We start from the raw sequence: 49819 nt of genomic DNA on the forward strand, positions 1-49819 counted from the left end.
CGTAGATGATTATGGTGCGTTACGCTGACGAAATTCGCACCCTACAAAGTACTACTAACCATAACAGAACCTCAAAAAAGGCGATCGCCAATTCCCAATCCCCTTAATAACGCACCGAATCATGACTAACCATAACAGAACCTCAAAAAAGGCGATCGCCAATCCCCCGTAGGGTGCGAAGTGCGCATGAAGCGCGTAACGCACCGAATAACTCTTAAAACATAAAAGAATCTCAAAAAAGGCGATCGCCAATTCCCAATCCCCTTAATAACGCACCGAACAATTACTTGAATCATAAAAGAACCTCAAAAAAGAGCGATCGCTAATTCCTCATCTGCGTAGCGATCGCCAATTCCCAATCCCCTTAATAACGCACCGAATCATGACTAACCATAACAGAACCTCAAAAAAGGCGATCGCCAATCCCCCGTAGGGTGCGAAGTGCGCATGAAGCGCGTAACGCACCGAATAACTCTTAAAACATAACAGAACCTCAAAAAAGGCGATCGCTATTTTCTAATCCCCTTAATAACGCACCGAATAATTACTTGAATCATAAAAGAACCTCAAAAAAGGCGATCGCCAATCCCCCGTAGGGTGCGAAGTGCGCATGAAGCGCGTAACGCACCGAATAACTCTTAAAACATAAAAGAATCTCAAAAAAGGGCGATCGCTATTTTCTAATCCCCTTAATAACGCACCGAATAACTCTTAAAATATGAAAGAATTCAAAAAAGGCGATCGCCAATCCCCCGTAGGGTGCGAAGTGCGCATGAAGCGCGTAACGCACCGAATAACTCTTAAAACATAACAGAACCTCAAAAAAGGCGATCGCTATTTTCTAATCCCCTTAATAACGCACCGAATAATTACTTGAATCATAAAAGAACCTCAAAAAAGAGCGATCGCTAATTCCTCATCTGCGTAGATGATTATGGTGCGTTACGCTGACGAAATTCGCACCCTACAAAGTACTACGAAGTACTCTTAAAACATAAAAGAATCTAAAAAAGGGCGATCGCCAATTCCCAATCCCCTTAATAACGCACCGAATCATGACTAACCATAACAGAACCTCAAAAAAGGCGATCGCCAATTCCCAATCATTCTTTTAGATAACAAAATCCTAGTAATAAGGTAACGAATAACATGACAATAGAATCAATAATTTCTCTAACAGTAAAACCTAATGCCAAATTATAGAAGACCTCATATTTCTGGAGGAACATATTTTATTACTCAAGTCACATATCAAAGAGATACTTGGCTTTGTAGTGATATTGGTAGAAAAGCTCTTCGAGAAGCGATCAAAAAAATAAAAGAAAAATATTTCTTTTCCATTGACGCTTTTGTTTTACTACCCGATCATTTTCATGGTTTGTGGACTTTACCTTCTGACAATCATGATTTATCAATAAGATTACGGTTAATCAAAAGTTATGTTACCAAATATTATAGACAAGCATTAAAAATTAATCGAAAAGTTTCTCTATCTCGACAAAAGCGTCAAGAAAGTAATCTTTGGCAACGTCGTTTTTGGGAGCATTTAATTCTTGATGAACGTGATTTTGCCTTACATTGTGATTATATTCATTATAATCCTGTAAAACACGGCTTGTGTAAATATCCTCAAAACTGGAAATACTCCAGCATTCATCGTTTTATTGCTAAAGGAATTTATCCTCCCGATTGGGGAAGTGATGGAAATATTCAAATTCCTCGAACCATCTGGCATGAATAAATAAAATGATTATGATGATTATGATGATTATGGTGCGTTACGCTGACGAAATTCTCACCCTACAAGATTCTGGCATGAATAAATAAAATGATTGTGGTGATTATGATGATTATGGTGCGTTACGCTAACGAAATTCGCACCCTACAAGATTCTACAAGATTCTACAAGATTCTACAAGGTTCTAATTCCCAATTCCCGTAGGGTGTGAAGTGCGCGAAGCGCGTAACGCACCGAATAACTCGCTAATTCCCGTAGGGTGTGAAGTGCGCTCCATGCGCGTAACGCACCGAATAACTCTTAAAATATGAAAGAATTCAAAAAAGAGCGATCGCTAATTCCTCATCTGCGTAGATGATTATGGTGCGTTACGCTGACGAAATTCGCACCCTACAAAGTACTACAAGGTGCTCAAAAAAAAGGCGATCGCCAATTCCCCGAAATAACACACCGAATAATTACACTCAATACCAATGATGAATCAACTTCAAATCAAACTAGAATCCGCTAACATTGCTGCTTGTTCAAATATTCCTCCAGAATTAGCTTTTATGGGTAAAGCTTTACAGCATCAAGTTGATGTATATCAACAGGCGAAAACCCATGATATTATTTTAGATCTTGCTGCAACTGGTACGGGAAAAACCAAAGCGGGATTAAGTGTTCTCAAACATAATGAAAATAGGAATGGTATATATATTGCACCAACTAACGCACTTATTGAACAACAAACCCTCGCTGCCGAAGATTTTGTCAAAAAAGCAGGATTACCCCACATTGTCAAAGCAGCCTCAGCGAAAAAAGTCAAAAATTGGTCTAGTAAGAATGTTAGTAATCGTCCTGGAGAAAAAATTTATAATGTTTTACGTGAACCTGCTACTATTTTTCCTGAATGTAAAAATCGACCCATTCTACTGGTAACTAATCCAGATATTTTTTACTATGCCACCTTCTTTGCCTACAATAGACTTGATAGAAGCAATATTGCCAGCGAATTTTACAGTAGTTTTGCCACAGTAATTTTTGATGAGTTTCATCTTTATGATGCCAAACAGTTGGTTAGCTTGTTTTTCTATATGACTCTTTCTCATGGGTTTGGCTACTTTAATCATAATCGCAAGATTGTTTTATTAACAGCAACTCCAGAGCCTGCTTGTGATGCTGCTTTAGATACGTTAGAAAAATTAGGAGTCAAAGTTAAACGTATTGACGGTCAAGAATATACAGAAAACACAATTCCTTCTCAAACAGAAGTTAATCTCACTATTCGACCAAAACCAGATGATCGAGAACAATTTATTTTAGATATTGTTCAAGAAGTTAAAGCAAAAATAGCAGAAAATCCTGATCAAAATGGAGCAATTATTCTTGATTCAAAAGATTTAATTAACCGCATCTACGATCAATTGTGTAATCAGGGGTTAAAGAATAAAATTGGCCGTATCACTGGGGATACTCCTGTTAGTCAACGTCAAAATGCTGTTCAAAAACAGATTATTCTGGCAACTCAAACAGTAGATATAGGTTTCAATTTTGAGAAAATACCTAATCCCTCTAGACAAAATTTAGATTGGTTGATATTTTCAACACGAGATCGCTTTTCTTTTTGGCAGAGAATTGGTCGAGTTGGTCGAGTTTTAGGGAAGTTAGAAACTGATATTTGTTCTTCAGCGATCGCCTATTTACCGGATCTGGCTTGGTCACAGGGAATTGATCAGTTAGATACTAATGGTGGCAGAGAATCTTTAGCTACCATGTTAACCAGTTTGGATTGTCTCAAACGTCCTTTTTTAGATGCCTATTGGAAGTCAGAAGCTTTTTTAGAAATTGCTAAACCTCTAGTAGAAATTGAGTCTTCTCTACAGGGTTTAGAAGCCGAGAAATTAATTACTAGTCTTTATCAAAATCTTCAGCAAATATTAGGAAATAATCGTCCCTGGAATTACTATAAATTTAGAATACTGACGATTTTAACTGCTGAAAAGTTAGCTAAATCACCTTTGAAACCTACACAAGAAAATCAATTCTCTTTTGTTCAAACTTTCTTTAGACAGAGTCCTTTTCTTCGTCAATTATTTCTTAAGAAATTTCTAGAGTGTAATCATCCAGAAATTTTTGCTGAACTAGAGACGGATAACTACATTATAGAAAAACTAGAAGCGGAAATAAAAGAAGAAGAATCAGCGGCACAAAAAGTTAAGGAATTTGCTAATTTGTGGACAGCTATTTATTCCCCATTGTTTCGTTTCCGGGATAGTTTATTTGAGAATATCAATGTTTATGATCCTGATAATCTTCTCTTAGATGAAGGGGGAGAAACAAATCTAGATCCAATTCATTTACTTAGATATTTAGAGTTTGAAACAAATGGAAATACAGTTGAATTAACTGGTCGCGCTGCAATTCCCTATGGTCTTGTTTTCTCTCTACAAGTTGAGGATTTAGATAAGTTTAATAATACCTGTTTATCTAAACTCTATGCCTTTGAAAAGATGGAGATAACTAGAACACAAAGTGGGAATATTTTACCGACTACTTTCCCTCAGTCTTTTATCAAAGCAATTAGAGAGACTTTAATTCCTGGGGTGGTTGTACGAGAAAATAGTAAAAATCGCTGGGCGATCGCCAAACTAAAAAAACAGGGTTTAGATTATTATCACCTCAAAGTTTCTGATTACTCATCATCAAAACCTCAAGAATATCTCTTCTTTCCCACCTTATCAGGAATTTTAGCTATTGTCCAAGCTAATTTTGCCCTCAAATGTCCAGATGATCAAGACTTCTACATAGTCTAATAGGGGGAAAAATCACCTTTAGTTCAATTATTTAGTTATTTCAAATCAAATGCCTTATAGTATCGTTATTAACCTTGTTCCCATTTCGCCGATTTCACCCCACTATCTTAGTGGGAGACATTTACACGCCTTGTTTTTAACCTTAGTGAGTTCTGTTGACCAAAAATTAGGTGATTATCTCCATCAATCCCAATCAGAAAAAGCCTTCGTTATTTCTCCTCTGCAAATCGGCAAAAGACTAGATCAAATGCGCTGGAGTTATCAAAAATCTATTCCTGCTGGTGTTGCCTGTTGGTTTCGTATTTCTCTATTAGATGAAGCAATTTTTGGTAAATTGACTCGTTTATGGTTAAATCTCAACATGGACTGTGCGTGGCATCTAGGTTCTGCTGATTTACATATTACTAGTATCTTGGGAACACCTCAATCAAATCAACCATGGGCAAATAGTTGTTCTTATCAACAATTATATGAAGAATCTAGTGAAAGTGAGCGCAGTTTTAATTTTACCTTCGCCACTCCTACAGCTTTTCGCAATCTTAACTATGATACTTCTTTACCTAATGCTGAGTCAGTTTTTAACAGTATCAAGAGACGTTGGGATAAATATAGTGGAATGCCTTTTGATTCTCTAGACTTTAAATTTATTTTTCCTAGTTTTTTTGATATTCGTACGGAAATAGTTGCTGATTCTCGCAGTAAGTTTATCGGCTGTATCGGCAATATCAACTATCGTCTCTTTGGAGAAGTTGAATCCATACAAATTAAACAAATCAATGCTTTAGCTAATTATGCCCTCTATTGTGGTGTTGGTCGTAAAACTACTATGGGAATGGGAATGGCGATGAGAATGCAAAAACCACAGAAGCCAATCATCTGTAAGTCTGAGTCTTGAAATCTAGCTAAATGTTATCGGACTTTTATTAATATCCACAGGAAAAATTAATCATTATGAACGATTATATCGAGATTGCTGCGCTCAATCACTATGCCTATTGTCCTCATCGCTGGTGGAGAATGTTCTGTTTATTGGACTTTACAGATAATCAATTTACCATCGAAGGAACAAGTTTACACGGACGAGTTCACACCACTAGTACAGAAAATCGCGGTGAAACTTGGCAAATACGCTCAATTTGGCTCAAATCAGAACAATATCACCTAATCGGCAAGTCTGACTTAATAGAAGAAGCAGATGGACAGATTTATCCCGTAGAATACAAACGAGGAGAAAAAGGTAAGTGGAAAAATGATGAGTTACAATTGTGTGCCCAGGCTTTATGTTTAGAAGAAATGACTGATAAGACTGTAGAAACTGGTTATATTTATTATGCTAGTTCTCATCAGCGCCAACCAGTAAACATATCTTCACAACTACGACAACAGGCGATCGCCACAATTAACGCTATTAGAGACTTATTAACCACAGGAGAAATACCTAAACTCATATCTTCCACCAGAACTTATGTACTAATTTTTAAGGAAAAATGTTATTTATGGTTAATTCCCTATAATCTTTGTCTCCTAGAGGTTTAACATCAATTCTTTTACTCATTACTCATTACTCATTACTCATTACTCATTACTCAACCACCACCAGTAACTTTTGGAAAAGATGCAAGATCTGAGTAAACCAAAATACACCGAAAAGTGTAAAGGCTGTAGTCTCTATTCTCGCTGTTTGCCTCAATTAGTTAAAAAAGTGAATTCTTATCACGAGGCTTAAATACTAGTTCACATTCAAAAAATCTCAACACAATAGAAAATTATGGGTACAGCTTACATTACACAACAAGATGCCTTTATTGGCAAAACCGACGAACGTTTAGTTATCAAAGCAGATAAAAAAAAGATCCTTGACGTTCCTCTCGTCAAGATTGATGGTATTGTCATCTTAGGACGTGCTACAGTTTCTCCTGCAATTATTACAGAATTACTAGATCGTCATATTCCCTTAAGTTTTCTCAAGGCAACAGGAAAATATTTAGGAAGATTAGAACCAGAAATGACTAAGAATATCTTTCTGAGAAAAGCACAATGGCAAGCGGCAGGAGAATCTGAACAAGCTATACATTTAGTACGTGCTTTTGTACGAGGAAAGTTAAAAAATTATCGTAACTCTCTCCTACGTCGTCAACGAAAGTACGATTCCTTGGATTTAAGTTCACATTTGAGTAAAATAGAACAGGCGTTAGCCCCCATTGATTCTACTAGTAGTGTTAGTTCCTTAAGAGGATTAGAAGGCGCTGGAAGTGCTGCCTATTTTGGCTCTTTTAAGCAGTTAATTATCAACAAACAATTTACCTTTACCTGTAAATGTAAAAAGAAGGCCCCGTTAAAACTTTGTTTAGCGGGGGCCTTCTTTTTACCAGCAAATAAACAATACATCCTTAATTGACAGGCTTCTGATTTTCCACGTAAGCCTTGAGCTGGTCAATAGTTGCACCTCCACAACTAGCTACAAAATACGAGCTAGTCCAAAAGTAAGGCTTGCCATAAAAGTATTTTGAGCTGAGACCAGGAAACTCTTTTCTAATTAATCGGCTACTAAGTGTTTTCAGGTTGGCGATTAACTTGGATAATTCAACGCTTGGTCTAAACTCAATCAATAGGTGAACGTGATCTTTTTCTCCATTGAATTCTTGAAGTACACTTGCAATTTTTCCAAAGTTTCCGTGAAGATAGTTTCTAGTCTTTGGAGTATATCTAGATTAATAGCTTTCTTCCTGTATTTAGTCACTAAAACTAAATGCACTGTAAGCTTGTATGTAGACCTATATTCTTTGTGGTAATCGCTGGACATAAAAAACGGTAATTGCTATAATTAATTTATTCCAGTATATCTTTGTTTATGCTCACACTCAACTATAGCTATAAACTGAAAACAACCAAACATCAAGGGGCAGAAATAGACCGCATTCTTGATGTTTGCAAAACTGTTTATAACTACGCTCTGAGGGAACGCAAAGACTGGATTAATAGCCGCAAGAGCTTAGCTGATAGATGTTCACTAGTTCAGGAATATATTATTCCTCCAGATGCTCCATACCCGGGTTATTGTTGGCAGACTAAAAAATTAACTGAAGCTAAAGAAAATTTTCCTCGACTAAAATCTGTACATTCCCAAGTTCTACAGCAAACACTAAAAACACTTGATAGCGCTTTTAGCGACATGAAAACTCAAGGGAAGGGGTTTCCTCGGTTTAAAAAGAAGATGAGGAGTTTTCTGTTCCCTCAACTCGGGAAAAACTGTTTAGCTCCTGGAAAAGTAAAGCTACCTTCATTAGGTTGGGTAAAGATTAGGCAATCTAGGGAATATCCAGAAGGATTTACCCCTAAGCAGATAAGGGTAATCAAAAAAGCGAGCGGCTATTATATTAACATCGCTTTTCAAAGTGATGTGGAAGTGCCCAGCAATCCAGTAGGTAAAGTTTCTATTGGGATAGACTCGGGGATTAAGAGCTTTGTAGCTACTTCTGTAGGCGAATTAATTAAATGTCCTAAGTTTCTTGCTCACTCTCTGCGCGAGCTTAAATTGCTGCAACGAAGATTGAAAAAGAAAATTAAAGGATCTAACAATTGGTTAAAACTGCAAAATAAAATAGCTAAATTACATGAAAAAATAGCCAATACTAGAAAGGCTTGGCATTATCAGTTAGCGCACTATTTTTGTGGATTAGCTGATAATATTTTTGTAGAGGACATTAACTTTAACTCTTGGTCTAGAGGAATAGTCAGAAAGCAAAGCTTGGATAGTGGCATAGGAGGATTCATAAACGGAATACTTCCATACATTGCTTGGAAGCGAGGTAAATACTATTTAAAAGTCAACAAAGACGGTACTAGCCAAGAATGTCCTAAATGTGGTAAAACCACAGGGAAAAAGAAATTAAGTGAAAGGATACATGAATGTCCTCATTGTGGGCACACGGAGAACCGCGACATTGCCGCGGCTAAAGTGATTTGCAATAGAGGGAAAATGGCGGTGGGGCACACCGTTAGAGAAAAAGCTTGTGGAGTCGGTTTGTCGGGTATCCAGTTAAGTCTTGACTTTGACTGGATATAGATAAAAGGCGTTGAAGCAAGAATCCCCCGTGGAGAGCGACGTTAGGAGCTTAGCGGGGGAGTGTCAATCATCGTAATCGTCGTCCTCCCAAAGATCCAGTTAATGCTATCCTCAGTTTAGGATATGCTTTATTACGTCATGATATCCAAAGTGCCGTTAATATTGTCGGATTTGATCCATATTTAGGATATCTTCACTGTGAACATTATGGACGTCCAGCGTTAGCATTAGACTTAATGGAGGAGTTTCGTCCTCTAGTGGTTGATGCAGTGGTTTTTCAAGCTATTAACAACAAAATGCTTTCTCCTGATGATTTTGAAGAAGAATCTCTCTCTCATGCTGTTTCTTTAACTAATGATGGCTTGAAAATCTTTCTCAGACTCTACGAACAAAAAAAGCAATCTGAGTTTAAACATCCGGTTTTGAATCGCAAATGTAGTTATCAAGAAGCTTTTGAAATTCAAGCTCGTCTGATGGCTAAATATTTAATGCAAGAAACCGACAAATATCCACCACTGATTATTAAATAGGAATTAGGCAATTATGTTTGTAGTCGTTACTTATGATATATCAGAGGATAAGCGCCGAACTAAAATCCATAGTATTCTCAAATCCTATGGACAATGGATGCAGTATTCAGTGTTTGAATGCGATTTGACCAAAACGGAGTATGCTAAGTTAAGATATCGTTTAAGCAAGTTGATTCAATCTGAAACTGATAGTATTCGTTTTTACTTTCTCTGTGGCTGTTGCCAAGGTAAGGTAGAAAGAATTGGGGGAGAAATTCCCAGAGACGATACAGTTTTTTTTGCATGATTGTTTAATTTTCTGCGCCCTCGGGTAGGTGTAGAATTCCACAGAGAATAAAAAAACGCTGAAACCTCCTATCTATAGGAGGTTTGGAGTTTTAACTAGATATAAGCCCGGGCGCACTTTATATAGTAGGCATTTCAGGAATTTTATGTTATTATGGAAAAAAGCGACAAGGCTAATTTACAAAGCTGGGCGCAATTGAACCTTGAAAACTATATAGAGCCTTACTTCCAGAGGACCGCAGTTAGAATCGACTATAATCCCTATGAGGGATTGAAACAATATTATTGATGCCAGTGCAATTGAAAAAATAAGTTAGAATCGACTATAATCCCTATGAGGGATTGAAACATTAGAGTCTAATTTAACCTCTCTTTGAAAAAGGGTTAGAATCGACTATAATCCCTATGAGGGATTGAAACGTTTGAGAAAACATTAATCGGCGTATCGTTGGGCAAGTTAGAATCGACTATAATCCCTATGAGGGATTGAAACTCGTCCTCTACAATTGAAAGGGCGATCGCTTTTCTTTTGTTAGAATCGACTATAATCCCTATGAGGGATTGAAACGGGTAGTTGATTGAGAGGGATTTCCGTAGCGATCGCGTTAGAATCGACTATAATCCCTATGAGGGATTGAAACTTAGAACCTCTCCGATCTAGGTTGGAAACTGTTAGAATCGACTATAATCCCTATGAGGGATTGAAACTTCTTCTGCGTCTTTCGCAGAAAAAAGATTGACATGTTAGAATCGACTATAATCCCTATGAGGGATTGAAACAATGCGCAACTCGGGGGCGATCAACTGACCCGCGTTAGAATCGACTATAATCCCTATGAGGGATTGAAACCTAAATACTAGTCGCTCCCACAGCATTACTTCTAGTTAGAATCGACTATAATCCCTATGAGGGATTGAAACAGTCTATTGCTACTAATATCCAGCATCTCCAATTCACGCAATTGTTAGAATCGACTATAATCCCTATGAGGGATTGAAACTTATCATTCAAGCTTTTCACAGCTCCTTGAATAAAGTTAGAATCGACTATAATCCCTATGAGGGATTGAAACATTAGCTAAAGAAAAACACCTAAAAGCAAAAAATACTCACCTGTGTTAGAATCGACTATAATCCCTATGAGGGATTGAAACACTTAACCAAGACTATCAGTAAATTTATGTTTGGATTGTTAGAATCGACTATAATCCCTATGAGGGATTGAAACAACAATTGCTCTTTTAGCTGCTGATATCCGTCCACCCAGGAGGTTAGAATCGACTATAATCCCTATGAGGGATTGAAACTTGCGAACCTGAAACAAGTCCTTAAAACATGAAGCAGTTAGAATCGACTATAATCCCTATGAGGGATTGAAACACCAACTCCTTAGAGTATGGCGTCAACTATAAAGAGTTAGAATCGACTATAATCCCTATGAGGGATTGAAACTTTTAAAACTTACGATATTCCCCAAAACCCGGTATATGGTTAGAATCGACTATAATCCCTATGAGGGATTGAAACAAAACCTGGTATGAAAATAAATTATTTGATAAATAGTTAGAATCGACTATAATCCCTATGAGGGATTGAAACGTTTATGGTTTCTATGCTGGTTTCACAATGAACATATGTTAGAATCGACTATAATCCCTATGAGGGATTGAAACTAGCTTTAAAATTGGCATAGTCCACATTTTACCAATCGTGTTAGAATCGACTATAATCCCTATGAGGGATTGAAACAGATAGAACTCAAGTCACAAATTTAATACGCGCAGCTATCCCTGTTAGAATCGACTATAATCCCTATGAGGGATTGAAACATATCTAGATTATAGGTTTTAGCGAATTCGTCATAATCCCGTTAGAATCGACTATAATCCCTATGAGGGATTGAAACCCTATAACACTGATATTCGGAACATTAAAAGATAAGGAGGTTAGAATCGACTATAATCCCTATGAGGGATTGAAACTAAACCCTATATCGGCGCGTTTCCCTAATTCCTCAGTTAGAATCGACTATAATCCCTATGAGGGATTGAAACTACCTACAAATAAATAAAATTATTTATAGGTGTTAAGTTAGAATCGACTATAATCCCTATGAGGGATTGAAACTAATCATTGGGAAATAGTAGTAGACCCCTACTACCGTTAGAATCGACTATAATCCCTATGAGGGATTGAAACAAAAATGATTTGACGTGTAGCCCATCTATCGCTAGTTAGAATCGACTATAATCCCTATGAGGGATTGAAACTATAGATTCAGGTACTATAGTAGATGTACACCCGTTAGAATCGACTATAATCCCTATGAGGGATTGAAACGAAAAAAACTTTATCGACTTTCTGAGCAAGCTTAGTTAGAATCGACTATAATCCCTATGAGGGATTGAAACTTATTAAACTCTGTTCAAAAGGGAAAGCATGAAGTTAGAATCGACTATAATCCCTATGAGGGATTGAAACAGGGGGGAACGAATTATTTGATGGTTCTGACTTAAGAGTTAGAATCGACTATAATCCCTATGAGGGATTGAAACAGAGACCAAAAAACCAATATGGACAAGGAAGATTTAAAAAGGTTAGAATCGACTATAATCCCTATGAGGGATTGAAACTGCCACAGTTTGCGCGTAAACAGGAGACAAGGTAAGTTAGAATCGACTATAATCCCTATGAGGGATTGAAACAAATTTGTTGTTACTGGATTCTTGATCTTCTACGGTTAGAATCGACTATAATCCCTATGAGGGATTGAAACATTATATAAATATAGGGAAACAAAGAAATTCACTGTTAGAATCGACTATAATCCCTATGAGGGATTGAAACGACGTGACCACCGATCCTATGCGCGATGGGCTAGGAGTGTTAGAATCGACTATAATCCCTATGAGGGATTGAAACGGATTCCCAACAAAACATATTCTCCGGCAACTGATGTTAGAATCGACTATAATCCCTATGAGGGATTGAAACTTTGATTCTGCTATGCACATTAAATACTGTGTGTAGGGTTAGAATCGACTATAATCCCTATGAGGGATTGAAACATATCGGTGGCTTGATTAGTCTAATTATCACAGCTTCTTTAATTGCTTTTTTATTATAGCAATGAGCGTTGTAGTGTTAACAATATTTAGATAAACTTTTCCCCCCAACCCCCCGCAAACTCGGGGGGCTTTTCATAATAACTGTAAACATCTATTTGCTCATTGCTATAAATTATCCAGTGCGGAATCTTAAAAAATTTATTCCTCGTTCTTTAGCTGCTACATTAGTTTATATAGGTGCTATTTTAATCATTGTTTTGTTAGCAATAACCTTATTTCCTCCCGTGGTTAATCAGGGAAAACAATTAATTGTAAGATTACCCAGTTTATTAGAACAAGGAGAAGTACAGTTAATTCATTTTCAAGAGTTAATTAATGCCAAAAATCTACCCATTGATCTTGAATTTTTAGCTTCACAAATTTTAACAAGAGTCGAGGCTGAAACTAAAAATATCGCCGAAACTGGATTTCAATTAGTAATAGGAACATTTAACTGGTTTATTGATTTAATTATCTTAATTGTTATTTCCTTTTATATGTTATTAGACGGTGATAGAATTTGGAGCGGCTTAATTAGTTTTGTATCTCCTCAAATTCGGGGAGTTTTAACAGTAACTTTAGAAAAAAATTTACAACTATTTTTTACAGGACAATTATTATTAGGCGGATTTATGGCTATATCTTTACTGATTAGCTTTTATTTGCTAAAAATTCCTTTTTTTCTTCTTTTCGCTGTGTTTATCGGCTTCATGGAAATTATTCCTTTCATTGGAGCAACTTTAGGTATTGGAACTGTCACAATTATCTTAATATTTATTAATTGGTGGTTAGCATTACAAGTATTAGTAACTGCCGTTATTATTCAACAAATCAAAGATAATTTAGTCGCCCCAAGAATCATGGGAAATTTAACGGGGCTGCCTCCAGTAGTTATTTTTATCTCTTTATTACTTGGAGTTAAAATTGCTGGTTTATTAGGGGTAATTCTTGCCATTCCCTTAACTGGAGTAATAAAAGGGGTAATCGAAATTATAGGAGATCCTACCTTGCCTCCTCAAACCGGGAGTCTCTTTAATAACCCATTTTCTCAAATTCTTTCATCACAAGAGGAGATGGTGGGTGATAATATTAATCAAGGACAAAATTTATCATCATAAACTTCCTTGTCTTCTTTGTCTCAACCTCACTACAAGCTCTTTGTAAAAAACCTACCCTTGTGAGGAGGGGGAGACTCATATCAAAGCACCAAAACAAAAGTACAGAAATTGGCCAACAGGCTGCGAATCAATTTTTAAGCGCGATCGCATTAATTCTCTTACTCATTACTTCAAAACTTCAAAACTCCAAAACCCATTACTCCAAAACTCCAAGACTTCAAGACTTCTTACTTCAAGACGTCTTACTCATTACTTCAAAACTCATTACTTCAAAACTCACTATTCATCCACAACCTGTAAATGAGTGATAAAGATGCAAGATCTGAGGTGCCTCCTGCCTCAAAAGGATAACCTTTCTCACCAGTATGAGAATTGCTATAACCGGATGCGCGTATTATTCTAAACCTTGAGAATTTTAGTCAATTTTAAACAGATTAAAACTTATGAATGAACAAGAATTTATCAAACAATATAGAGAAGGAAAAAGAAATTTTTCTGGTGTTGATTTAACAGGAATAAAATTAGATGGCTCTCGTTTTCACCTTGCACCAACTCCTACACCCAGAGAAGACAAAACATCTGATAATAACCCTCCAATAAGACGGCGAAGAAGAAGACCGAGTAATACTAATACTAGTACTAGTTACAGAGTTGAAGAAAATAATCATCGAGAATTAATACTAAAAGATATTAATCTAAGCAATGCTTGTTTAGAAGGAGCAAATTTATCTATAGCAATGAGCAAATAGATGTTTACAGTTATCATGAAAAGCCCCCCTTTGTTAAGGGGGGTTGGGGGGATCTGTAAATATAAATATTGTTAACACTACAACGCTCATTGCTATAATATTGATTTGACAAATAGTAATTTGAGTAATGCTAATCTCAATAAAGTAACTTTGACTAGAATAAATCTGACTAAGAGTAATTTACAAAATATTTCTCTAGAAAAATCCTGTTTGTATAATTGTAATTTTACTCAAGTAAACTTGCAAAATGCGAATATGGTTGAGAGTCAATGGGAGAATAATAATTTAGAAGCAGCCAATTTAAAATATGCAATACTCAACAAAATTAATATATCTCAATCTAAGTTAATTAGCACTGATATAAGTCACGCTGATTTATATCAAGCACGTATTAATCAAACAGATTTAACCAACTCTAACTGGGAATCGGCTAATTTAGCTGAAGCATTTTTTGCTCATTTAAATATTATTAGCAAAACTAACTTTAATAATACTAATTGTCAAAGGGCTAATTTTAGTCAGCAGAATATATTTAATGAAACGAGTTTTAGAAATGCTAACCTTAGTCAAGCAGAGTTTTCAGGAGACCAAAATCAAACCCTAGAAGAAATTGATTTTAGTGATGCTAATTTAGAAGCAGCGAATTTTCAGAATTTAGAATTAAAAAATATTGAATTCAATAACAGTAATTTAAAATTAGCAGTATTTAATCAAATTGCTTTTACCGAAGTAAATTTTAGTAGAGTTAGCTTGTTGAATACTAGTATTAGTAGAGATAATTGTTGATTTACTAAAGTCAAGTTTGATGAATATACTCAACTACCCGAAAACTTGACATAATTAAAATATTAACCAACTACATAATTGAGATTAGCGAATAAAATTATGGAAATTAATCCAAATTTAGAAGCAGCTAAAGCGATACAGGCACAATTAAGACCATCAATAATTACCGAAGATAAACTAACAAAGGTTAAATATGTGTCAGGAGTAGATGTAGGTTTCAAAGATAATGGTAAAATAGCCCAAGGGGCTGCCGTGGTACTGAGTTTCCCAGAGTTAGAACTATTAGAAACAGCAGTAATTACTACTCCCACATCATTTCCCTATATTCCTGGTTATTTATCATTTAGAGAAATTCCTGTAGTTTTAAAGGCGATCGCCCTTCTAAAGATAACTCCTGATTTAATTCTTTGTGATGGTCAAGGAATAGCACATCCCCGTCGTTTTGGCTTAGCTTGCCATTTAGGAGTGTTAACGGATATACCCACGATTGGGGTAGCTAAATCCCTACTTATTGGTAAACATGAGCCTTTAGAGGATTTTATCAAAAATTTGTAATAAAAAACGAATATTTAAAACCACAGAAAGCCTTGCTATATAAGTTTTATAAGCATTTTACTTACACTATTTAATGGCCAAAATAAATATATTTTATATTAAAATTAACTTTTAGCTTAATTGAGGTTACCAAAAATCTGTTTAACGATCTATATTAAATGTAAAGTATCAATTAGCACCTCAACACAAATGATTAAATGTCCTATTTGCCAAAAAGAAAATCAAGATACAGTTTCTAACTGTCAAAACTGTGGTTATGATTTAACACCCTATCCTGGTGATTTAAGTGATCTTCCCATGGCTTACGTGGAAAAGCAACAACGACAGTTAGAGTCAGTGAAGTTGATGTGGCAAAAATTTACTCAAGCCTATACAACAACAAGCCGTAAATACCAAAGTCAAATTCAAGAATTACAACAAGCATTAAAAATTGAAAAGACGAAAAAACCAGCAATATCCGCTGAAATTGTAACACAATTAAAAGATAAGATTCAAGAATTAGAAACAGAAACATCACAACTAAAGTTAGAAAAAGAACGCTTACAAAATCGATTAATCGAATGTCTTAGTAAAGCTGTAGACATGGAAGCTTTAAGCGAAAAATTAAGCAAAATCGAGAACAAATTATTATCAACAACATCATTCCCCTCTCAAACTGAGAAGAAAAAACTAGAGAAACAATCTGATTACACAGAAAATTTACCTCGTGGAGTAAAACTAGATTTAATTTACATATCCACAGGGGAATTTATGATGGGTAGTAATGAGTATGGTAACGAGCAAATGAAACATCTAGTAACCATCAGTGAACCATTTTATCTAGGTAAATATCCGATTACTCAATCTCAATATCAAGCAGTGATGGGAAACAATCCTTCTCACTTTGGAGGGGAAAATAACCCGGTTGAGGATGTAAGTTGGCATGATGCTGTAGAATTTTGTCAAAAATTGTCACAAATGACAGGGAGAGAATATAAGCTACCCAGTGAAGCCCAATGGGAATATGCCTGTCGGGCAGGAAGCCCAGGAGAATGGTTTTTTGGAGAAGATGGAGATAAGTTAAAAGATTATGCTTGGTATGGATATAACTCTAATGACCAAACTCGCCCTGTAGGGCAAAAAAAACCCAATCAATGGGGTTTATACGATATGTACGGGAATGTGTGTGAATGGTGCGAAGATAATTATATAGATAATTATGAATATACACCAAGAGATGGCAGTGCCTATAAAAATAACTCGGAGACGTATATTGTCTTGCGTGGAGGATGCTGGAGCAGCATTCCCAGATATTGCCGCTCCGCAAGTCGCCTCTACCATAAGGGAGATGATCCGAGCTTCATGAATGGATTTCGTGTTTTGTGTGTAGCCCAATAAATTATACAATCGGGAAGCTAAAAAATAAGGTTCCAAGCCGGGGTTAGCAACAGGCCTTTAGGCTTGTGAACTAAAAAAGAAGCAAGATAGGCAGTCGTTATGAATTCGGAATTGGGAATTCATGAAGATTGTCTAAAGTGTGAGAAAATAGAAAATAACAATTTACAGTAATATATAAAGGAAGTACGATGTTCAAGACAATCTTATTTCCCGTGGACCGTAGTCGAGAAGCTTATGAAGCTGCTAAAACAGTAGCAGAACTAGTGCAAATTCACCAAAGCAAATTAGTTTTACTATCAGTAGTAGAAAAAACTGACCAAGAACAAACATCCCAAGAATCAGAAAAAATGAGTTCACCCCTAGCGGTATCTCAATTACTGCAACAAACTCAAGGCTTTTTTGAGCAAGAGGGGATACAATCTGAAGCAGTAGAAAAAGAGGGAATGCCAGCTTTTATTATTTGTGATTTAGCTGACGAAATAAACGCTGACTTAATTATTATGGGTTGTCGAGGCTTAGGCTTAACCGAAGAAGGTAGATCCGAAAGTGTTACTAATCGGGTAATTAATCTTTCTCCTTGTCCTGTTTTAATAATTCCCTAGTCTATATCAATTATTTACATCAACTATTTTTCTATGAAATCATATCTAGCTGCTGCAATTCAAATGACTAGTAAGCCTGACTTGGATAAAAACTTGCGGGAGGCTGAAGATTTAATTGAACTAGCTGTGCATCGTGGAGCAGAATTAGTCTGTTTACCTGAAAATTTTGCTTTTTTGGGTAAAGAAAACGAGAAACTAGCTTTAGCACCAGAAATTGCCAGTAAAACTCAAAACTTTTTAAAAAAGATGGCACAGCGCTTTCAAGTAACTATTCTTGGAGGAGGTTACCCTGTCCCGGTGCCAGAAGAACCAACTAAGGCTTATAACAAAGCTACATTAGTAGCCCCAGATGGAACCGAACTAGCACAATATAACAAAGCTCATCTATTTGATGTCAATTTACCCGACGGTAATACTTATCAAGAGTCAAAAACAGTAATGAATAGTCAAAAATTACCAGATGTTTATCCTTCAGAAGAATTGGGTAACCTGGGGCTATCTATTTGTTATGATGTGAGATTTCCAGAACTATATCGCCATCTAGCCGCAAAAGGGGCAGATGTATTGTTTGTGCCAGCAGCTTTTACTGCCTACACCGGAAAAGACCACTGGCAAGTACTTTTACAAGCTAGGGCTATAGAAAATACCTGTTATGTGATCGCCCCAGCACAAACGGGAAACCACTACGAACGCCGTTTTAGCCACGGCCACGCCATGATTATTGACCCCTGGGGGACAGTAATCGCAGATGCAGGAGAAGCTCCAGGAATGGCGATCGCCGAAATTAGTCCAGAAAAACTAGCACAAGTGCGCCGTCAAATGCCTTCTTTACAGCATCGTGTTTTTGGAGTTTGTTAATCTACCTCGCAACTTTTCTCATAATTGTTTATGATCAGAAGTTAAGGAATTATAAAGATTTGTAAAGAACCTTGACTTCGACTTCTAAATTCAACTCACAAATTACTACTCCCCAAGAATGGCACGCCCTAACTCCTCTTTGGCAAGGAGGAGAAGAGGCGATTAAAACAGGATTACCCCATACTCAATTAGCACCTCCTTGGCAAATATTGCTCCTTGGGGATGGCTCTCCCACCCGTCATTTACGTCTCCTTACAGGAGAAGCCACCGAGGTAGATTTAATTGATATGTCCTTGATTGGCACAGACCCAGATGGTGCCCCCAAAGACATTATCGCCGTGCCAGCTCCCCGAGTCAGAAGACAAGTATGGCTACGCACAGCCTCAGGACAAAGATTAGCCTATGCTGCCTCCTGGTGGGATGCTAGTTTAGTAGATGAGTATCTTCGCAATCGCTCTTTACCTATTTGGGAAAGTCTCTCTCGCCTACATACAGAACTATATCGTGATGTCCAAGGCATATATTATGGAAATTGTCAAGCCCTAGAAACTGCTTTTGAAGCAAAAGGTCCCTTTTGGGGCAGACATTATCTATTTTGGCACGCCCGTAAACCCTTAACTTTGATTTATGAGGTTTTTTCTCCCTATTTATCTAAATATCTAGGTCCAACTCAGATAAAAAGTCTCAAATAAAAAGTCTATGATACAAAGATAGTTATAGCAGTGACCGCAGTGGTGTTAACAACATTTATCACTAACTTTTCCCCCCAACCCCCCTTACCAAGGGGGGCTTTTCATCATTTTTGTCAACATCTATTGGCTCATTGCTATAGCTTATACTTGGGATATGTAACAAATAAACTCAAGAGTAAATTTTCCTTTGACTCACATCTTCTACCAGTACTTATGTACTGGTAGAAGATGTGAGCTAAGCAAAAGTAGGACCATCTAGAGTTACATCTTGTAATCTTCCAGGTCCAATCCCTTGTATAGCTTCAGATAAATCTACATCTCCAGTATATAAAGCACGCCCGACAATCACACCCGTCACTCCTTTAGTCTCTAAAGCTGACAAGCTTAACAAATCAGTTAAACAACTAACTCCACCAGAAGCTATAACGGGTATATTTACGGCGGAGGCTAATTCTCTCAAAGCAGGCAAATTAGGACCCGACAAAGTGCCATCTCGCTGGATATCAGTATAAATAATTCCTGCGGCAACTGATTCAAATTGTTTAGCTAAATCAATAGCGGTAACTGTAGAAGTTTCTAACCACCCTCTAGTTGCCACTTTACCGTCTCTAGCATCAATACCAATCATTACTTGTCCGGGTAACTGTTGACACCATTGTTGCACTTGTTGTGGTTTCTCCACCGCCACAGTACCAATAATAACTTTTTCCACCCCCAAATTAATTAATGTCTGTAAACTATCTAGGGTGCGTAAACCCCCACCGACTTGAATAGGCACAGATACCGCAGCGATAATTGCTTTAATTGTCTCTAAGTTAACAGGATGGCCAGCTTTTGCCCCATCTAAGTCCACTAAATGAAGACGAGTAGCGCCTTTTTCTATCCAAGTTTTAGCCACAGCAACAGGATTATTATCGTATGTTTGCGCTTGTTGATAATCTCCCTGATAGAGTCTTACACAATTACCATCTAAAATATCAATAGCTGGGATAACTTCCATCTTTATCTTTTCATTTAACTACTATATTTATCTTAATTTGTTTTGCCGATTCAATTAAACTAAGATACAATCAGCTAAATTCAAGAAAAAATTTTTGAGACTGTATGGAGATAATTTTAACCTTTGCTGTTGTTGGTCTGGCCCTAGTTTTATTCATTACTGAATGGTTGCCTGTGGATATAACAGCTTTATTAATAGCTGTGATTTTAATTATTCTCAATCTAGTCACTCCAGAACAGGGAATATCTGGTTTTAGTAATCCAGCAACAATTACAGTAATGTCTATGTTTATTCTGAGTGCCGGAGTTAGTCGCACTGGTGTTATTCAAATTGTCAGAGATTGGCTACTCAACTGGGGTGGAAAAAATCCTGTTCAACAAATCATTACTATGGGTTTGTTAGTAGGTCCCATTAGTGGCTTAATCAATAATACAGCCGTAGTCGCTATTTTCCTGCCTATAGTGGAAGATTGGTCCAAAAAACAAGGAATCTCCGTTTCTAAACTGTTGATGCCCTTGTCATTTAGTACTATCTTGGGAGGCATGATTACTCTCTTGGGAACTTCTACTAATATTTTAGCTAGTGGTATTTATGAACAAATGGGTTATCCAGCAATTGGGATTTTTCAATTTACTCCTCTAGGAATAATTATTTTTATCTTGGGATTAATTTATTTAGCTTTTATTTGTCCTAAACTTATACCAGACCGCAAACCTGCTAATAGTGAATTGGTGGGTGATGATTATAAATTAAAAGACTTTGTCACCGAAATTATTATTAATCCACGCTCTAATTTAATTGGCCAAACTCTAAGGGAAAGCGCGTTACAGCGTAAGTTTGATATCGACGTTTTAGAAATAATCCACAATGGCAACCATTTTCCCCAACCTTTAGCTGATAAAAAACTCAGCGCCGGTGATATTTTACTGATTCGCGGCAGTAGCGAGGAGTTGATGAGTATCAAGGAAGAAAGAGGGGTAGAAATTCTCCCTGAAGTCAAGTTTAGTGAGTTAGAAGCAGAATTAACTTCTGGGGAAGAGAAAGTTGCTGAAGTGCTGATTTTATATAACTCTAACTTAATTGGCTCTACTCTTAAGGATTTACGCTTTCGTCAACGGTACAATGCTACAGTATTAGCGATAAAACGAGGCCAGGAAATACTTAGAGATCGTCTTGGTAAGACTTCTCTTAAATTTGGCGATTTATTACTTGTACAAGGACCAAAAGAGAGTTTTTTGGGTTTACAAACTAGTCGCGATTTGTTAGTAATTGACCAACGAGATGTAGAAAGTCTCAGACAGGATAAAGCATTGATTTCTCTGGCTATTATCATTGGAGTGGTTTTAGTCTCTGCTTTTAATTGGTTACCCATTTTAGTTAGTTCTCTAACTGGGGTAATTCTTATGGTTATTACTGGTTGTTTAAAACCTGGGGAGATTTATGGTGCTGTGCGTTGGGATGTGATTTTTTTACTCGCTGGATTAATTCCTCTAGGTATCGCTATGGATGAATCAGGAACTACAGAATGGTTGGCGACTACACTAACTAGTATGGGAGGGAATTTAAATGGTTATTGGATTCTCTGCTTTTTTTCCCTGATTACTACGATTTTAACCTCAATTTTATCTAATAATGCTTCAGTGGTTTTGATGGTGCCTTTAGGTATCAAGGTCGCAGTTACTCTAGGGTTGGATCCTTATGTTTTCGTGTTAACTGTTATGTTTGCTGCTTCTAATTGTTTTATGACTCCCATCGGCTATCAAACTAATACCATGATTTATGGTCCCGGAGGTTATAAATTTCTCGATTTTGTCCGCGTTGGCACTCCTCTTAACCTTTTTATTGCTGTGATTACTCCTTTTTTAGTTATTTTACTTTATGGAATTTAACTCACTATCAAATCTCACGCAATTAAATATAAGTTAAAATAAGTAAGAGGAAGATGATGATAAATTGCTTATTAACTAAATAAATATTTCTTCTATTAGTCACAACAATGGATCAAATAAACATGAATGCTCAACACTCAATAACTATTAAGAGTAATCTATATACAAATACTATTCAACTTGTAGATAATGTTTATTCAATTGGACGTCATTCAAATAATTCTATTGTTATTAAATCCCATCTACTATCTCGCCATCATGCTACTATAGTTAAAGTTAAATATAACAATACAGAAGATAATTTTAGTTATTGGATAATTGATGGTGATTTACAGGGAAACAAAAGTACTAATGGTATTACCGTTAATAATCAAAGGGTATCATCTTATGAATTAAAAAATCAAGATAAAATTTTAATCGCTAATCATATAGAAATTTACTACTATTGTCAAGCAAAAGAAAGAAGCAATTTTGCCAAACTAGACAAAAGTAATAATCTGAAGTTATCTATACTAGATGAATCTAGAAAAACTATCCCAATTTATGAACAAGATGATTTTTTAAATCGCTTAAACAAGGGTTACGATTTAATGTCTTATGGCATTATTGAACTGAATAAAAAAGGCAAAATTATTTATATAAATGAAACAGCAGAGTTAAAATTTCGATTTTTGCAAGAATTACAATACAAGCATCCAGCTTTTACAGAAATAGTCGAGGAATTAAATAAAAATCAAGATCAGGTTTTAGTAGGTGAAATCCAAATAGAAAAAAATTTGTTGTTACAATACGCCCATTATTTAAAAAATGAACAATTAATTAGGATATATTTAATTGACTTAAACGAACAAAAAAGAATCGAAATGGCAGCTAAGGAAAATGAAGAAAAATATAAAGCTGTTGTTGAACAAATTGGCGAAAGTATCATTTTAGTGGATTTTAAAGCAAAAAGAGTTTTAGAATGTAATCAAGCTCATTGTAACTTATCAGGTTATTCTATAAAAGAAGCGTTGAGTTTAACTATTTATGATTTAATACTTATGGATGATGAAGTAATTAACGGTTATTTGAATAAAATTATCCAAATTCAACAACCTTTGTCCTTAGAATCTCTTTATAAAACAAAAAATGGTTCAGCCATTGATGTAGAAATTAACCTGAGTCTAATTAATTATTATGATCAAGAGGTATTCTGTTTAGCTGCTAGAGATATTCGTGAAAGAAAACAAGTAGAGAGAAAACTAGCTGAACAAAATTCTAAACTCAGTGAAGCGAAAAAAAGTGCAGAAATAGCTAATCAATCTAAAAGCAAGTTTTTGTCCATAATTAATCATGAACTGCGTACTCCCATGAATGGCATAATAGGAATGACTAATATGCTGATGCAAAGTGATTTAAATTCTGAACAGAAACACTATGTAGAACTTATTCAAAAAAGTGGAGAAATATTATTACACATCATTAATGATGTCTTAGATTATGCTAAATTTGAATCAGGAAAAATAAAAACAGAAAATATAAAATTTACTTTAGAAACTTTAGTTGAAGAAATAAAAGATTTGATTATTCCCCAAATCAATACAAACAAGGTAAAATTTAGCTATACTATCTCTGAAAATTTACCTAGTCACTACAAAGGAGATGCTAATTTAATTAAGCAAATACTGCTTAATTTACTAAGTAATGCGGTAAAATTTACCGAACAAGGAGAAATAAAGGTAGTTATTAGGGAACAATATCACGAAGATGATCAGAGTGACAAAATACAATTTTTAGTGCAAGATACTGGAATTGGCATAACACCAAAAAACCATAAAAATATTTTTCAACCCTTTAGCCAAGGAGATAATTCAGTTGGGAGAAAATATGGGGGTACAGGTTTGGGACTAGCAATATGTAAACATCTTTGTGAAGTAATGGGAGGGAGAATTTGGGTAGTAAGTCAAGGAGTAGTATCAGGAGACTATCCTTTAGATTTTGAAGTAGATTTAAGTAAATCAAAATCAACTCCAGGAGCTAGTTTTTATTTTACTGTTAAACTAGAAGCAATTTCTGAAACGACTACTCCATTAGAGTCAGAAACAAGAAAAAATCTGTTAGAATGCCATAAGGATAAATTGAGTTGTTTGAAAATACTATTAGCAGAAGATAATCAGATTAATCAAAGAGTTGTAGCCCTGATGTTGCGCAAATATAGTTGTCAGTTAGAAGTTGTAGAGAATGGTTTAGAAGCAGTTAAGAAACTACAAGAAACAGATTATGATGCAGTTCTAATGGATATAGAAATGCCAAAAATGGATGGAATTAAAGCCACAGAAGAAATTCGGAAAAATTATAAAAACTTAGAGAAACCCTGGATAATAGCTGTTACTGCCTACACATTTCCAGAAGAACAAGAAAAATGTTTAAAGGTAGGAATGAATGATTATATAAGTAAACCTATTATTGAAGAGAAATTAGTAGAAGCATTGGTTAAAGTAAAAGCAAAAAGTTGAAACCATATTCAAATTAATTTTTGGTATTAAAAGCTACATTTAAACAGTTAATTAAAGTTTAGTATAGTTTAGTTTTATACAGACTTGAAAAAGATTAGCAATTGAAAATGAGCAAATTAGGACGGAGAAAATTTTTAGTATACGGATCTTCAGCAATAGGAACAAGTGTTCTACTAAAAGCAATAAGTGGCGATCGCCAAGCTAAAGCAGCAGATGGAGATACAATAAAAGTAGGCATATTACACTCTCTCAGTGGAACCATGGCTATTAGTGAAACTACAGTAGTAGAAGCAGAAAAACTAGCCATCAAAGAAATTAACGCCGCAGGAGGCGTGTTAGGTAAACAAATAGAAGCAATAGAAGAAGATGGCGCTTCAGATTGGCCCACTTTCGCAGAAAAAGCCACTAAACTGATAGACCAAGACCAAGTAGTCACAGTATTTGGTTGTTGGACTTCCGCAAGCCGTAAAGCAGTGTTACCAGTTTTTGAATCCAAAAACCACATGCTTTGGTACCCAGTACAATACGAAGGTCAAGAATGCTCTAAAAACATATTTTACACTGGGGCAGCACCTAATCAACAAATTGAACCTGCTGTAGACTGGTTGCTAGAAAACAAAGGTCAAAACTTTTTCCTAGTAGGTTCAGACTATGTCTTTCCTCGTACCGCCAATACCATCATCAAAGAACAACTAAAAGCAAAAGGAGGTAAAACAGTAGGGGAAGATTATATACCCCTAGGCAGTACTGAAGTTACTCCCATAGTAGCTAAAATTAGAGCAACTTTACCCACTGGTGGAGTAATATTTAACAGTCTAAACGGTGATAGTAACGTAGCTTTCTTTAAACAGATACAAGGCTTAGGTATAACTCCAGATAAATATCCAGTCATGTCAGTGAGTATTGCCGAAGAAGAAGTAAGACAAATTGGTAAAGAATATTTAGTAGGTCACTATGCAGCTTGGAATTACTTCCAAACCGTAGATACTCCCGCCAATCAAAAATTTGTTCAAGCCTTTAAAACAGAATACGGAGAAGACCGCGTGACCAACGATCCCATGGAAGCAGCTTATATCATGGTTTATCTTTGGAAACAGGCCGTAGAAACCGCAGGAACTACTGATTTAGAAGCCGTGAGAAAAGCAGCCTTAGGTCAACAATTTGAGGCACCAGAAGGACTAGTTACCATGCAAAATAATCACCACATCTCTAAAACTGTCCGTATCGGTCAAGTTAGAGATGATGGTTTATTTGACATAGTATGGAGTACCGAGGGTCCCATAGATCCTATACCATGGAATCAGTACGTACCAGAAACAAAAGGATTAGCCTGCGATTGGAGTGACCCCAGTAAAGGCGGTAAATATCAAATGTAAGTAAATAATAATGAGGACTAACTTAATGCGGGACAAGCTAGTTGAGAAGAGATGTCAGGTGAAGCGGTGTTAGGTAAAATGGGAGCTGGTTTTTCTTTCTTTCCTAGGTATTTTTTCATCACTGCCAAACCTTGAAGTCTTGATAATTCCTACACTTCCCTCATACTTATCTAGCATAATAACTTTTTTCGTTATTTAAAACAATTCTACCTAAAAGCTAATACATGACTACCAGCCAAAATGTCCCGGTTTAATTTTCAATTTAAAAGGTAACCAAATTATGTGGTCTTTGTTTGTAGATAGTATTTTCAATGGCATAAGTATTGGAGCTGTATTACTCATAGCAGCCTTAGGACTAGCTATAGTTTTTGGGCTAATGGGTGTAATTAATCTTGCCCATGGTGAGTTGATTATGCTAGGAGGATACACCACATACGTAGTGCAAAATATCTTTAAAAGTTGGGGAGACCCCTGGTTTAACTATTATATCCTAGTAGCCATACCTGCGGCTTTTATTGTCTCAGCTTTGATGGGTCTAATCTTGGAAAAAGGCGTGATTCGCTACCTCTATGGTCGCCCTTTAGAAACCTTACTAGCTACCTGGGGAGTTAGCCTAATTTTGCGACAATTCGTAAGAAGTGTAAACGGTTTACTAGTAATTGGTATAGGTGTATTTTGTTTACTCTTTTTCGGTGGTCTGTATTTATTGAAAAAACAAAGTAATTGGGTAAATATTCGCAGTTGGGCAAAAATAGTTTTATTTATCTTATCAAGCGCGATCGCCTACTTTGGTACTAGATTAATATTTACTCAAGAAAATTCACAATCCCTAGCAAAACCCTGGTTTAGTGCTAGAAACGTTGATGTAACCGCACCAGAATGGTTACGGGGAGGACTTCCAGTTATGGATGCTTTTCAAATACCCTACACCAGAATATTCATTCTCACTCTCACTATTTTGTGTTTGTTAGCAACTTTTTGGTTTCTCAACTACTCCAGTTGGGGTTTAAGAATTCGTGCAGTTACCCAAAATAGAAGTATGAGCGCTTGCTTAGGTATTCCAACAGACACAGTGGATGCGCTAACTTTTGCCCTTGGTTCGGGATTAGCAGGAATAGCCGGATGTGCTATAAGTTTACTAGGTCCGGTGGGACCAAATACAGGACAAAACTATATAGTAGACACATTTATGGTAGTGGTTGTTGGTGGAGTTGGTAATCTGTTGGGTTCAGTTATAGCAGCATTAGCAATAGGAATTATCAGTTACTTAGTGGGATCTGGACTTCTAGCAATATTTCTCTCTCCAGTAGAATTTTTAGCCCCATTGATAGAAGTTTTAAACTTTTTTGCAACTACTAGTATGGCCAAAGTGCTGATTTTTGCTTTAATTATTGCCTTTTTACAAGTAAAACCGGCAGGTATCTTTCCACCGAAAGGTCGCACGGCCCAATTATAGAAAAGATTTATCTGGTAGAATCATGAAGACAAAATCTCAGCAGCAGCGAAAAAAACTTATCAGAGAAATAATTATAGTAGTAGGGATAGCAATACTTTTTAGTATACTATTTCCGGCGGTTTTATCAGAATTTCGCCTCAAACTCCTAGGCAGATTCCTAGCTTTAGCCATTGTAGCCTTAGGTATTGACTTGATTTGGGGTTACACAGGTTTACTAAGTTTAGGTCACGGTATTTTCTTCGCCTTAGGTGGCTATGCCTTCGCTATGTATCTTAAATTGCAGCTTCCTGAAGGAGAATTACCAGAATTCTTTACCCTCTATGGTGTGAGTGAATTACCTTGGTTTTGGGAACCATTTAAATCATTACCATTGACTCTGATAGCAATGTGGTTAATACCAGCTATCGTAGCAGGACTTCTGGGTTACCTAGTTTTTCGTAATCGCATCAAAGGAGTTTACTTTTCAATCCTAACTCAAGCTTCTCTATTAGTATTTTTTAACTTTTTTAATGGTCAACAAAAACTAATTAATGGGACCAATGGATTAAAAACAGATACAGAAACAATCTTTGGCGTCATCGTTAGTTCAGCAAAAGTGCAACTAATTTTTTATCAAATAACTATCTTATGTTTAGTTTTAATTTATTTTCTCTGTCGCTGGTTGACAACAGGAAGATTCGGTCGCGCCTTAATCGCCATTCGTGATGATGAAATTAGAATGCGCTTCTCTGGATACAACCCTACAGGATACAAGGTGATAGTATTTGCTATCTCAGGAGCGATCGCCGGAATTTCGGGAGCACTGTATACTGTACAAACAGGCATCATTACCCCTAATGCGATGGAAGTAGCTTTTTCCATTGAAATGGTAATTTGGGTAGCAGTAGGAGGCAGAGGAACCCTAGTGGGAGCAATTATTGGTACACTTATAGTACGTATCGCCCAAAGTTTACTTAGTGAACAATTTCCCGCCGTTTGGTTATTTTTCCAAGGGGCTTTATTCTTAATTGTAGTTACAGTACTCCCTAATGGTATTGTCGGCTGGTGGCGAGAAACAGTGTGGCCAAAACTTTCCTCTTTACTCGGTATCCGCCAACCGATGGTAACTTATCCAAGTTTAGAAGAAGATCCCGAAGTACAACAAGAAAGAGAAGAAATAGAACAATAAGATGAGTGAGAAGATTCTGGCTATAGAAAATTTAACCGTCAGTTTCGATGGTTTTAAAGCCCTCAATCAATTAAACTTTAGTATGGATACAGGAGAGTTGAGAGTAATTATTGGTCCTAATGGTGCAGGAAAAACCACTTTTTTAGACGTAATTACCGGGAAAGTCCAACCAACTGAAGGAAATGTCCTATTCAAAGGCCGCAATCTCCGTAAACTATCGGAATATAAAATATCTCGAATGGGTATCGGCAGAAAATTTCAAACCCCCAGAGTTTATTTAAATCTCACAGTGAGAGAAAATCTAGATTTGATTTGTAATCAAAATAAAAATTCTCTAGCTACTCTTCTCGGTCAAGCTAAAAAACAAGAAAGTTCTCAAGTGATTAATCTTTTAGAAACCATCGGTCTAGTGGCTAAGGCAGATTTAGCCGCAGGTTTGCTTTCCCACGGAGAAAAACAACGCTTAGAAATAGGTATGTTAGTGGCACAATCTCCCGATTTACTCCTAGTAGATGAACCAGTAGCAGGCTTAACCGATGAAGAAACTGAAAATGTCGGCGCCTTATTAATAGCTTTGGCTGAAAGTCATTCCCTCATAGTGATTGAACACGATATGGAGTTTGTTAGACAAATTGCTCGTAAGGTAAGCGTGCTACATCAAGGTTCTTTATTATGCGAAGGGACTATGGATGAGATACAAAATGACCCAAGAGTAATAGAAGTATATTTGGGAGAACAGCATGATGAATAAAATGTTGCAGATATCTAACTTGAATGTCTACTACGGCGAAAGTCACATTATTAGAAATGTAGATTTAAAGATCTTTCCAGGAGAGATGGTTTGCTTAATTGGTCGTAATGGAGTGGGTAAAACTACTTTACTCAAAACAATTATGGGGTTACTGCAACCACGAACTGGAGAAATAAACTATATAGATAAATCTATTTTGGGTTTCTCTACAGATAAACGTGCGCGTCTAGGTATAGGTTATGTCCCCCAAGGGAGAGAAATTATACCCCGCCTCACAGTCAAAGAAAATTTACTCCTCGGGTTAGAAAGTTTAGGTAAACGTAAACAGAAAAAATCTGAGATACCTGAAACTATTTTTACTCTTTTTCCCGTACTGAAAACTATGTTAGGGAGAATGGGAGGAGATTTAAGTGGCGGACAACAACAACAACTGGCGATCGCCCGCGCTTTAATGGGTGAACCGAATTTATTACTTTTAGACGAACCTACCGAAGGAATTCAACCTTCAATTATTCTAGAAATAGAAAATGCCGTCCGTGAGATTATCGCCACCACTGGCATTTCTGTGTTACTAGTTGAACAGCATTTACACTTTGTCCGTCAAGCCGATAAATATTACGCCATGCAAAAAGGTGGTATAGTTGCCAGTGGTGCTACTTGCGATTTAACTCAAGCAGTAATTCAGGAGTTTTTAGCCGTATAATTTTTATTTAACTCACAAATTCCTGTAACCAAAAATTATATGATTGATAATCAAGCTTTAGTGTAAATTGACTTTCTTTGATTTGCTCAAAATTCATCTGCATAACTCGTTCATGAGGCTTAACTTCCACAACTTGATTATCATCACTATTTGGTTCTATTTTGCTTAAAGTTAGTCCTTCTGGTAAATATTCATTAGGGGACAAAGATACTATCTGAACTAATATTTCCATTGAATCCTCTGACTCTGACTGAATTTGAATAACTAGAGATATTCGACTGTTAATATTTACTACACCCAAGTCAATGATTGTACCTCTAGTTACTGCTTCTGATTGAAGATAACCCTTTGTAAAAGCAAGATTTAATGTTTGATTTGAAGTTCCAAAAATTTCTGATGTTCTTTTCCACTCTTTGGTAAAAACTCCCTGAAGCCAATTATTCAAATTAATTAAAGAAGCAGAAGTTGCCGCAGTCAATCTCTTAATATTTTCTTCTCTTGAGTTGGAATAACTAGGTTGTAAACAATCAATTATATTTTCCAGATTATTTAATTGATTTAACCCTATTAATTCTCGATCAGCATGAGTAATAAATCCTGTTAACACTGCTTGAAAATTATCTTCTTCTATTCTCACACTTACATAACCTATTCTATTAAACCAAACTTCTGGAGGAATATGTAAATGAGTTGCTTCAGGTAAAAAATATCTACATTCTAATTTTCCCACATCTATAATTGTCAAGTCAGCTACATTACTCAATGTTTGCCAAATTATATTTTGACTATCGCTATTTTCTATATCTGTTCTAACATCTAAACATTGACAATAGAAATTTACTGCATAGACAGCCAACGTATTGTAATAAACTTGTTTAGCTTTGTTCGCTTCTATCTGTTTTTGGCTAAAATTATGAGCTTTTTTGTAAGCTTCTTCAGTTAATGGCACGACGAAATTATTTAAATTCATTACTCTTACTCTTACTAATAAGTATTTTTGTTTCAGGCAAAGACTCAATCAGTCTGTTCGCTACAATTTAACTTTGATCCCTAGATAGTTCTAGTCAAGTCTATTTCTCAATTTTTAATTCGGCATAGTATATAAATTTAACTGTCAATACATCTTAAGTTAACTGTCAATATTCCTATTTTTATGCGTTTTGCTCAAACTCCAGCTCAAAAAAGTAGATAATCATATAGTTAAATACGTGGAAATAGTTTCGCGATCGCCAACACCTTAAACTCAGATCTTGCATCTTTACCCTCATTCATTACTAAAAAAAATATTTTCAGTAGTTTTGCATAATTTCCGTAATCACTGCCGTTAGATTAGATAATGGAGGTCACAATAAGTTGAGAAGATGAAAATGTATTGCAAATCCTTGGAAATCATAAAAATTACAATAGTAGCTAGTATTTTAGCTACTGGTATGGTTGGTTGCTATCAACCCCAAACCTCCTCTAATTCAACTACAGACACTAGGGAAACAATAGAAACCGAAACGGCAGAAAATGTCCAAGATGGTGTTGAAGAGGCCGATGAGGAACAGGCATCTCCTGTAGCTGATTCAACTGAAATACCGGATCCTGAACCGCCAAAACCTCCCAGGAATGACAATATTGGTGATGAAGCCGAAGAAACTAGAATGGAAGTCTACAGACAAGCTAATCCTTCCGTAGTTTCAATTAGAGCCGGAAATAGTATCGGTAGTGGTTTTATTGTCCAGTCTAACGGTATCATTCTCACTAATACTCACGTAGTTGATGAAGCTCAATCTCCCGTAACTGTAATTATCTCAGACGGTAGAGAACTATTAGCTGATGTAATTGCTTATCATCCTAAGGCCGATTTAGCAGCTTTAAAAATTCGAGATGGAAATAATTTTCCACCCTTGTTGTTTGCACAAGAAGATCAAGTTAGAGTGGGTCAGTCTGTGTATGCAATTGGCAGTCCATTAGGATTAAGAAATACTTTTACTCAAGGAATTGTTAGCAGGATAGAGGCTAATAATAATTTAATTCAACATGATGCAGCAATTAATCCCGGTAACTCTGGTGGTCCTTTACTAAACTCTCAAGCAGAAGTTATTGGTATTAATACTTTTATTCGTTCAGTAAAAGGAGGGAGCGATGGCTTAGGTTTTGCCATCACAAGTGATGTACTTGAACCATTTTTAGCCGAGGTACAACAATTACGCGATAATCCTAAACCTACTCCACCTCCTCCTCGTCCTTCTCCTGAACCAGAACCAATTAACCCTTCTCCTGAGGCTGATTCTCTGGTTGCTTCTTTTGAGGAAGGAGATCCAACTTTACCCAACGGTAGTTATTTTCATGCTTATCCTTTTAAAGGAGAAGCCGGGAGTGTCTATGAAATAGAAATGACCAGTGACGAAATTGATCCTTCTCTATTGATTTTCAGTGAAGAACGAGAAGAAGTAATCGCTCAAAATGACGATATGTCACCAGGGAATTTCAATGCTAAAGTACAAGTAGAATTACCGGAGAATGGCGAATATATAATCATAGCTAGAGCTTACAGCGTTGGTGAAACAGGAGAGTACAAGTTAACTATTAAGAAAGGAAATAGGTAATAAGAAAAAAAGTTCACACCATAAACCTATGTAAACATCAAAAAATTTTATCTCACTAAACAACTTAGGAGTAAAACTCATGAAAACTACCTTAAAAAAAACTTTTGGTTTATTAACTGGCACTATCTTAGCTTTAGCTGGTCTCAACATCAATTTTAATCGAGTTGATGCACAAGAAAACGATGTCAAATTTATCTGTGCCTATAGCTATGATCAAGACAATAATCAAAAAATGCCCACCACCTTCATTTGGACTCCCCAAAAGAAAATTCCTGTGATTGTCTGGGAATCAGAGTTTTTCAAAAACTCAGGATATGACCCTCAAACACGTTGTGAACAAGTATCTCCTCGTTTTCAAGAAGCTTATTACAATAATACTCTAGGTCTCATGACAAACGGCACCATCAATGATCAACCAGTTATTTGTACGGCCCAAAGTCGAGATGGAACCGCCAATAGTGCCAATGGTCAATGTCATACTCTTTTAATCACAATGCGTCCCGAAGACGATACTGTAAAATTTATTAAACATCTAGAGGATTTATTTGATGGTCGTCAACTTGGTCCTATGAGACATAACTCAGGAAGTGGTCAACCTCAGATTTTTGTTCAAGTAGACATTGATCGCTTTATTAGAAATACACCGGGTGAATAGCTACAACTAATTTCTTCTCAACTAGCACCCTATGGTTAAACTGTAGGGTGTTCTTCCCTATTTTACTATTGGAGTTAAGAGTTTTATATTCAATGAATTATAAAAAATATACTGATTGGTTAACTAAAAGTACCAAGAATAACAAGCTTACTGTTAGTATTATTTTTAGCCTCACTCTACTAATAGTTAGCGGCACAATCTGGTTAGTATTAGCTAAATTAACTGAGAAAAACCAAAATCAACTCACTCAATCTCCAAGTCCCCCAAAAGTTGAACCAAAAAGAAGTACATCCCCTCCTTTTGCCAACTTTAATCGCAAATCTCCTCCTCAAGTAGAATCAGAAACGACGATTGAAAATATAGCTCGGTCAGTTACTGTGAAAGTATTAGCAGATAACAATAAAGGTTCAGGATTTTTAATAGCTAACAAAGATAATAAATACTGGGTTATAACTAATTCTCACGTTACTAATTTAACGACTAATTATCAAATAAAAACTCCTGATCAAAAAATTCACACCGCTAGATTAATTGCTCAAGATGATTCTGAAAATGGTAATGATTTGGCAATTCTAGAATTTGATTCATCAGAAAATTATTCCTTAGTTAACTTAGCAGATGTAGAGACACAAAAAAATCTAGAAAATGGACAAACTGTTTTTGTGGCAGGATTTCCTTTAGGAAGTGACAAAATGTCCTTTTCAGAAGGAAAAATATCTTATATCACCACAAAAGCCTTAAAAGGTGGGTATCAAATTGGCTATACTAATGAGACAAATCTAGGAATGAGTGGAAGTCCTGTATTTAATGAAGAGGGAAAGGTTATTGCTATTCACGGCACAGGCGCTTTTCCTGTGCTTAAAAATGCTTATGTTTATCAAGATGGATTACGCCTTAGTGATGAATTAATTGAGATAATTGAAAAGTTGAGTTTTGCTATTCCTATAGAGAAAATTAATCAGCTAGATGCACCTATGATTATTACTTCTCAATTGAATGGGGAAAAGCCAAATATTCCTAGAGTTGAACCTAATCATGATTCTTTAGCTAAATTAGAAGATAAACTAGAGAAAACCTCTCAAGATTTTCTGGTTACAGTCAATGTTAAGGAATTGAATTAAAACCGGATTTAGCTAAGGCTTATTATGGCAAAGCTTTAGCTTATCAAGGTCAAAAAAATTATACCGCAGCTTTAGTAAGTATCGAAAAAGCTATTCAACTAGAGTCGAATATCTCCACCTACTGGCGAGAAAAAGGTACAATTCTACTAAAAATTGGTAGTCTTCAAGAAGCCTTGTCTGCCTATCAACAAGCAATTACACTCAATCCTCAAGATTCTCAATTATATTTACTTAAAGGCTTTACCCTTCAAAAGTTACAACGATATTCTGAAGCAGAAAATGCCCTGAGTGAAGCAATTAATCTTAATCCCTCTTCTCTGGCTTATATGTATCGGGGTAGAGTAAAAATAAAAGATAAAGCTTATCAAGAGGCGATCGCCGATTGTAATCAAGCTATCAAATTACAACCTAATTTAGCTGAAGGTTATTTGTGTCGGGGTATGGTTTATCATTATCAACAAGAATATCCTCAAGCATTATCTGATTATTATCAAGTAGTTGCTCTTAATCCTCAGTTAGGAGAAGCTAATTTTAATATAGGTTTAGTTGAATATGAGCGGGGTTTAACTGAATCTGCTTTGAGTAAATGGGAAACAATTCAATCAGGAGATAATTTTAACTCGGAAATGGTGCAGTTGGCGATCGCTATTTCTCTCTATCATCAAGAAAAAAAAGACCAGGGATTATCTCTAGCAGAAACAGCTTTAAAACTCAAGCCAGAATTGAGTAATTTTGACTATTTAGCGGCACATCTTTGGGGAGATAAACTTTTGCAAGATTTCCAAAATTTATTGACTAATCATCAACTCAAGCGGTAATATCATGTTCGCTTTTTGTGTAACCGTTGACCTGAAACCACCAAACCACCAAGCAAGAGCACTGCTAGGGCGCAAGTATGAGCGCTGATGGGGTGACAAGGTGGCAAGAGATGCAGACAGGATTAAGTTATGGAGGTTAGACAAGTTAAAACTTTATTTCTTACTATAGACGTAGTTACAACGGTCAAACTCTCTTAAAATAGATAAAAACATTATATGGTAAGTAATTTTAACTTGAAAACCCGTAAAAAAACCTGACACCTAACACCTAATACCTACCTTCACTTTAACGAAAGTTGTCACCCCGTTAGTATTAGCGTTGATGGGGCGCAAGCCTTGCGCCCCTACTACTCATGCCCAGGGTCTTTTCATTCTTTGTCAAGAATGAAAAGACCCTGCTATATGAGCAGGGCTGTTTCATTCATTTTTTTATTTCAAAATGTAACGTTTTAACAGTAGGCTTTTTACTATGTTTTTTAAAATAAAAATAAATCCGAGATTTATTATTAGCAAAAAATCCCCTCTCCCTGCTCAGAAGCCCCCGTGCTCCGGTGCTCCTCCTCACCATTTTCTTTGTCAAGAACGAAACAGCCCTGGCTATATGAGGGCACTGAACCTTTTTGAAAGACTCCTAGGACCAGACCACCTTTATGTAGCACAAATTCTCAATAATTTAGCAGAATTGTACCGAATTCAAGGGCGCTACGGTGAGGCTGAACCCTACTCTATCAAGGCACTGAAGCTTAGAGAAACCCTCCTAGGACCAGATCACCTCGATGTAGCACAAAGTCTCAATAGTTTAGCACTTTTGTACTATAACCAGGGGCGCTACGGTGAGGCAGAAACCCTCTACCTAAGAGCGATCGCCATTGCTAAGTCAACCTTAGGAGAAAATCATCCTAATACTCAAACAATCATTAATAATCATCTAGGAATGTTCCTGGAATTTTTGCTTCAATTACCGGAAGAAGAATTGAAAGCAATGGTGTCTGAGGAGGATTATCAAGAAATCAACAAAATTAAACAATTTTTCAGTCTACTGAGGTCCAGAGGTTAACTTATTTATATAAATAAATCTCAGTTGTATTTTATCACTAAATTTAGTATAACTACATTTATTAAGGTAGCCTTATGCTTTCTATTTCCTGTATAAAAAGTTACTGAATTATTTTATGAATGACCAAACAGATAAAATTAAAGAATTAGCAAAAAAAGTACAAGAGATAGAGCAATTTATTGCTAAAAATAGAAAAGCTTTTCAATCTCAACCAATAGTCCAAATTACTGGTGCATGGAACCCTAAACCAACTAAAGCTATCCCCATAAGTTTGTCTCAATTAATCAAGATTTATAATGATGTCCCTTTAGTATTACTAGAATACGCCAAAAAAGTAAACCTAACTCAAGAAAGTTATCGGCAACCAGCACAAAAGTCACTCATATTAGCTGAAGCAACAAGAGCTAATTACTGGATAATTGCTACAGAACAAAATAGCCAATTACAGTATTGGCTTTTTCCCAATGGTAATATTACTATTGCTCTTCATAATGTTTCCAGTATCCGTAATTTATTTGAACTGCGTGGACAAGAACCAACTCGGACTAGTGAATATATTGTAGAGGAACCTGCAACAGTTTCTCTTCTATCCGATGGTAAACAATGGAAACTAGAAAAACCAGGAATTCTCAACATAGGCAGAACAAATCGTGACTCTAAAGAATCAAATATCAAGTTAAAGGAAAAACTTGTAGATAATTCTAATTCACCGTTAATGGCAGAAGAAGTCATTAACCTTTTAAACCAAGTCAATCAAGAAATGCAACAGATAAAAGAAGACATCATAGAATTATTTCAAGAAACAACTGAACTAGAATCAAAAATATCTATTCTCGAAGAAGAAAACATCTTCAACAACTCTCCAGATTCTCCGGCAAAAACTAAACCTATAGCAAAAAAGCTAACTAGGTTTAACTACGTGGGGCTTTGGCTGCGATTACTTGCTATAGTTATGGATAGTGTGATTATTACAGCTTCTCTAATTATAGTCAATTTTTTCCTTGATTTAGATGCCATAACTATCACTATAATTTTTACTATAGCAACTTGGTTCTACATGGCTTTTACAGAAAGTTCTCAAAGTCAAGCAACTATTGGTAAGCAAGCCTTGGGAATCAAAGTTATAGATTTACAGGGTCAAAAAATATCCTTTGGAAAAGCCACAGTAAGATATATAGGGAAAATTATTTTCAGTTTTTTATTCTTCTTCATCATTCTCAATCAAAAAAAGCAAGGAATACATGACATAATCGCTGGAACTTTAGTGGTGAAACAATAGTTAATGTCAGCTTGTGGTAGATACCTGAATTAAATTTACTCAGAAAAATGCCTAAAATCCTGAAAAGTCACAGTTATAGCAAGCTCGCAAATAGATGTTTACAGTTATTATGAAAAGCCCCCCGAGTTTGCGGGGGGTTAGGGGGAAAAGTTTATCTAAATATTGTTAACACTACAACGCTCATTGCTATAAAATATTTAAGTCAAATTTAAAAATTAATTTGTCCATATCTAAGTAATCACAGATATCATGGAGTTTAAGCATATTAGTAGTGCTTAATATTTAACATGAAAACTCCCTCAATTATAGTGATTGAACTCCTTAATACTATAAAATACAGACAGCAACAATTATGTCAATAAAAAAAATTGTCAAACCACTATTAATAACTTTTGGAGTAATCATCGGACTAGGTCTAATTGCTAAAGTATCGCGCCGCTTGGCTAGGCAAGGCAAGGCATCAGATTCTCTAGGAGACCAAAATGAAGCTTGTGTTGCTTTTAGAGAAGTTCAAAGACTAGGATTAAATGATCCACAAATTGAATTGAATACCAACTTGGTTTGTCAAAACTAAGTAGGGTCTTGGTCTGAGTTTTCCTAACCTACTTAGTAAACAAATTTTTATTTCGATTTATTTCATAAGTTACAGGTTTACTGTGTTTAATTACTTTTCCTTCAGCCACCGCTTGTTTTAACCAAGCTTGCATTTGTCCAACTTGTACATCTAGAGATTCAGCAAGAAACTTATGATCTTTTGGTTGTTCTAATTGATTAAGAATTAATGGCAGAACTGCTTCATAAATATTTTTTGGATGAGCTTGAAATTGTCCTTGTGAAGAAACTTTTTCTATAACAATTTCCGACTTTTCTGGCTTTTCTGAAGCGTTTCTTGTCTCAGATTGAAAGTTATCTGCGGAATCAGCTTCTGAAATTGTTTGTCTCAAAAGCTCCTGTAATGGTTTATTCCAGGGAAATTCTGGAAATGGTTTTGCACCCCTGATAAGAAGTTCTTTGTTTCCTCTAGGAATATTTCCTTGCATACGTACTAAAACAGGAACATCCTGTATTTTTGTCAAAGCTTCTGTGGCACCAGCCCATGTTCCACCTTTTCCTATTGATGAACTAACAACTAAAGCATAATTAGACAAAGCATAGATATACTTGTTGCGCCCCATCGCATTACCCACATTAAAACTAGCGTTAGGATCATAAGTAGAAATCAAAGCTAGTGTCCCGTTTTTAAGGTAAGAGCGATACTTACTAGCAAGAGCCGTTTTTGCTAAACTATCTGCTAGTACCCCTACTGCTGCTCCTCCTGCTTCTAATGCGCCTAACATTGAAGCTTGGTCAACTCCCCGAGCTCCGCCTGATACAATATGTATCCCTTCTTTAGCACAAATTTGAGCAACACTTGTAGTATAATTTAAGCCTTCAGCGTCTACATCCCGAGAGCCTACAACAGCTAAACCCCCTTGAGAAAGTAGTTCTCGATTACCAACACCATATAAAAGAGGTGGAGCCGAGTGTCTTAGTTTGTGCTTGAGACATTTAGGATAATTGGTATCACTACGACTTAGAATCCACAACCCTTGACTTGCCCACTTTTCCACTGCTAGGCTTAACATCACACTTCTTTGTAACAATTTAGTAATTCGCTCAGGATTAAAATTACTGTTAGCAATTTCTGGTAGTTTATTTTGAAAAGTAGAGTCGAGTAAATCGCCAGGACTCAGATTTTTTTCCATAAGCAAGCTGGCAAGGTTATTATACTCCCTTAAAGTCAATGGTTTAGGTTCGCTTTGGTGACTTTGACCAAAACCTGCACATAGAAGTAGAATAGCTTGTGTGTTAGGCTGCAACTCTTGAGGTTGATTATCCTCTAATCTCATGGGTACGTTTTAACTCATTTAGATATATAAGTATTTTACTGTATTCAAAGTTTACTCTCAAAATACTTAAATACCTCCTTTTGTGACTTCAGATGCTCTCCCAAGAAAAACTATTAATTTTAATTGTTAGTGTCAATAATTATCAAGATAAATATATCAGCGATTCTAGATATCTAGGAAATCTCAAATATTCTGCGAATGATGGTACAAAATTAGCCGAAGCCTTAGAATATGTTACCCAAGAACACCAAAACAGAGAGATAATTGTTCACAATGATTTTACTTATCCTAACTTACCTACTTTAGCTCAAGTCAAAGATAGTCTTGAATTAATTAAAGAAAAAGCAGATTACCGAACAACTATTTTATTTTATTTTTCAGGTCATGGTGTCTTGACAGAAAATCTGCAAGTTCCCATGTTATGTCTAGCTGATACTTGTGCAGAAATGAGTGAGGATAAAAAGCTTAGAGTTATTCCTGAAACTGGTTTAAGCATTCCTGATTTATTAACTACTTTAATAGCTTCAAAGGCTAAACAACAAATTCTTTTGTTAGACGCTTGTCACAGTGGAGCTACTAGTTTTAAAAATCTTAATCTTAACAACCGAGGTAATCATAGTAATTCAGAACCTAGGGAAAATCTTACTTATTGTGTGCAAAAAATTTTTAGACAAACCACCAGTAAAAGCAAAGGCTTTTATGCTATGCTTTCTTGTGATAAAAATCAGCAATCTTGGGAACTTCCTAGTTTAAAACACGGTCTTTTTACTTATTATTTAATTAAAGGAATTAGAGGGGAGGCGGCAGATAATAAAAATATTATAGAAGCTGATAACTTATATAAATATGTTTACTATCAGGTTCTTAGACATATTGATCGCCTAAATCAGCAAATACAAGTTTATAATAATTTAAGAGGTCAACTATACAATTCATTAACCAGACAAACTCCCTGGCGTATTGTTGAAGCTAACGGCGAATTTATTCTGGGCAAAATTCCTAAACCCAAACAAAAAAAATTAGACCGTAAAGCAATTATTATTAATGGATTATCTGCCCAAGATAAAACCATTCGTCTGGCTAATCTTTTGCAAGGCAAAGGAAATTTCCAAGTTGAGTATTTTCCTAATAATATACATAATTGGCAAAATCTTAGAGAAGTTATAGCTGCAAGTTTAGCTGATTCTGAACTTAATACTATTTTGCTTTATTTAAGAGGTAAAATCTCTGTAAATGAAGAAGGAATAAATCGTCTATTTTTGGGAAATAATTTCAGTTTAACTAGAGATTGGCTAATTGAACAACTAAATTTTTCTTCAATATCCCAAACAGTGATTATAATTGATTGCCCAGAGGATAAAAATATTAGCAAATGGATGACCACTCTCCAGGTAGATGAGAGTAGCCGTTCTCAATATATCATAGCAGCAAGTGATGTAAATGATCCCTTAGCAATTGGTTTTATTGATTTATTGGTTAAAGTCTTTGAAGAAAGTAATTTAGGGTTAAGTGCCGCCCAATTAATTGCTCGTTTACAACAACAATTATATCAAAATAAAATATTATTTTATCCTTGGTTTTCTGAAGCAACAGGAGTTATTGACATTTTGTTGCCTTTTGAAAATCAAGAGAAAAAATCTACTTTTGATGCAGGGATATGTCCATACTTGGGGTTAAGCGCTTTTACTAAAGAAGATAATTTTTTCTATTGTGGGAGAGAATCTTTAGTAGAAGAAGTGGTAACATTATTACAAGAAACAGCATTTTTAGCAGTAGTTGGAGCTTCAGGAAGTGGTAAATCTTCATTAGTACAAGGGGGAGTTTTAGCCTATTTAGAAGAAAATGGTTTATTTATTAGACAAAGTAAACAAGAGCTAGAAATTATTAATCAAGAAATAACACATTCTCAATTGTTGATTCATCAATCTTGTTATACAGTTAGTTTTCGTCCGGGAGTAAACCCCTTGAAAGCTTTGGCGATCGCCTGTAGTGAAACCAGAGAAAAAATTGCATATCTTGAAGAAATACTATTATCAGGAGTTGAAAGATTTGTTCATTGGTTAAGAGAACGTTCTTCTGGTTTGATGGTATTAGCTATAGATCAATTTGAAGAATTATTCACCTTTACTCCAGAGGCAGAAAAACAACAATTTTTAGACTTAATTTTAGGAACTCTTGCACAAGCAGGAGATCGCCTAAAAATAATTATTACTCTAAGAAGTGACTTTATTGCTACTGCCTTAGAAATTGAGGGATTAGCCGCACTAATCAAAAAAAATAATATCATGATTACAGCTAATCTCACTCAACAAGAATATCAAGCAATTATTGTTGAACCTGCCCGTAAAGTAGGATTAAGTATAGAACCTGCTTTAGTGGAAATTCTCCTTCAAGAAGTACAGGGACAATCAGGAGCATTACCGTTACTAGAGTTTATTTTGGAGCAATTATGGCAAAATCGTCAAGAAAATTGTCTAAGTTTAGCCATCTATCAACAGAAAATTGGTGGACTGAAACAAGTTTTAGAAAATAAAGCGAATGAAGTCTATCATAGTTTAACCAGTAAAGAACAAGAATGTTCAAAATGGATTCTTACTTCTTTAGTACATTTAGGAGAAGGTAGAGAAGATACAAGAAGACGTCTGTTGAAATCAGAGTTAATTATTCCTGAGTATAGTCAAAACCTGATTGAACAAACTTTACAAAAATTAATTACAGCTAAACTGATTATAGTTACATCAGCAGAGGATATTTATCTAGATATCACAGCAAAAGGAGGAACAGAAGATATTTCCTCAAGAATATTATTGAACAAGATAGAAATAGAAGCAAAACAATTGATGGTAGAAATAGCCCACGAAATTTTAATTCGTAATTGGCAACTATTACAGTCGTGGCTAAATCAAAATCGCCAACAATTACGTTTAACAAGAGAACTGGAACAAAACGCCAAAAAATGGCAAAAAAATAACTACCAAGCCGATTTTTTGCTACGAGGAGCAGCTTTAGCCCAAGCAGAAGAATTATTGAATAGTCAAACTACTAATTTATCACCTAGGTTAGAAAGCTTCATCAATGCCGCTATAGAAGTAAAACAAGAAACAGAAAAAGCCAAACAAAGACAGCAACAAAGAGAAATTGAACAAGAAAGAAAAGCTCGTCGTATTGCTCAATCAAGAACCATATTAGCAATGGTTTCGACTTTATTAATTGCCTGTTTTGGGTTTTTAGCTGACTATCAAAGAAAAGAAGCAATCAAACAAACCAAAAGACTAACCCTGCGTCAGGAAGCTAACGAAGTTATTACTTTACTAGAATCAAAAGAACATATTCAAGCATTAATTTTAGCAATTAAAGCCACAGGGAGTAGTCTAAAAGATTTTCAAACAGTACTACCCCCAATTGAATCTAGTTTACATTCCGCTATAGCTGTAGTCAGAGAAAGAAATCAATGGCAAGGACATCAAGGGGCGATCGCCAAAGTGATTTTTAGTCATGATGGTAAATATATTATTAGCGCGGGAAACAGTGGCGTTGAGATTGCCACAGGGAAACAAGACAATACAATCAAAATTTGGGATTTAAGGGGAAATCAAATTGGTCAAGCTTTCGATGGACATGAAAACGGAATTACTTCTTTTGATTTGAGTGCTAATGGTGAATATATTGTTAGTAGTAGCGGTCAGCTAATTATGGTCTCAGATTTACAGGGAAATCAAGTAGGTAAGACCTTTGTTGGTCACCAAGATGATGTATTCGCCGTCGCCTTTAGTCCCGATGGTAAGTATATTGTTAGTGGTAGCCGGGATAAAACTCTACGTCTGTGGGATTTACAGGGAAATCAAATCGGGGAAGCTTTTATGGGTCACCAAGACGATGTGTTCGCCGTCGCCTTTAGTCCCGATGGTCAGTATATTGTTAGTGGTAGCCGGGATAATACCCTACGTCTATGGGATTTACAAGGAAATCAAATAGGTGAAGCTTTTGTTGGTCATCTAGATTATGTATTCTCCGTGGCTTTTAGTCCCGATGGTCAGTATATTGTCAGTGGTAGTCGAGATAAAACCCTACGTCTATGGGATTTACAAGGGAATCAAATAGGTAAACCCTTTGATAATCCTAGGATTGGGCACAAAGATTATATCCATTCTGTGGCTTTTAGTCCCGATGGTCAGCAGATTATTAGTGGAGGAAGCGATCGCCTGATTCTCCTTTGGGATTTACAGGGAAATCAAATAGGTGAACCCTTGGTAGGTCATCAACAAGGGATAATGTCTGTGGCTTTTAGTCCCGATGGTCAATATATTGTTAGTGGTAGTAGCGATAGAACTATTCGTCTGTGGAATATCCAAGGTAATCCCAGAATACAACCCTTTTATGGTCATCAACAACCTACTCATTCAGTCATGTTTACTCCCAACAGTCAGTTAATTATTAGTGCTACTCATACAGAAATATCCTTTTGGGATTTGTACGGAAATCGAATTGGTTCACTCTCTGATTTTTCTCAAGATTATCTCACCGCTGTAGACCTTAGTAAAGACGGTAAATATCTTGTCACGGCAGGAACAGAGGGTAAGCTTCGTCTTTGGGATTTACCCTCGGGTAATCAAATAGGTGAAGCTTTTACAGGTCATAAATATCGTGTTAATTCTGTAGCTTTTAGCCCCGATGGTCAATATATTGTTAGTAGTGGAGAAGATAGAACTATTCGTCTTTGGGATTTACAAGGTAATCAAATTGGTGAAGCTTTCACAGGTCATGAATATGGTGTTAATTCTGTAGCTTTTAGTCCTGATGGCCAATATCTTGTTAGTGGTGGAGAAGATAAAACTATCCGTCTTTGGGATTTACAAGGTAATCAAATAGGGGAAGCTTTTACAGGTCATGAATATGGTGTTAATTCTGTAGCTTTTAGTCCCGATGGCCAATATCTTGTTAGTGGTGGCAATGATGCCACTATCACAATTTGGGATTTACAGAATAATCAGATTAGTCAATCTATTATAGAGGTTGAATCTCCTGTTTATACTGTGGCTTTTAGTCCTGATGGTCAATATATTGCTACTGGCACAGAGAATAATACTATTTATTTATGGGATTTACAAGGCAATCAAATCGGTGAACCATTACGAGGTCATCAAAATAAGATTTTATCCCTAGAATTTAGTCCTGATGGAAAATATATTATTAGTGGTAGTGGCGATCAAACTGTACGTCTATGGTATTTTGGTTGGAGACCTGGTTTAGAAATCGCCTGTGAGGATTTGCGCTACCATTCACTACTTATTAATCCTTCAACTCATCAGGAAAAAGAAGCAGCGAGTATTTGTAAGCAGTATGTTTGGTTTAAGAACAATACATAGGGTCTGCTGAAAAAGTAAGTTTTGGTGAAGAGAAAGGCAAGAGAGGCAGGAGGCAGGAGGCAGGAGGTAATAATGATTTATGAATTTTTGAGTAATCAAAGAAAAAAATGCACTCTTTCTAGCATAATATAGCAATGAGCCAATAGATGTTGACAAAAATGATGAAAAGCCCCCCTTAGTAAGGGGGGTTGGGGGGATCATTAGTAATAAATGTTGTTAACACCACTGCGGTCACTGCTATATATCAAAAAACCTTGCACTTTTTCTGATAAAAATGGGCTCAAACCTTTATCAAGTCACAGTTTTAGATTTATTCAGCAAGCCCTACATATAAGGAATGAGTTAATCACACTAATGCTTTTAACAAAGATTGTATTTTCAATTTCACCTCTGCATACTCTTTTTCTGGCACAGAACCAGCAACAATTCCAGCTCCACCATACAATCTACCTTGATTACCCCTAATCAAAGCAGAACGAATACCGACAATAAATTTACTATTGCCTTGGTAATCAATCCAACCCAATGGTGCCGCGTATAAACCCCTTTCAAAAGATTCATAATATCTAATTTCTGTACAGGCAACTTCTGTTGGTACCCCTGCTACGGCTGGAGTAGGGTGTAATTTATCTACAATTTCTAAAGGGTGTAAATCTTTTGGCAGTTGAGCATATATTGGTGTCCAAAGATGTTGAATATTAGCTAATTTTAAGAGCTTTAAAGGCATTATCTCCGGCTTTAATCCTAATTCCTCTAAACTTTTACTGATAAATTCTGTAACTGTTTGATGTTCTCTTCTTTCTTTTTCACTATTAATTAAAGCTTGAGATATTAAGGCATCTTTCTGGGGAGTTTTCCCCCTGGGTGCAGTTCCCGCTAAGGCATCTGTGATTAGTTGTCTTTTATTTATAGTTATTAAACGTTCTGGACTTGCTCCAATAAAATAATTGTCTTGGCCATCGCTGAGGGCAAATGTATAACAATCGGGATGAAAATTACGTAAATTATCTAGAGAAGCAATTAAATCAAAGGGTTGAGAATTAATTATATCTACAGGATGTGCTAAAACTATTTTACTAAATTTTTTGTTCTCAATTGATACTAAAGCTGATTTAACCGCTTTTTGGAATTGTTGTGAATTCTCTTGAATTTTTGGGTAATTAAACTTCTTTGATTGATTAACCAACTTGCTTTTTTTTAAATTAGCTATTTTTTGATTGATTTCAGCTATTTTTTTGGGTATTTTAGTAAAGTTTTTTAAGTCAGTATTAACCACTAAAACACAACTAGATTCTTGACAATAAATTTGCAGTTCAGGCAAAAAGATCGTGGTATTATTAAAAGCATAATTTTTACTGATTTCACTAAAAAAACTAAAACTACAACAAAAGTGAGGTCCACTTCCTGGTAATTGTAAATCTCCTAGTTTAATTGTTTGTTGTAAACAATTTTTAACAAAATCTTGCGCTTCTCTAAATCTATTTTTACTATCAATTTTGAAAGATTTAATCGAACCATACCCTAACATCGCTTCTGAGTGACGGGGATTCTCCCAATACAAATAAAGCTGATTAGGTTGCCTAATCGCTGCTAACAAGTCTAAAACATTAACTCTGTTAATTTTTTGGGAAAAACTAATAATTTGTGGTTGATGATGTTGAGGATGTTGAAGTAAAAAATTATTTAGTAGTTCACTGAATTCTAAATTATCTCCTAAAAGATATTTAGTAGTACGATTAGTTTTCTCAGAAGTGCGAAATTGCGTCATGGAAGCAGGAACCTGTGGCATTTAACAAAAATTTGTTTAAAATAAAAAATGTAAATATTTATTAAAATAATTTTATTTAATAGGTATATTGTCCAATCTAACATAAAAGCAATTACAGAACATAAATTTAATTTTAGGAAAGAAGAAGTAGAGTATGAGTAAAATTTCTATTGCAGACTTAAGAGAAAATTATACCCGTGCAGGTTTAGGGGAAGCTAACGCTCCCGTTAATCCTTTTCAACTTTTTCAAGTTTGGCTCAATGAGGCGATTTCCGCTCAACTCATAGAACCAAATGCCATGACTTTAGCCACAGCAACTCCCAGTGGCTATCCCTATGCTCGGATAGTGCTATTAAAAGGTTTTGACGATCGCGGATTTGTTTTTTATAGCAATTATAACAGCAACAAAGGACAACAACTAGCAGCTAATCCCCAAGCTGCCCTAGTTTTTTGGTGGCAGGAATTAGAACGCCAAGTACGGATAGAGGGTAAAGTGGCCAAAGTTAGCCCCTCTGAATCAGATGAGTACTTTTCTAGTCGCCCTAGAGGGTCTCAATTGGGGGCTTGGGCTTCTCAGCAAAGTCAAGTAATTGGCGATCGCTCTATCCTGGAAACTAAATTGACCCAACTCAGTGAAGAATATGAAAATCGTGAGATTCCAAGACCTCCCCATTGGGGGGGGTGGCGTCTGCAACCAACCATGATTGAATTTTGGCAAGGAAGACCCAATAGACTTCATGATCGCCTATCTTATCGTCTTTTAGAGACAAATCAATGGCACAGAGAGAGACTTTCACCCTAATTTAAAATACATCTCTACCAGTTAGCTTTTCTTCCATATCATCAGCCACTTGTAAAACAAAACCTAAAGCCTGTTTAAAAGAGGCGGGATCACAATTTGCTGCAATTTGAATACAGTAAGCGACGAAATAAATGTTATTATCATTGGGTATTAATCGCCAAGACCCCATTTTTAGTTGATTATTGTGTAACAAGAGAGAGTTACTGGTGTCTATATCTAAATAACCTTCGCTAATATAAGCAACAGACCAAATTTCTCTAATTTCAAAATCACCGATATATTGTGTAGTGGAATTTATAAAAGCCACTTGAGAACGACCATTATCGAATTCTACTGTTACTTTGAAATCACCGTCTTGGTCTACAGAATAGTCCAGTTTATGTATTTCTAATAACCTTTCTACCCGAGGATCTCCTCTTTTAGCTCCATAAATCATGTTGTTTATTCCTAACAGTAAATTTTTCCTACTATAAATTATCTTCTGACAAAAGTTATAACTTGTATCAAAAAAACCATGCTAGATTTTATTCATGTCCCAGTTTTAAGCCAAGAATTAATCAACGGATTACAAATCAAAGCAGAGGGCCATTATTTAGATGTTACCATAGGAGGAGGTGGACATACAGGTCTAATTTTATCTAGTTCTACACAAGTAAAAGTTACCGGAATTGATCGGGATCCTCTGGCGATCGCCACAGTAAAAACCAAGTTAGCCGAATATTTACCTCATCGTTTAGACTTATGGCAGGGTAACTTCGCTGACTATCAACCCTCAACTCAATTTGACGGAATTATCGCCGATTTAGGGGTTAGTTCTCCCCAATTTGATATGGCATCTAGAGGTTTTAGCTTTCGTAACTCAGCGCCTCTAGATATGCGTATGGACAACAATCAATCTTTAACAGCAGCAGCCATAATCAATCACTGGGAAGAAAAAAAACTAGCAGATATTTTCTATCAATACGGTGAAGAAAGATTATCAAGACGCATAGCTAAACGTATTGTTTCTGTGCGCCCTATTAATACAACCACAGAACTAGCTGAAGTAGTAGCGGCATCTGTGCCAGCTAAATATCGGTATGGGAGAATACATCCAGCTACTCGGGTTTTCCAAGCCTTAAGAATCGCAGTCAATCAGGAATTAGAATCCCTAGAAAAATTGTTAACAAAAGTAGACCAGTGGTTAAAACCAGAAGGAAGAATTGGTATAATTAGTTTCCATAGTCTCGAAGACCGGATAGTTAAACATAGTTTTCGTAATAATCAAGATTTAACCGTGGTGACGAAAAAACCAATTACACCTCAAGATATTGAATTAAGTACTAATCCTCGTTCTCGTTCTGCTAAACTTAGATTTGCTGAAAAAAACTAAGCTGTTCTCAGATCTTTCACCAGAACTTATGTACTAAATTAACCTCACAAAGTGCTGAAAAAACCATATTTTTAATGATTGACTGTAAAAACTATCAATTTAATTATTCTCTTACGGGAAACGTCAACAAACCAGTAATTTTATTGCTACATGGATTTATGGGTAACAGTAATGATTTTCTTGAAGTTATGCCATACTTGTCTCAATATTTTTATTGCTTGACTGTTGACTTACCTGGACATGGAAAAACCAATGTGACTGGGGATGACGAGTATTATAATATGCCAAATACTGCCCTAGCTTTGATAAATTTATTAGATAAGTTAAAAATAAATAAGTGTTGTTTATTCGGTTACTCCATGGGAGGAAGATTAGCATTATATTTAGCGATAAAATTTCCTCCTAGGTTTGATAAATTGATACTAGAGTCAGCTTCACCAGGATTAAGAAATATCGCCGAAAAAGCTAGGCGTCGTACTTCAGATTTAAAATTGGCTGAACAATTAGAAAATGGCAATTTTCCAGAGTTTTTATCTGATTGGTATAATCAACCACTATTTCAGTCTTTGAAGCAGCATCATCAATTTGAAGAACTTATCAAGAGAAGATTAAACAATAAACCCTCAGAATTAGCCAAATCTCTGGGAAATTTAGGGATAAGTAATCAACCTTCTCTCTGGGAGGAATTAGTTAATCATCAAATTCCTACTCTATTAATGGTGGGAGAATTTGATCATAAATTTCAAATGATTAACCAAGAAATAGTACAGTTATGTCAGTCTGCTACAATGAAATTAATTTCTCAATCAGGGCATAACATTCACTGGGAAAATCCTGCTAAATGGACAGAAACAGTTATTAACTTTTGTATATAAAGTCAACTTCTGCGGGCTGAAGCCGCGCAGCTTGGACGGCCCAACGTCTGACTAAGAGTTGACTAGACCAAAAGCCAAAAGCCATAACACTTCCGGGTATTTCCCTAGCTCGGACTATTTGTTGGCT

At 35.9% G+C, this 49819-nt stretch carries 37 protein-coding genes, 3 pseudogenes and 1 CRISPR repeat array; of the genes and pseudogenes, 34 read left to right on the plus strand and 6 right to left on the minus strand.

Translation table 11 applies throughout. The features are described 5' to 3' along the window. Positions 1-1189: 1189 nt before the first annotated feature. From MW688_RS20405 to cas1 (MW688_RS20425), 5 genes are all read left to right on the plus strand, one after another. Positions 1190-1741: an REP-associated tyrosine transposase gene (locus MW688_RS20405; protein ID WP_486737852.1), complete on the plus strand. Its 552-nt coding sequence runs from the start codon at positions 1190-1192 to the stop codon at positions 1739-1741. A gap of 470 nt (positions 1742-2211) precedes the next feature. Beyond that, on the plus strand, positions 2212-4533 hold the full coding sequence (cas3, locus tag MW688_RS20410) for a type I-D CRISPR-associated helicase Cas3' (protein WP_486737853.1): 2322 nt from the start codon (positions 2212-2214) through the stop codon (positions 4531-4533). Between the two features lie 49 nt (positions 4534-4582). Continuing rightward, positions 4583-5428, plus strand: a complete 846-nt coding sequence (cas6, locus tag MW688_RS20415; protein WP_486737854.1) for a CRISPR-associated endoribonuclease Cas6 — start codon at positions 4583-4585, stop codon at positions 5426-5428. Between the two features lie 56 nt (positions 5429-5484). Continuing rightward, positions 5485-6069: a CRISPR-associated protein Cas4 gene (gene cas4, locus MW688_RS20420; protein WP_486737855.1), complete on the plus strand. Its 585-nt coding sequence runs from the start codon at positions 5485-5487 to the stop codon at positions 6067-6069. Positions 6070-6301: 232 nt separating this feature from the next. Further along, positions 6302-6931: a CRISPR-associated endonuclease Cas1 gene (cas1, locus tag MW688_RS20425; RefSeq protein WP_486737856.1), complete on the plus strand. Its 630-nt coding sequence runs from the start codon at positions 6302-6304 to the stop codon at positions 6929-6931. On the opposite strand, the pseudogene tnpA reads toward cas1 (MW688_RS20425), so the two are convergent. Continuing rightward, positions 6924-7336 (minus strand): annotated as a pseudogene (gene tnpA, locus MW688_RS20430) (IS200/IS605 family transposase). The gene cas1 (MW688_RS20425) and the pseudogene tnpA overlap by 8 nt on opposite strands. A 48-nt stretch (positions 7337-7384) precedes the next feature. Between tnpA and MW688_RS20435 the strand changes: the two are divergent. The 11 genes and pseudogenes from MW688_RS20435 to MW688_RS20485 all read left to right on the plus strand — a co-directional run bounded on the left by MW688_RS20435 (position 7385) and on the right by MW688_RS20485 (position 19258). Continuing rightward, positions 7385-8599: an RNA-guided endonuclease InsQ/TnpB family protein gene (locus tag MW688_RS20435; protein ID WP_486737857.1), complete on the plus strand. Its 1215-nt coding sequence runs from the start codon at positions 7385-7387 to the stop codon at positions 8597-8599. Between the two features lie 74 nt (positions 8600-8673). After that, positions 8674-9129 (plus strand): annotated as a pseudogene (cas1, locus tag MW688_RS20440) (CRISPR-associated endonuclease Cas1); the annotation flags it as partial. A 13-nt stretch (positions 9130-9142) separates the two neighbouring features. Further along, positions 9143-9415, plus strand: a complete 273-nt coding sequence (gene cas2 / locus MW688_RS20445; RefSeq protein WP_486737858.1) for a CRISPR-associated endonuclease Cas2 — start codon at positions 9143-9145, stop codon at positions 9413-9415. A gap of 240 nt (positions 9416-9655) precedes the next feature. Then, a CRISPR array of direct repeats spans positions 9656-12482; the repeat unit is 37 nt; unit sequence GTTAGAATCGACTATAATCCCTATGAGGGATTGAAAC. Between the two features lie 155 nt (positions 12483-12637). Then, positions 12638-13639 (plus strand): AI-2E family transporter, encoded by a 1002-nt coding sequence (locus tag MW688_RS20450; RefSeq protein WP_486737859.1) that lies wholly within the window; start codon positions 12638-12640, stop codon positions 13637-13639. A 443-nt stretch (positions 13640-14082) separates the two neighbouring features. Further along, on the plus strand, positions 14083-14388 hold the full coding sequence (locus tag MW688_RS20455) for a hypothetical protein (RefSeq protein ID WP_486737860.1): 306 nt from the start codon (positions 14083-14085) through the stop codon (positions 14386-14388). Positions 14389-14493: 105 nt separating this feature from the next. Beyond that, complete coding sequence (locus tag MW688_RS20460; protein WP_486737861.1) at positions 14494-15174, plus strand: pentapeptide repeat-containing protein; 681 nt, start codon at positions 14494-14496, stop codon at positions 15172-15174. A 99-nt stretch (positions 15175-15273) separates the two neighbouring features. Further along, positions 15274-15699: pseudogene (locus MW688_RS20465) on the plus strand (endonuclease V); the annotation flags it as partial. A 219-nt stretch (positions 15700-15918) separates the two neighbouring features. After that, positions 15919-17106, plus strand: coding sequence for a formylglycine-generating enzyme family protein (locus MW688_RS20470; protein ID WP_486737862.1), 1188 nt, complete (start codon positions 15919-15921; stop codon positions 17104-17106). A 188-nt stretch (positions 17107-17294) separates the two neighbouring features. Further along, the gene (locus tag MW688_RS20475) at positions 17295-17708 is read left to right on the plus strand and encodes a universal stress protein (RefSeq protein WP_486737863.1); all 414 of its coding nucleotides are present in this window, start codon (positions 17295-17297) and stop codon (positions 17706-17708) included. 33 nt (positions 17709-17741) lie between these two features. Beyond that, complete coding sequence (locus MW688_RS20480; protein ID WP_486737864.1) at positions 17742-18566, plus strand: carbon-nitrogen hydrolase family protein; 825 nt, start codon at positions 17742-17744, stop codon at positions 18564-18566. Between the two features lie 71 nt (positions 18567-18637). Further along, on the plus strand, positions 18638-19258 hold the full coding sequence (locus MW688_RS20485) for a chorismate lyase (RefSeq protein WP_486737865.1): 621 nt from the start codon (positions 18638-18640) through the stop codon (positions 19256-19258). 235 nt (positions 19259-19493) lie between these two features. Here the strand turns inward: MW688_RS20485 and hisA are convergent, their stop codons facing one another. Next, a complete protein-coding gene (gene hisA, locus MW688_RS20490) occupies positions 19494-20258 on the minus strand; it encodes a 1-(5-phosphoribosyl)-5-[(5-phosphoribosylamino)methylideneamino]imidazole-4-carboxamide isomerase (protein WP_486737866.1) in 765 nt (254 codons plus the stop codon). A gap of 104 nt (positions 20259-20362) precedes the next feature. Here hisA and MW688_RS20495 point away from each other — a divergent pair, with 104 nt between their 5' ends. The 7 genes from MW688_RS20495 to urtE all read left to right on the plus strand — a co-directional run bounded on the left by MW688_RS20495 (position 20363) and on the right by urtE (position 30096). Then, positions 20363-22147 (plus strand): SLC13 family permease, encoded by a 1785-nt coding sequence (locus tag MW688_RS20495; RefSeq protein WP_486737867.1) that lies wholly within the window; start codon positions 20363-20365, stop codon positions 22145-22147. Positions 22148-22254: 107 nt separating this feature from the next. Continuing rightward, positions 22255-24642, plus strand: a complete 2388-nt coding sequence (locus MW688_RS20500) for an ATP-binding protein (RefSeq protein WP_486737868.1) — start codon at positions 22255-22257, stop codon at positions 24640-24642. Positions 24643-24749: 107 nt separating this feature from the next. Then, positions 24750-26018: an urea ABC transporter substrate-binding protein gene (gene urtA / locus MW688_RS20505; protein ID WP_486737869.1), complete on the plus strand. Its 1269-nt coding sequence runs from the start codon at positions 24750-24752 to the stop codon at positions 26016-26018. Between the two features lie 280 nt (positions 26019-26298). Further along, positions 26299-27474, plus strand: coding sequence for an ABC transporter permease (locus MW688_RS20510; RefSeq protein WP_486737870.1), 1176 nt, complete (start codon positions 26299-26301; stop codon positions 27472-27474). Positions 27475-27496: 22 nt separating this feature from the next. After that, the gene (gene urtC / locus MW688_RS20515; RefSeq protein WP_486737871.1) at positions 27497-28642 is read left to right on the plus strand and encodes an urea ABC transporter permease subunit UrtC; all 1146 of its coding nucleotides are present in this window, start codon (positions 27497-27499) and stop codon (positions 28640-28642) included. Between the two features lies 1 nt (position 28643). Then, positions 28644-29393: an urea ABC transporter ATP-binding protein UrtD gene (urtD, locus tag MW688_RS20520; protein ID WP_486737872.1), complete on the plus strand. Its 750-nt coding sequence runs from the start codon at positions 28644-28646 to the stop codon at positions 29391-29393. Between the two features lies 1 nt (position 29394). Next, a complete protein-coding gene (gene urtE / locus MW688_RS20525; RefSeq protein WP_486737887.1) occupies positions 29395-30096 on the plus strand; it encodes an urea ABC transporter ATP-binding subunit UrtE in 702 nt (233 codons plus the stop codon). 7 nt (positions 30097-30103) lie between these two features. On the opposite strand, the gene MW688_RS20530 is transcribed toward urtE, so the two are convergent. Then, entirely contained in the window at positions 30104-31066 is a 963-nt protein-coding gene (locus MW688_RS20530; protein WP_486737873.1) for a DUF1822 family protein, read from the minus strand. 391 nt (positions 31067-31457) lie between these two features. On the opposite strand from MW688_RS20530, the gene MW688_RS20535 reads away from it, so the two are divergent. The 7 genes from MW688_RS20535 to MW688_RS20565 all read left to right on the plus strand — a co-directional run bounded on the left by MW688_RS20535 (position 31458) and on the right by MW688_RS20565 (position 38194). Continuing rightward, positions 31458-32690 carry a S1C family serine protease gene (locus MW688_RS20535; protein WP_486737874.1) on the plus strand — a complete coding sequence of 411 codons (1233 nt, stop codon included), beginning with the start codon at positions 31458-31460 and terminating at the stop codon, positions 32688-32690. Positions 32691-32769: 79 nt separating this feature from the next. Next, complete coding sequence (locus MW688_RS20540; RefSeq protein ID WP_486737875.1) at positions 32770-33345, plus strand: COP23 domain-containing protein; 576 nt, start codon at positions 32770-32772, stop codon at positions 33343-33345. 92 nt (positions 33346-33437) lie between these two features. Beyond that, complete coding sequence (locus tag MW688_RS20545; RefSeq protein ID WP_486737876.1) at positions 33438-34466, plus strand: S1 family peptidase; 1029 nt, start codon at positions 33438-33440, stop codon at positions 34464-34466. Beyond that, on the plus strand, positions 34457-35284 hold the full coding sequence (locus tag MW688_RS20550; protein ID WP_486737888.1) for a tetratricopeptide repeat protein: 828 nt from the start codon (positions 34457-34459) through the stop codon (positions 35282-35284). Before MW688_RS20545 ends, MW688_RS20550 begins: the two co-directional genes overlap by 10 nt. A 469-nt stretch (positions 35285-35753) precedes the next feature. Further along, complete coding sequence (locus tag MW688_RS20555; protein ID WP_486737877.1) at positions 35754-36341, plus strand: tetratricopeptide repeat protein; 588 nt, start codon at positions 35754-35756, stop codon at positions 36339-36341. Between the two features lie 115 nt (positions 36342-36456). Beyond that, complete coding sequence (locus MW688_RS20560; protein ID WP_486737878.1) at positions 36457-37620, plus strand: RDD family protein; 1164 nt, start codon at positions 36457-36459, stop codon at positions 37618-37620. 352 nt (positions 37621-37972) lie between these two features. Continuing rightward, positions 37973-38194: a hypothetical protein gene (locus MW688_RS20565; protein WP_486737879.1), complete on the plus strand. Its 222-nt coding sequence runs from the start codon at positions 37973-37975 to the stop codon at positions 38192-38194. A gap of 28 nt (positions 38195-38222) precedes the next feature. On the opposite strand, the gene MW688_RS20570 is transcribed toward MW688_RS20565, so the two are convergent. Then, positions 38223-39509, minus strand: a complete 1287-nt coding sequence (locus tag MW688_RS20570; RefSeq protein ID WP_486737880.1) for a DNA-processing protein DprA — start codon at positions 39507-39509, stop codon at positions 38223-38225. Between the two features lie 92 nt (positions 39510-39601). On the opposite strand from MW688_RS20570, the gene MW688_RS20575 reads away from it, so the two are divergent. Then, entirely contained in the window at positions 39602-44875 is a 5274-nt protein-coding gene (locus MW688_RS20575) for an nSTAND1 domain-containing NTPase (RefSeq protein ID WP_486737881.1), read from the plus strand. Positions 44876-45221: 346 nt separating this feature from the next. Here the strand turns inward: MW688_RS20575 and MW688_RS20580 are convergent, their stop codons facing one another. Further along, on the minus strand, positions 45222-46643 hold the full coding sequence (locus MW688_RS20580; RefSeq protein ID WP_486737882.1) for an isochorismate synthase: 1422 nt from the start codon (positions 46641-46643) through the stop codon (positions 45222-45224). A gap of 154 nt (positions 46644-46797) precedes the next feature. Here MW688_RS20580 and pdxH point away from each other — a divergent pair, with 154 nt between their 5' ends. Continuing rightward, positions 46798-47445 carry a pyridoxamine 5'-phosphate oxidase gene (pdxH, locus tag MW688_RS20585; RefSeq protein WP_486737883.1) on the plus strand — a complete coding sequence of 216 codons (648 nt, stop codon included), beginning with the start codon at positions 46798-46800 and terminating at the stop codon, positions 47443-47445. Position 47446: 1 nt separating this feature from the next. On the opposite strand, the gene MW688_RS20590 is transcribed toward pdxH, so the two are convergent. Next, entirely contained in the window at positions 47447-47881 is a 435-nt protein-coding gene (locus MW688_RS20590) for a hypothetical protein (RefSeq protein WP_486737884.1), read from the minus strand. A 78-nt stretch (positions 47882-47959) separates the two neighbouring features. Between MW688_RS20590 and rsmH the strand changes: the two genes are divergently transcribed. Both rsmH and menH read left to right on the plus strand, forming a co-directional pair. Then, positions 47960-48817 (plus strand): 16S rRNA (cytosine(1402)-N(4))-methyltransferase RsmH, encoded by an 858-nt coding sequence (gene rsmH / locus MW688_RS20595; protein ID WP_486737885.1) that lies wholly within the window; start codon positions 47960-47962, stop codon positions 48815-48817. 74 nt (positions 48818-48891) lie between these two features. After that, positions 48892-49692 carry a 2-succinyl-6-hydroxy-2,4-cyclohexadiene-1-carboxylate synthase gene (menH, locus tag MW688_RS20600; protein WP_486737886.1) on the plus strand — a complete coding sequence of 267 codons (801 nt, stop codon included), beginning with the start codon at positions 48892-48894 and terminating at the stop codon, positions 49690-49692. Positions 49693-49819 lie beyond the last annotated feature (127 nt).

This window comes from Johannesbaptistia floridana (genome assembly GCF_057440575.1).

Excerpts from the sequence above, each read along its gene's own strand:
- MW688_RS20405 (WP_486737852.1), top strand. The coding sequence starts at position 1,190 with ATGCCAAATTATAGAAGACCTCATATTTCTGGAGGAACATATTTTATT.
- cas3 (WP_486737853.1), top strand. The coding sequence starts at position 2,212 with ATGATGAATCAACTTCAAATCAAACTAGAATCCGCTAACATTGCTGCT.
- cas6 (WP_486737854.1), top strand. The coding sequence starts at position 4,583 with ATGCCTTATAGTATCGTTATTAACCTTGTTCCCATTTCGCCGATTTCA.
- cas4 (WP_486737855.1), top strand. The coding sequence starts at position 5,485 with ATGAACGATTATATCGAGATTGCTGCGCTCAATCACTATGCCTATTGT.
- cas1 (WP_486737856.1), top strand. The coding sequence starts at position 6,302 with ATGGGTACAGCTTACATTACACAACAAGATGCCTTTATTGGCAAAACC.
- MW688_RS20435 (WP_486737857.1), top strand. The coding sequence starts at position 7,385 with ATGCTCACACTCAACTATAGCTATAAACTGAAAACAACCAAACATCAA.
- cas2 (WP_486737858.1), top strand. The coding sequence starts at position 9,143 with ATGTTTGTAGTCGTTACTTATGATATATCAGAGGATAAGCGCCGAACT.
- MW688_RS20455 (WP_486737860.1), top strand. The coding sequence starts at position 14,083 with ATGAATGAACAAGAATTTATCAAACAATATAGAGAAGGAAAAAGAAAT.
- MW688_RS20470 (WP_486737862.1), top strand. The coding sequence starts at position 15,919 with ATGATTAAATGTCCTATTTGCCAAAAAGAAAATCAAGATACAGTTTCT.
- MW688_RS20475 (WP_486737863.1), top strand. The coding sequence starts at position 17,295 with ATGTTCAAGACAATCTTATTTCCCGTGGACCGTAGTCGAGAAGCTTAT.
- MW688_RS20480 (WP_486737864.1), top strand. The coding sequence starts at position 17,742 with ATGAAATCATATCTAGCTGCTGCAATTCAAATGACTAGTAAGCCTGAC.
- hisA (WP_486737866.1), bottom strand. The coding sequence starts at position 20,258 with ATGGAAGTTATCCCAGCTATTGATATTTTAGATGGTAATTGTGTAAGA.
- MW688_RS20495 (WP_486737867.1), top strand. The coding sequence starts at position 20,363 with ATGGAGATAATTTTAACCTTTGCTGTTGTTGGTCTGGCCCTAGTTTTA.
- MW688_RS20500 (WP_486737868.1), top strand. The coding sequence starts at position 22,255 with ATGGATCAAATAAACATGAATGCTCAACACTCAATAACTATTAAGAGT.
- urtA (WP_486737869.1), top strand. The coding sequence starts at position 24,750 with ATGAGCAAATTAGGACGGAGAAAATTTTTAGTATACGGATCTTCAGCA.
- MW688_RS20510 (WP_486737870.1), top strand. The coding sequence starts at position 26,299 with ATGTGGTCTTTGTTTGTAGATAGTATTTTCAATGGCATAAGTATTGGA.
- urtC (WP_486737871.1), top strand. The coding sequence starts at position 27,497 with ATGAAGACAAAATCTCAGCAGCAGCGAAAAAAACTTATCAGAGAAATA.
- urtD (WP_486737872.1), top strand. The coding sequence starts at position 28,644 with ATGAGTGAGAAGATTCTGGCTATAGAAAATTTAACCGTCAGTTTCGAT.
- urtE (WP_486737887.1), top strand. The coding sequence starts at position 29,395 with ATGTTGCAGATATCTAACTTGAATGTCTACTACGGCGAAAGTCACATT.
- MW688_RS20530 (WP_486737873.1), bottom strand. The coding sequence starts at position 31,066 with ATGAATTTAAATAATTTCGTCGTGCCATTAACTGAAGAAGCTTACAAA.
- MW688_RS20535 (WP_486737874.1), top strand. The coding sequence starts at position 31,458 with ATGAAAATGTATTGCAAATCCTTGGAAATCATAAAAATTACAATAGTA.
- MW688_RS20540 (WP_486737875.1), top strand. The coding sequence starts at position 32,770 with ATGAAAACTACCTTAAAAAAAACTTTTGGTTTATTAACTGGCACTATC.
- MW688_RS20545 (WP_486737876.1), top strand. The coding sequence starts at position 33,438 with ATGAATTATAAAAAATATACTGATTGGTTAACTAAAAGTACCAAGAAT.
- MW688_RS20555 (WP_486737877.1), top strand. The coding sequence starts at position 35,754 with ATGTTTTTTAAAATAAAAATAAATCCGAGATTTATTATTAGCAAAAAA.
- MW688_RS20560 (WP_486737878.1), top strand. The coding sequence starts at position 36,457 with ATGAATGACCAAACAGATAAAATTAAAGAATTAGCAAAAAAAGTACAA.
- MW688_RS20565 (WP_486737879.1), top strand. The coding sequence starts at position 37,973 with ATGTCAATAAAAAAAATTGTCAAACCACTATTAATAACTTTTGGAGTA.
- MW688_RS20570 (WP_486737880.1), bottom strand. The coding sequence starts at position 39,509 with ATGAGATTAGAGGATAATCAACCTCAAGAGTTGCAGCCTAACACACAA.
- MW688_RS20575 (WP_486737881.1), top strand. The coding sequence starts at position 39,602 with ATGCTCTCCCAAGAAAAACTATTAATTTTAATTGTTAGTGTCAATAAT.
- MW688_RS20580 (WP_486737882.1), bottom strand. The coding sequence starts at position 46,643 with ATGACGCAATTTCGCACTTCTGAGAAAACTAATCGTACTACTAAATAT.
- pdxH (WP_486737883.1), top strand. The coding sequence starts at position 46,798 with ATGAGTAAAATTTCTATTGCAGACTTAAGAGAAAATTATACCCGTGCA.
- MW688_RS20590 (WP_486737884.1), bottom strand. The coding sequence starts at position 47,881 with ATGATTTATGGAGCTAAAAGAGGAGATCCTCGGGTAGAAAGGTTATTA.
- rsmH (WP_486737885.1), top strand. The coding sequence starts at position 47,960 with ATGCTAGATTTTATTCATGTCCCAGTTTTAAGCCAAGAATTAATCAAC.
- menH (WP_486737886.1), top strand. The coding sequence starts at position 48,892 with ATGATTGACTGTAAAAACTATCAATTTAATTATTCTCTTACGGGAAAC.